The organism is Oribacterium sp. P6A1 (genome assembly GCF_000702885.1).
Taxonomy (GTDB): domain Bacteria; phylum Bacillota; class Clostridia; order Lachnospirales; family Lachnospiraceae; genus Oribacterium.
In genome coordinates this window covers 173015-230685 of record NZ_JNKO01000003.1, presented here as the reverse complement: position 1 = coordinate 230685, position 57671 = coordinate 173015, and the positions used below count along the sequence as shown (strand labels likewise).

At 42.7% G+C, this 57671-nt stretch carries 47 protein-coding genes (2 of these 47 running past the window's edge); 39 read left to right on the top strand and 8 right to left on the bottom strand.

The window, feature by feature from the left end; genetic code table 11:
- The 4 genes from T515_RS03530 to T515_RS03515 all read left to right on the top strand — a co-directional run.
- On the top strand, positions 1–621 hold the 3' portion of the coding sequence (locus T515_RS03530; protein ID WP_036607580.1) for a hypothetical protein. It extends 537 nt beyond the left edge of the window; only the last 621 of its 1158 coding nucleotides appear in the window; its start codon lies off the left edge, out of view; the stop codon is at positions 619–621.
- Between the two features lie 196 nt (positions 622–817).
- The gene (locus tag T515_RS03525) at positions 818–2956 is read left to right on the top strand and encodes an FAD-dependent oxidoreductase (protein ID WP_036607578.1); all 2139 of its coding nucleotides are present in this window, start codon (positions 818–820) and stop codon (positions 2954–2956) included.
- A 316-nt stretch (positions 2957–3272) separates the two neighbouring features.
- On the top strand, positions 3273–4664 hold the full coding sequence (locus T515_RS03520; RefSeq protein WP_051671399.1) for a citrate synthase: 1392 nt from the start codon (positions 3273–3275) through the stop codon (positions 4662–4664).
- A 413-nt stretch (positions 4665–5077) separates the two neighbouring features.
- Positions 5078–7345 carry a hypothetical protein gene (locus T515_RS03515; protein ID WP_036607576.1) on the top strand — a complete coding sequence of 756 codons (2268 nt, stop codon included), beginning with the start codon at positions 5078–5080 and terminating at the stop codon, positions 7343–7345.
- Between the two features lie 169 nt (positions 7346–7514).
- Here T515_RS03515 and T515_RS03510 read toward each other — a convergent pair whose 3' ends face one another.
- Complete coding sequence (locus T515_RS03510) at positions 7515–7823, bottom strand: hypothetical protein (protein WP_036607573.1); 309 nt, start codon at positions 7821–7823, stop codon at positions 7515–7517.
- Positions 7824–8482: 659 nt separating this feature from the next.
- Here T515_RS03510 and T515_RS16375 point away from each other — a divergent pair.
- The 7 genes from T515_RS16375 (at position 8483) to T515_RS03475 (ending at position 15367) form a co-directional block, all read left to right on the top strand.
- Positions 8483–10660: a transglutaminase domain-containing protein gene (locus T515_RS16375; RefSeq protein WP_155988248.1), complete on the top strand. Its 2178-nt coding sequence runs from the start codon at positions 8483–8485 to the stop codon at positions 10658–10660.
- A 235-nt stretch (positions 10661–10895) separates the two neighbouring features.
- Complete coding sequence (locus tag T515_RS03500; RefSeq protein ID WP_036607571.1) at positions 10896–11609, top strand: hypothetical protein; 714 nt, start codon at positions 10896–10898, stop codon at positions 11607–11609.
- Between the two features lie 133 nt (positions 11610–11742).
- Complete coding sequence (locus T515_RS16370; protein ID WP_051671397.1) at positions 11743–12345, top strand: hypothetical protein; 603 nt, start codon at positions 11743–11745, stop codon at positions 12343–12345.
- A 214-nt stretch (positions 12346–12559) separates the two neighbouring features.
- Positions 12560–13147 carry a hypothetical protein gene (locus tag T515_RS16365; protein ID WP_051671396.1) on the top strand — a complete coding sequence of 196 codons (588 nt, stop codon included), beginning with the start codon at positions 12560–12562 and terminating at the stop codon, positions 13145–13147.
- A gap of 66 nt (positions 13148–13213) precedes the next feature.
- On the top strand, positions 13214–13546 hold the full coding sequence (locus T515_RS03485; protein ID WP_036607569.1) for a hypothetical protein: 333 nt from the start codon (positions 13214–13216) through the stop codon (positions 13544–13546).
- A 158-nt stretch (positions 13547–13704) separates the two neighbouring features.
- Positions 13705–14601 carry a hypothetical protein gene (locus tag T515_RS16360; RefSeq protein ID WP_051671395.1) on the top strand — a complete coding sequence of 299 codons (897 nt, stop codon included), beginning with the start codon at positions 13705–13707 and terminating at the stop codon, positions 14599–14601.
- 25 nt (positions 14602–14626) lie between these two features.
- A complete protein-coding gene (locus T515_RS03475; protein ID WP_036607567.1) occupies positions 14627–15367 on the top strand; it encodes a hypothetical protein in 741 nt (246 codons plus the stop codon).
- Between the two features lie 231 nt (positions 15368–15598).
- Here the strand turns inward: T515_RS03475 and T515_RS03470 are convergent, their stop codons facing one another.
- Positions 15599–16411 (bottom strand): PD-(D/E)XK nuclease family transposase, encoded by an 813-nt coding sequence (locus T515_RS03470; protein WP_051671394.1) that lies wholly within the window; start codon positions 16409–16411, stop codon positions 15599–15601.
- A 432-nt stretch (positions 16412–16843) separates the two neighbouring features.
- Positions 16844–17956 (bottom strand): sigma 54-interacting transcriptional regulator, encoded by a 1113-nt coding sequence (locus T515_RS17550; protein WP_051671393.1) that lies wholly within the window; start codon positions 17954–17956, stop codon positions 16844–16846.
- 344 nt (positions 17957–18300) lie between these two features.
- On the opposite strand from T515_RS17550, the gene T515_RS03460 reads away from it, so the two are divergent.
- From T515_RS03460 to T515_RS03440, 5 genes are all read left to right on the top strand, one after another.
- Positions 18301–19437, top strand: a complete 1137-nt coding sequence (locus tag T515_RS03460; RefSeq protein WP_036607565.1) for an enolase C-terminal domain-like protein — start codon at positions 18301–18303, stop codon at positions 19435–19437.
- A 230-nt stretch (positions 19438–19667) separates the two neighbouring features.
- Positions 19668–20849, top strand: a complete 1182-nt coding sequence (locus T515_RS03455) for a tripartite tricarboxylate transporter substrate binding protein (RefSeq protein WP_036607563.1) — start codon at positions 19668–19670, stop codon at positions 20847–20849.
- A 139-nt stretch (positions 20850–20988) separates the two neighbouring features.
- Entirely contained in the window at positions 20989–21453 is a 465-nt protein-coding gene (locus T515_RS03450; protein ID WP_197026388.1) for a tripartite tricarboxylate transporter TctB family protein, read from the top strand.
- 14 nt (positions 21454–21467) lie between these two features.
- Positions 21468–22970, top strand: coding sequence for a tripartite tricarboxylate transporter permease (locus T515_RS03445; RefSeq protein ID WP_036607559.1), 1503 nt, complete (start codon positions 21468–21470; stop codon positions 22968–22970).
- Positions 22971–23087: 117 nt separating this feature from the next.
- Complete coding sequence (locus T515_RS03440; protein ID WP_036607557.1) at positions 23088–23699, top strand: NUDIX hydrolase; 612 nt, start codon at positions 23088–23090, stop codon at positions 23697–23699.
- Between the two features lie 9 nt (positions 23700–23708).
- Here T515_RS03440 and T515_RS03435 read toward each other — a convergent pair whose 3' ends face one another.
- Complete coding sequence (locus T515_RS03435; protein ID WP_051671392.1) at positions 23709–24641, bottom strand: LysR family transcriptional regulator; 933 nt, start codon at positions 24639–24641, stop codon at positions 23709–23711.
- Between the two features lie 292 nt (positions 24642–24933).
- On the opposite strand from T515_RS03435, the gene T515_RS03430 reads away from it, so the two are divergent.
- The 5 genes from T515_RS03430 to T515_RS03410 all read left to right on the top strand — a co-directional run bounded on the left by T515_RS03430 (position 24934) and on the right by T515_RS03410 (position 32200).
- Entirely contained in the window at positions 24934–27009 is a 2076-nt protein-coding gene (locus T515_RS03430; protein ID WP_051671391.1) for an FAD-dependent oxidoreductase, read from the top strand.
- Positions 27010–27316: 307 nt separating this feature from the next.
- Positions 27317–27754: a hypothetical protein gene (locus tag T515_RS03425; RefSeq protein WP_036607556.1), complete on the top strand. Its 438-nt coding sequence runs from the start codon at positions 27317–27319 to the stop codon at positions 27752–27754.
- Between the two features lie 9 nt (positions 27755–27763).
- Complete coding sequence (locus T515_RS03420; RefSeq protein ID WP_051671390.1) at positions 27764–28351, top strand: type II toxin-antitoxin system MqsA family antitoxin; 588 nt, start codon at positions 27764–27766, stop codon at positions 28349–28351.
- Between the two features lie 180 nt (positions 28352–28531).
- The gene (locus tag T515_RS03415; protein WP_036607555.1) at positions 28532–30124 is read left to right on the top strand and encodes an AAA-like domain-containing protein; all 1593 of its coding nucleotides are present in this window, start codon (positions 28532–28534) and stop codon (positions 30122–30124) included.
- A gap of 684 nt (positions 30125–30808) precedes the next feature.
- Complete coding sequence (locus T515_RS03410) at positions 30809–32200, top strand: hypothetical protein (RefSeq protein WP_036607554.1); 1392 nt, start codon at positions 30809–30811, stop codon at positions 32198–32200.
- A gap of 241 nt (positions 32201–32441) precedes the next feature.
- On the opposite strand, the gene T515_RS03405 is transcribed toward T515_RS03410, so the two are convergent.
- Together T515_RS03405 and T515_RS03400 are read right to left on the bottom strand one after the other, a co-directional pair.
- Positions 32442–33296 carry a PRD domain-containing protein gene (locus T515_RS03405; protein WP_036607553.1) on the bottom strand — a complete coding sequence of 285 codons (855 nt, stop codon included), beginning with the start codon at positions 33294–33296 and terminating at the stop codon, positions 32442–32444.
- 229 nt (positions 33297–33525) lie between these two features.
- The gene (locus T515_RS03400; RefSeq protein ID WP_036607552.1) at positions 33526–35691 is read right to left on the bottom strand and encodes a PTS transporter subunit IIABC; all 2166 of its coding nucleotides are present in this window, start codon (positions 35689–35691) and stop codon (positions 33526–33528) included.
- 506 nt (positions 35692–36197) lie between these two features.
- On the opposite strand from T515_RS03400, the gene T515_RS03395 reads away from it, so the two are divergent.
- The 11 genes from T515_RS03395 (at position 36198) to T515_RS03345 (ending at position 47986) form a co-directional block, all read left to right on the top strand.
- Positions 36198–37703: a bifunctional metallophosphatase/5'-nucleotidase gene (locus T515_RS03395; protein ID WP_036607551.1), complete on the top strand. Its 1506-nt coding sequence runs from the start codon at positions 36198–36200 to the stop codon at positions 37701–37703.
- A 108-nt stretch (positions 37704–37811) separates the two neighbouring features.
- Positions 37812–39329: a bifunctional metallophosphatase/5'-nucleotidase gene (locus T515_RS03390; RefSeq protein WP_051671389.1), complete on the top strand. Its 1518-nt coding sequence runs from the start codon at positions 37812–37814 to the stop codon at positions 39327–39329.
- Positions 39330–39501: 172 nt separating this feature from the next.
- Positions 39502–40596: a lysozyme inhibitor LprI family protein gene (locus T515_RS03385; RefSeq protein ID WP_051671388.1), complete on the top strand. Its 1095-nt coding sequence runs from the start codon at positions 39502–39504 to the stop codon at positions 40594–40596.
- Positions 40597–40689: 93 nt separating this feature from the next.
- On the top strand, positions 40690–41235 hold the full coding sequence (locus T515_RS03380) for a prolyl-tRNA synthetase associated domain-containing protein (RefSeq protein WP_036607550.1): 546 nt from the start codon (positions 40690–40692) through the stop codon (positions 41233–41235).
- Between the two features lie 139 nt (positions 41236–41374).
- Entirely contained in the window at positions 41375–41764 is a 390-nt protein-coding gene (locus tag T515_RS03375; RefSeq protein ID WP_036607549.1) for a PaaI family thioesterase, read from the top strand.
- A gap of 439 nt (positions 41765–42203) precedes the next feature.
- A complete protein-coding gene (locus T515_RS03370; protein WP_036607681.1) occupies positions 42204–43250 on the top strand; it encodes a methionine ABC transporter ATP-binding protein in 1047 nt (348 codons plus the stop codon).
- Positions 43231–43911, top strand: a complete 681-nt coding sequence (locus T515_RS03365) for a methionine ABC transporter permease (RefSeq protein ID WP_036607548.1) — start codon at positions 43231–43233, stop codon at positions 43909–43911. The genes T515_RS03370 and T515_RS03365 overlap by 20 nt, the downstream gene beginning before the upstream one ends.
- A 173-nt stretch (positions 43912–44084) precedes the next feature.
- Complete coding sequence (locus tag T515_RS03360; RefSeq protein ID WP_036607547.1) at positions 44085–45059, top strand: MetQ/NlpA family ABC transporter substrate-binding protein; 975 nt, start codon at positions 44085–44087, stop codon at positions 45057–45059.
- Positions 45060–45244: 185 nt separating this feature from the next.
- Positions 45245–46408 carry a pyridoxal phosphate-dependent aminotransferase gene (locus T515_RS03355; RefSeq protein WP_036607545.1) on the top strand — a complete coding sequence of 388 codons (1164 nt, stop codon included), beginning with the start codon at positions 45245–45247 and terminating at the stop codon, positions 46406–46408.
- 32 nt (positions 46409–46440) lie between these two features.
- On the top strand, positions 46441–47478 hold the full coding sequence (locus tag T515_RS03350; protein ID WP_081832644.1) for a lactate/malate family dehydrogenase: 1038 nt from the start codon (positions 46441–46443) through the stop codon (positions 47476–47478).
- Entirely contained in the window at positions 47468–47986 is a 519-nt protein-coding gene (locus T515_RS03345) for an FAD-binding oxidoreductase (RefSeq protein WP_081832643.1), read from the top strand. The genes T515_RS03350 and T515_RS03345 overlap by 11 nt, the downstream gene beginning before the upstream one ends.
- A 60-nt stretch (positions 47987–48046) precedes the next feature.
- Here the strand turns inward: T515_RS03345 and T515_RS17325 are convergent, their stop codons facing one another.
- A complete protein-coding gene (locus T515_RS17325; RefSeq protein WP_036607543.1) occupies positions 48047–48274 on the bottom strand; it encodes a hypothetical protein in 228 nt (75 codons plus the stop codon).
- Here T515_RS17325 and T515_RS03335 point away from each other — a divergent pair.
- The 6 genes from T515_RS03335 to T515_RS03310 all read left to right on the top strand — a co-directional run bounded on the left by T515_RS03335 (position 48273) and on the right by T515_RS03310 (position 55344).
- On the top strand, positions 48273–49721 hold the full coding sequence (locus tag T515_RS03335; RefSeq protein ID WP_051671386.1) for an ABC transporter substrate-binding protein: 1449 nt from the start codon (positions 48273–48275) through the stop codon (positions 49719–49721). The two genes, T515_RS17325 and T515_RS03335, sit on opposite strands and share 2 nt — an antisense overlap.
- 198 nt (positions 49722–49919) lie before the next feature.
- Positions 49920–50846 (top strand): ABC transporter permease, encoded by a 927-nt coding sequence (locus T515_RS03330; protein WP_036607541.1) that lies wholly within the window; start codon positions 49920–49922, stop codon positions 50844–50846.
- Positions 50847–50860: 14 nt separating this feature from the next.
- Positions 50861–51769, top strand: coding sequence for an ABC transporter permease (locus T515_RS03325; protein WP_242839316.1), 909 nt, complete (start codon positions 50861–50863; stop codon positions 51767–51769).
- Between the two features lie 25 nt (positions 51770–51794).
- The gene (locus T515_RS03320; RefSeq protein WP_036607540.1) at positions 51795–52814 is read left to right on the top strand and encodes an ABC transporter ATP-binding protein; all 1020 of its coding nucleotides are present in this window, start codon (positions 51795–51797) and stop codon (positions 52812–52814) included.
- A 104-nt stretch (positions 52815–52918) separates the two neighbouring features.
- Positions 52919–53920 carry an ABC transporter ATP-binding protein gene (locus T515_RS03315; protein ID WP_036607538.1) on the top strand — a complete coding sequence of 334 codons (1002 nt, stop codon included), beginning with the start codon at positions 52919–52921 and terminating at the stop codon, positions 53918–53920.
- A 338-nt stretch (positions 53921–54258) separates the two neighbouring features.
- Entirely contained in the window at positions 54259–55344 is a 1086-nt protein-coding gene (locus tag T515_RS03310; protein WP_036607536.1) for a M42 family metallopeptidase, read from the top strand.
- Between the two features lie 163 nt (positions 55345–55507).
- Here the strand turns inward: T515_RS03310 and T515_RS17545 are convergent, their stop codons facing one another.
- Positions 55508–55669: a hypothetical protein gene (locus tag T515_RS17545; protein WP_197026387.1), complete on the bottom strand. Its 162-nt coding sequence runs from the start codon at positions 55667–55669 to the stop codon at positions 55508–55510.
- A 275-nt stretch (positions 55670–55944) separates the two neighbouring features.
- Between T515_RS17545 and T515_RS16355 the strand changes: the two genes are divergently transcribed.
- Positions 55945–57671, top strand: partial view of an EAL domain-containing protein gene (locus T515_RS16355; protein WP_051671385.1) — the 5' portion only. 1285 nt of this gene lie beyond the right edge of the window; the window shows 1727 of its 3012 coding nt (coding positions 1–1727); it begins with the start codon at positions 55945–55947; its stop codon lies beyond the right edge, outside the window.

Here is a 57671-nt window from a genome sequence, read left to right as displayed (position 1 = left end):
AATGTTCGTCTTGTAGATGATGAAGGAGATCTTCTTACTCCATATATTCCTGAAAGCGAGCTCCAGAATGACACATCAGGGGATAAGACAACCAGATCCTACGGAAAGAATAGTGGTGACGATCTTACTTACACCTATCACGATAAAGACGGAAAATGGCAGATGAAATCTGCTTCTAGAGGCTGCTATTTGAAATACACTCCGGAGTTCTACGCAGATTACGGCGGTGATTTCTTATACGTATATGATGGAGATGAAGGCTATGTCACAGCAAGAAACGTAACAGATGTATATTATGATTATGCCGGAAGTGACGAGGATTTCGTTTATGAATATTCCTACGCAAGTCTTCTGGATGATTTCGAGTACTTCTACGGCGATGCTGATGATGTGGATAATATGACCTTAAAGTTATACCCCACAGATAAACATTTTTCCGAAACTTATGTAAATCTTATGAATTATGACCACGATATTCAGTGTGCCTCCACCATATTCCATTCTGAATTTAAAGACGGAACAGATTGTCTTATTATGATAAATAAGTTCTACAGATTCGGTGATAATGAATCAAAGGAAAATGTTAAGCCTGTAACTGCCGGAGGTTACAGAAAGAACTGATGCTCTTTACCTGATTAATTAATAATTGATAATTAATAATTTAACAATTTCTTCATGTTTTACTATTTTCTAATAATATAACATGCTATAATAAAAGAAATTTTTGGCGAAATATCTAAAAATGAAAAATATTACGGTATTCGCGAAATCTACCTTTTATTTCCAAGGAAATAATTATGAAATCAGGAGGGGAACAATGAAAAGAAGAGCATTAGTTGTAGGACTTGCTGCTTCCATGGCATTAACAGCTTGCGGAAGCACCAGCACACCTACCGCAACAACAGCTGCAGCAAAGGAGACAGAAGCAGCTACTGAGGCAGCTACCGAAGCTGCAACAACCGAGGCGGCACCGGAAGCCGGCGTAAGCGGAGAATTTGAAGGAACCGCTCCCGGAATGCAGGGTCCTGTTACTGTTAAGCTTACAGTAGAAGACGGAAAGATCACAAAGGTCGATCTCAAGGAAATCAGTGAGACAGAGTCTCTTACAACAGTTGCCAAGGAAAGAATTCCTGCTCAGATTGTTGAGCATCAGACAACAAAGGTTGACGCCGTAACAGGTGCTACACTTTGTTCAAACGCTATCATGAGCGCAGCAAGAAAGGCAGCTGAGGCAGCAGGTCTTGACCTCTCTGTACTTGATGCCAATGAGTGGCATGCAACAGCAGGTCAGGATGAGACTTACGATCAGGATGTAGTCGTAGTGGGCGGCGGCGGAGCAGGTCTTTCTGCAGCTATTTCAGCAGCACAGCAGGGTGCCAAGGTTACTCTTATCGAGAAAGGTTCTGTTCTCGGTGGTAACACAATGATGGCCGGTGGTGCATTTAACTGTGTAGACCCGGAAGCACAGTCAGAGCGTATAATGAGCGCAGCAGAGAAGAATACTCTTGATGAGTATCTCGCACTTAAGACAGATGACAAGGATCTTCATTTCGATCAGTTCCCTGAGTGGAAGGAAGTTCTTACAGAGCTTCAGGCAGACCTTACAAAGTTCTTTAAGGACAATGAAGGTAAGGAAGCCGGTAAGGATATGCCGGGATATGACTCTGTTGCTCTCCATATGTGGCACATCTATACAGGTGGTTTAAGAGAGATGAATGATGGAACATGGGTTGCATCAAACATCGACCTTGCAAGAAACCTTGCAGAGAATGCTCTTGATTCCTATGACTGGGCAGGTTCTCTCGGAATAGATACAGCAAGCCACAAAGGTGCCGGAGAAACTCTCGGAACAGTTCTCGGAGCTATGTGGCCAAGAACTCATAAATATCAGAACGGTGCTCCTCTTATCGAAGCCCTCAAGAAGGCTGCCGATAAGGAAGGCGTTACTATCTATACAGAGACAGCCGGTAAGTCACTTATCACAGATGCAGACGGAAAGATCGTAGGTGTAGAAGCTGAAAAGGCTGACGGCACAAAGGTTACTCTCAATGCTTCCAAGGGTGTAGTTCTTGCCTGCGGCGGATACTGTGCTAACCCTGCCATGGTTAAGAAGTACGATGAGTACTGGGGCGATGATCTCACAGACCACACACTTACAACAAACGTAGGAACCAATACCGGTGACGGTATCGTTATGGCCCAGGAGGTCGGAGCAGGTACAGTTGATCTCGGAGTTGCCCAGCTCATGCCTTCATCTTCACCTGTTAAGGGTACCATGACTGACGGTGTATGGGCAGATGCTTCAGAGCAGATCTGGATCGATGGAGACGGCAACCGTTTCGTAAACGAGTATGCAGAGCGTGACGTTCTTGCAAAGGCTTCTCTCGGTCTTGACAACGGTATCTTCTACATCATCTATGCAGGTTCTTCAAAGGACACAGGAAAGTGCGAAGGTGCTGATATAAAGGGAAATATGTTCGGAACAACTATCGAACATATGGTTGAGACAAACAATGTATGGTACGGCTCAACTCTTGCCGAGCTTGCTGAAGCCACAAAGACAGAAGCTGCCGGTGTTGCTCCTGCCTTTACAGAGGAAGCTCTTCGTGAGACTATCGAAAAGTACAACTCTTATGTTGAGAACCAGAAGGATCCTGATTTCGGAAAGGGCGTTCTGGCAGGTGAGATCGATCTTGAGGCCATCGAGAAGGATCCTAATGTAGGTATCGTTATCTCTCCAAGAAAAGCATCTCTCCATCACACAATGGGTGGTATCACCATCAACACAGACGGACAGGTTACTGATGCTGACGGAAAGACAATCGACGGTCTCTTCGCAGCAGGTGAGGTTACCGGAGGTGTTCACGGCGGAAACCGTCTCGGCGGAAACGCTATTGCAGACATCTTCACATACGGACGTACAGCCGGTGCTAATGTTGTAAAGCTCAGCAAATAATCAAACATTAAATAACGTAATACCCGAAGTGGATGGTACTTATAGGTACCGTCCACTTTTTTGCATAACTCCTATTCCAATAACGAATAAAGGACGTGGTTGACATGTCCTTTATACAAGTCTATAATCTCTTATATAAAGACGTGTTCAATGTGTCTTTTATCAATGTCTTTAACTCTGTGATACAGAACTGCTTCAGGGCATTCTCCACCGCCTTTGTTCTTGTCAGAGGAAAAAACATATAAACATCATCTGTGTCACATACTTGAATTCAATTCAGTTTCACAGTAATAACGGGCAGGAAAGGGGAGTATACATGTATTTACAGTCATTAACGGAAAAGCACAAGGACACCATCAGAACCTTATATTTTGACGACAGCATCCTGGCGCGTTTCTTCGGTCAGTCATCCACACACAACGATATACCCGGAGAGCTTTATTCAAAGTTCAACGTAAAAAAGGGCCTTCGTAATGAAGACGGCACCGGCGTACTCGTTGGTCTCACAAAAGTTTCCGACGTTGTTGGATATGTAAAGGATAAGGATGGAAAAGTAACTCCATGCGATGGTGATCTTCTTTACAGAGGCTACAGCATACATGACCTCATCAGTCACAGAAGAGATAATTACGGCTTCGAGGAAACCTGCTTTCTCCTTCTTTTCGGATTCCTCCCCAACAAGAATCAGCTGGCAAACTTCAAGGGCTGTCTTGCTGACAGATACTCCCTTCCTGACAACTTCCTGATAAATGAGATTCTGGGATCACCTTCTCTTAATCTCATGAACCGTTTACAGGCACTGACACTTCAGCTTTACAACTATGATGACGACCCGGACAACACCGACGTTTACGAGACCCTGAGAAAAGGGCTCAATCTCATTGCAAAGCTTCCTGTACTTGCCTGCTACGCATACCAGTCAAAGCTTCATAAGGTATATCATGATTCACTGATCATGCACTATCCGAAACAGGACTATTCCATCGCAGAGAACATCCTTCTCATGCTGAGACCTGACGGACAGTTCACCAAAAAGGAAGCAAACCTTCTGGATGCCCTCCTTGTGATCCATGCAGATCACGGCGGAGGAAATAACTCCACCTTCACAGATGTTGTGGTAGGTTCAACAGGAACCGATCTCTATTCGGCCATCTGTGCAAGCCTCGGAGCCCTGAAAGGTCCGAGACATGGCGGTGCCAATATCTCTGTTCATAAGATGATGGAGGAAGTGAAGACTATCACAGGCATGAATTGCGATAAGGGCAAGATTAGAAAAGTTATAATGGATATTCTTGACGGAAAGCTATACGATCATTCAGGTCTTCTGTATGGTTTCGGACATGCGGTATATACATTGTCAGATCCCCGTGCCGAAATCCTGAGAGAGCTCTGCAGAAATCTCGCTCAGGAAAAGGGCATGCTCAGTACCTTCAATTTCTATAAGATGTTTGAGGATACCGCCCATGAAGTGCTTATGGAGAAAAAGAAAAAGCCCCTACCCACCAATGTTGACTTTTATTCGGGACTTGCCTACAGCATGCTGGGAATCCCGGACGAGCTTTACACACCTCTTTTTGCCATAGCAAGAGTTTCGGGATGGGTTTCCCACAACATGGAGAACAAGATGTATGACGGACGTATCATGCGCCCGGCCACAAAATATGTGGGAGAGATGCATGATTTCGTGGATATGGACAGCAGAAGCTGAAAAAGCCCTACCAGTTACCGATGAAAAATATGCCTTCCGGTAAAAAATGTGCCAACACAATTAAAGATTTCTACCAAAAAAAGTGACGCTCAACACAAAGCGCCACTTTTTTATTATAAGAGATTCAGCTTCTTACAAGGCTGAAGATTGTATCCAAAAAAGCACATTCCTATACCTTAGGTGATCATCCCTTCATATATGATACATTTTTTGACCCCATTAAATTTTAAAAGAATGAAAATACGTAGGTTTACAAAATTAAAATTCAGTGTGAATGACATAACGTGTTATACGCCATCCTTAAAAAAGTTCTTAAATTAATTGTTGAAATGTATAAGAAGGCATAATAAAATGCACAGGCGCTTTTGCGCAGAGGGTAGTAGTTTTAATAGAAAAAAGAGAATAGGATTAGTATGAAAAAAAGATTTATCAAAGGACTTAGTGTGGCCACAGCAGTATGTTTATCTATGACTGCACCTGTCAGCTCTTTAGCTAAAGAAGTAACTTCAGAGAACGAAGGATACGTTAATGGAGTAAGCAACACTTCTAATGATTCTGTAACAGATAGTGATGATTTAGATTATGCAGTTTCAAATCATAAGGAAGGTACTGTTAAAGAGAATAATTCTGCCATAGAAACAGAAGAAGGCGGAATATATGCTACTCATAACTCTACTGTAAATCAGACAGGCGATGTCAAGGCAAAAGACGAGGGCGTACGTGCTAATGAGAATTCAACTGTTAATGTAACAGGAAATATCAATGTTGAAAAAAGATCATCTGACTTAAATTCAACAGCTATTGAAGCAAGTGAAGGAAGTTCCGTTACTGTAAACGGAAATGTGAATTCTGAAGGAAATGGAATTCATAATGAAGGTTCATCTGTCACAGTTCACGGTTCAGTAAACGTTGAAGGAACTAATGCCGATGGAATAGTAGGTGTTATTTCAACAGATGCTTCAACAGCTATAGATAATGATCTCACTGTTCATAACAGCAATCCGGAACATGCCTATAGTTGTGGAATAAATGCCGATAGTGTGATTGCAGACAATTCGGAAATCTCTGTAAAGGGTGATATCAAGGTATCATCAGACAATACAAAAGAAGCCGATGCCGAAGGAATAGATGTTGTAAATCGTAAAGATAAGCACCTTCAGTATGAAAAATCTTCAACCAAGAATAGCTTCACCGGTAATGTTATAGTTTCAGCAGAAGGAAAAGATTGGGCTTATGCAACAGGATTATATGTAGCGTCAGAATCGAAAGAAAACTATGATGTAGTTCTCAACGGTGATATTAACGCTTCTGCCAAATCAGCTAATGAATCGAAAACTGACGATGCTAGTGCCACTGGTGTATCGGTGACTGCATATAATGGCGGAACCACATCTGTAACCTTAAATGGTGATATTACGGCTGAGGCTGAGTCATCAAATAAAGATTACTCCTCTGCCTCCGGTATAAGTGTTCATTATATAGATGATAAAAGCACTGTAAACATCACTGTCAAGGGTGATGTGTCAGGATCAAATGAAGGCGCTAGTGTATCTGCCAATGACGGTGAAGTAAACATAATCGTTGACGGAACTTTAAGCGGAGCAGACTCAGCAATTTATGTTCAGGAAATTGTTAATGGTCAAAGACGTTCAAATCACAGAGATTATTCTATGACCGGCGAGAATGGTAATTTAAACATTACCGTCTGGCAGTTAAAGAGTGATTCAGACCAGTTAGTATATGCACAGCGTCGTGAGTACAGGGACTCTGACGGAAACGGTACTAATTCAAGAACGGAACAGAAAGACAAAGAAGAAGTAATTCTCAAGAACATAAACTATATTATCCGTACTGATGAAGTATCTAATGGTACTATCATTTTATCAGGTACAACTTTAATGAATGGCTATAATACCGCTCACGAGTCTCAGGAAGTAATCATCAAGGTTGAAACTTCATCCGGATACAAGCTTGATGCTGTAAAGAATGGCAGCTCTACACTTACAAAGAATGCTGACGGAACATACACACTTGTAGTTCCAAGAGGAGGCGGTGTTGAGTTAAGCGCTGTTCTTTCTGCAATCAGAAATACATCCGATTCTTCAAGCGACAGCTCTGACAGTGGTTCAGGAAGCGGAGCCAACGGACTTTCCGGAAATGCCGGAAGTATAAACCAGTCCGAAAATACCATGACATCAGAAAGCGGTGCTTCCGTAAATACAACCATATCTGAGTCAAATGGAGTTAAATCATCAACAGCACAGATCACTATCGGTGATAAGACTGCTAATGTTGCTACTTCTGTAACATCTGCTAACGGTCAGAATACAACCCTTCGTTTTGTAAGCGGTGATATCGCAGGAGCTACCTTCAATGGAGTAGGAACAGTATCTGCTGATGGTGCTACAGTAACAACCATAAGTGGAGAAACATTTGCAGTAACAAGCGCACCTGTACTTGTTATTACTTCTGAAAACGGACAGTCTATGGGATGCTTCGTTGATCCTCAGACAGGCGCACCTGTAGCAACAGGAAAAACAGAAGTTTACTACCAGCTTGGTGAAGATGGACAGCTCCATGCTCACTGGGTAAATCCTCAGGGATTCTTCTATACAGGTACTGTTGAAATCAACGGACAGATGTTCACCTTCAATGAAGAAGGAATCATGGTCACAGCTTAATTCACAAAATCTGTAGATCATAGCAGGAGACAGTGACTAACCGCTGTCTTTCTCGCAACACCGTACTTAACCGTACGATATACGACACATTTAGGCTAAAAGAGGTGGTACTGTATTTAACAGCACCACCTTTTCCAGTATATTTAGAATTACTATACTCGATTTTACTTTATTTCTTATTTTTGATATATTCTTCCAGCTCTTTGGCAAACTCCTCTTCAGATTCACCTGTCCGTCTGGCTGCATCTGCGATGCTCAAACATCCATCATGAACCAATTCGCAAAAAGTTAGAATTCTTCCCTCGGTTATACCTTCATATCTACCTTGTTGCCTACCGATATTCTCAATATATTCCATAACCTTGCTCATAGTTCCCAGACCCCCTTCTGTTGATTTTAGAGATTTAACTTCTGCGCTTAATTTTGGAAATTTGGGATTAACAAATTCCCTCTTGGTGAATAATGGATTCTCAGCCATCAGACAGAACTCTTCATTACGAATATTTCATAAGACTGTAGAAATTTTAGAACTTTAAGAACTTTTAAGAATCTGATTGGCTGTTGTTTCTTTTTACAAGAATGATATCAGAGATATGACCACTTGCATATTGTCTATTTTACGACTATATACAAAGCTAAAATTGTTATGTAGAGCCTTATATGTTTTTCCTGTCACATATGATAATGATATGAACGTCATGGATTGTATTTATAAAATACAATATTGATTGTGTGAAAATCTTCAGTCTATTTTTATGAAATATTTACCCCTGTAACTTTATAAAGGTACAGAAAAACGTATACTTTCGAGATAAATATTTCAACAAATGTACATAACGTATTACGTCCAGCTCTTAAAAATCCCCTTAAATTAATCGTTGTAATATATATATATATATATTAAACTACTTTCGCTTTTTTGCGCAGATTATGTGATTTTTAACACTGTAAAGGGGAATGTTTCATCAGTTTTCTTATATTTAAATTCTAGTTTAGTATGATGATTTTGTTTTACTACCTATGCTTCTTACATCTACTTCTCCCGGGATACATCTTTTTTACGAAGGATACGTTTCAGATGAATCGTTGTGCGAGTTAAAAGTATACAGATCTAGTTTAAAGAGAAAAAGGATTAGTATGAAAAAACAATTAATTAAGGGAATTAGCTTTGCAACCGTAGTGTGCTTATCGATGTCAACACCTGCTAATGCCGCAAGCTGGTCGCTTGTGAACAACATCTGGAACTATACAGATGATTCCGGTGTTCTAACAAAGGGTTGGAGATGGATAGATTCCAATAACGACGGCATCTCCAAGTGTTATTACTTTGATACTGAGGGCAGAATGCTCGCGAGCTGCATGACACCTGATGAGTTCACTGTTAACGAATCCGGAGCCTGGACCAAGGAAGGTACAATCCAATACAAGGCAGGCGCATGGGCATCATGGCCAAATGAAAAGGGTGAGACAAAATGGTATTATCAGAACGCCGATGGAACATTCGTTACAAACGGATGGAGACTTTTGGACGGAAACCATGATGGTATCTCTGAGTACTACTACTTTGATGCCGCAGGACAGATGCTTGAAACAACACTGACACCTGATGGAAAAAGCGTAAATAACGATGGAAAGATGCTCGATGAGAACGGAAATATAGTAACCGTTGAGACTCCGAACACAAAGTCATTCGGGCTCAAGTCTACAGGAAACGCAGTCCTCGGAAGAGGTGGTTCATCGGGTGGCTCCTCAGGCGGTGGCGGAGGCTCATCATCTGGCGGTGGTTCATCAAGATCATCCAGTCATTCAAGCTCAAACAATAATTCAACAAACACGAGCCAAAGTAACGGCGGTGATACATCAGAACAAAAAATGGACGGAATGCGTCCCGTCATCGCTACAGAGGAACCTAGTAATTCATGTTATTACACAATAGCTGATTATCGTTACGGTTCTTCTATGAGTGATCTGGTATCAGACAAAGAACAGTCTGCCGTTGATAAAAAGATCAAGAATTTTGTCGATAAGTACATCAAGGGAAGTGAAAGCGATTTTCTCAAGGTAGAACTAATTGTAGCTTATCTCACAAAGAATGTATCTTATGATTGCGATGATGATGGTTCATCAACAAAATTCAAAACAGCCTATGAAGCTCTCTGCAAGGGCAAGGCTCAGTGCATGGGATATGCTGACGCATTCCTTCAGATGGCCACAGCTGTAGGTTTAGATGCCCGTTATGTTTACAGTGACATCAATGCCTTTGACAATTCATTACATGTATACAATCTTGTACGTGTGGAAGGAGAATGGCTTATAGTGGACCCAACTAACGCATTTAATTGGGGAGATTATTCTGAACTATCTAATAATTGTGTGCTTATGAGTGAATCAGACCTTGATGAATATGGTTACATCTCGTCAGCTCCTATTGAGGTGTGTTATGGTACTCCTGAAACACGATTTGCCTATGATGGGCCAAATATGATCCGAGGAGACGAGATACAGACTGCAGACGGAAAGCCTGATATTTCAAATTATCCGGATATGATATCATACCTAAATAAACTGTATTGTACATATACCAGTTGCACAAATGAAGCAAATGATACTCTTTGCTATACCGGCACTGATGATCAAACAGCTGCTGACAGAATCGTTAAAAAACTTCTCAGCTATGTTGGCACTGACAAAAGATTGGCAATCCTTTGGGATAGGACAACCTACGATGAGGCCATGAAAAAAGCTCATGAAATAGTGAAAATAATCCATGATGAAGGGTATGAGGTAGTAATACCATATGGTGCAGAATATGTATTAGATGAGCAAGATGTATTCAATTATGATAGTTGGGAGCTTGAGTGTATCGAATATACCCATCGTTCCTTCTGGCAGATAAAAGAAATCTCCGAAGCTGTACCTGAAGAGACCGAAGAAGTTGTAGAGCAGCATGAGGAAGTTTCTGAAAATGACACAAACAACGAAGAAGTTGTAGAGGCAGAGAACAGTATCGATACTGATGATGGCAATGACACTACTTCGGATGATGCTGAGTCAGACAATGCTGAAACAGATGATACTTCATCTATCGAAGAATCAGAAGGAGAAGGAACTTCCAATGATTCTGATGACGAAGCAAATCAGGAAGATGCTAATGAAACGACTGATATAGAGAATACTTCAGGCGAAGAATCAGAAAATTCCAATCATGAATCTTCAAACAGTAATGATGATACTGCAAACAATGATGATGTAACATCGAATGATAACTCATCAAACGAAAACTCTGACAATGAGTCAAATAATTCAAATGGCTAAACATGCAGAAAATATCGTAAGTATCTATTCTTCGAAGTAAAGGTGATTAATTTAATTCGCAGAAAGCCATAAATCCTCTTTATCATAAGAACTTAAATATACAAAAAAACAGGATTTCCGGAGAGACTATGTAAAGCCAAAGCCATTCGGAAATCCTCCTATATTAAATAGTTATTTATCGATTTCGAAACATACCATGGGGTTTTTCCCGGACTGATAGTGAAATGGAGATAGTATGAAAATAAAGAAACTTCTATCAATGACATTGATTCTGACATTAATATTCTGCTCAGCTTCTTTAGCTAAAACAAAATCAAAAAATAATTATAAAGCCGATAAAAATAAACCTAAATCACAGGTTGTAGCTTCCGGAGTGGATTTTATCAATAATTCAAATACTACCGGAGGAATAACAATGACTTCAGCCACAAATTCTTCAGCCATTGCTGAATACAGGAAGGTTTTATTAAACAATACGTGGAATTCTTTAAGAAAAAAAGCTGATAACTTTGCCGTGATCGATATGAATCAGGATGGAATACCTGAAGTATTCGTTGGATGTCATGACGGTATTAATTATATAACTGCATTGATGAGCTATTCTGATACGGGTTTAGAAATCTTTAATCCGGGAGGATGGGAAGATTGTAATACCGAAATGTTTGTGGCTGTAAATCCATATGATGGACGTATCGTGACTGAACGAAAAAGAGGAAAGGATACTAAAACTCTTTATAAGTTTGATGGAAAAACACTTAACGAGTTTGATATCATTCATTACAATTCAACCGAAGCAGAGATACTTCAAGCAGCACAAACAAGCTTTAATAATTTAGCTTATCTGTATTTTGTAGATATGACTCTGGAAAATATAGACACCTACCTGTCAGGAGATGGAAAAGAAACCGGTATTTTAGAGCCATGGAATCTGCTTACATATAATTATTAAATTCCATAACCTTTGATGATTATAATTTGAATAATATCGAAATTATAACATCTGCTATCTAAAAAAAATATAAACCGTAATTTCAAATGATTATATTAGCCAGAAATATTATAAATCATACAGGAGAAGGATCATGGTAAAACCTATTAAATATTTATTTACTGTAATGATTACAGCAAGCATGCTTTCAACAACAGCCTTTGCCGGTCAATGGATTAAAGAAGGAAAATGCTGGAGGTACAACAACGGCGACGGAACATACCCAACGTCAACATGGAAGTGGATAGATGGAGATAATGATGGTATGGCTGAATGCTATTATTTTGACGAAGATGGATTTCTTGTCACAAATGATGATATTCCACATTGTGGCTACACTATAAACGAAAATGGCGCAAGAGTGTCATGGGATTCAAAAGAAGTTATTTCCGTTCATGTAGATACAGATACTATAGATACAATATCCGGAAAATATGTGTGCACATATGCATACGGCTTGTCAGGTAAGGGTGGTTCATTCATCCCTGATGAAGGTGTCATGTATGCTTACTTACATAAAAATGATGAATCAAATCTTACTGTGACTATCTATAATATGACTGAAAAGCTTTTTAGATGTGGTGAAAACAGCTATGACACCCCTGGTGGTGATGGTTTGTTCATTGAAATTGAACCTGATGGCACCGTCGTTGTAACAGCTGGCTTAGACACTTACTACTATACGAAATACGATTAACTCTTTTGATGAAACTCCTCACTTAAATAAAGTTGTCAGAACATCCAATTAAGAATACTAAGGGTATTGTTTCAACAAGTACTACTCTTAAATGGATTTAGAATTAGGACATAATAGTAGAGAACAAGAATATCATTGCTTTACATATTATTAAAATAATTTCAGATAACCTATTTTATTAAAAACATAGAAAGTGGAAACGAAGGAAGTAGCCATGAAAAAATATTTAAAATCATTATGCGCCGCAATCGGTGTAATGAGCATTATGTCATCGACAGCGCTTGCAGGGCAGTGGGTTCAAATTGGACGCAATTGGCAGTATGACGAAGGAAATGGTTCATATCTTGAGAATACTTGGTCATGGATAGATGGAAACAATGACGGTATTGCCGAGTGTTATTACTTTGATGAGTACGGGGATTGTCTCAGGAGCACCACAACTCCTGATGGATACTATGTAAACTCTGATGGCGCCTGGGTATATAACGGAATTCTTCAGACAAAGAATGTTCAGGTAGAGAATACAGATACCATATCCGGATACTATTCATTTAAATCCGACTATGACCATGTCTATAAACATTATAATTATACTACAGACACTTCATTATTATTTATACATTTACAGAAGATTAATGACCGTACAATCATTATGACTGATACTAATGAAAACTACACATTAATCAAAAACGACAAAGGTTATTATCTAATGGATAAAGGTGAATTGAGCCTAGAAATCATAGATATGAACACCATTTCTTTAAGCAGTGCTGATACAACAATTTATTACTTTAAATGCTGATTGTATATATACCATATAAAATAAGAACCTTATCCTATAAGAAAAAGAGGATTTATCAGTCCGACTGTGGAATACAGCTATAGCAATGATTTTGCTTCTCTGATTCTTAATTTTGGAACCTGCTATCTTATCAGGAAAGGTCGGTACGAGCAAGAGGAATCAAATCAATCACAAAATGAGAATACTCAATCTGACACCAATAGCAGTACTGATCTTAATAAGGCATTGGCTCTTTTTATGTTCGATAGTCTGAATGAAATCACCGAGGAAAAACTGAAGCGTCAAAGAAATATTCTTATTAAAGCTTTTCATCCTGATAACGCTTTATCCGATGATGAATATTCTAAAAAGATCAACAATGCTTATTCTATATTGCTTGAAGCCATAAAAGCAGCCTGATTTTTTCAGGAAGATGCAAATTTACCGGGCGAGTACAACTGTCCCGGTAAAACATTAAAACTATTTATACAGTTGTGAATGGAAGTTTGAAACAGACTTTCAAACTAATTTGATGAGGCAGATGCGGGCTCGTGTCTGAACACTAGAGGTAAATCATCATGAAGAAAACTATAAAAATATTATTTTCCACCGTAATGGCAATGAGTATTCTTGCAGTAACTACTTTTGCCGGAGAGTGGGTTACAGACTCATACGGTCGTTGGTATAACAATGGCGATGGAACATACCCGACGGCATCATGGCAATGGATTGATGAAAACAATGACGGCATTGCAGAATGTTACTACTTTGATGAAGATGGATATAACCTTAGATGCACCACAACACCTGATGGGTACTATGTTAATTCATCTGGCGCATGGGTTAAGGATGACGTTGTTCAAACAAAAACAGTTGATGATAAAGAATCAGCTCAGGTTAAAGACAATTCTGAAATTAATCGTAAAGTTCTGGAAGAGTATAAACATATGTTATACAAAGATCCGGACCTCGTGCCATACGCCGGGACAAATAGAGAATTTTACTTTGGAGTGATAGATGTAGACAGGGATGGTATTTATGAGCTTAATTTATATACCCCCGGTAATGGTAATGCAAATATGAACGGCTTTCTTCTCTACTACAATGAAGTATCTCAGAGCGTGAAAAAGGTTGAGAAGTTCTATGATCCCCTTTATATCTTGCCTAATAACCAATTCTTTACCTTTTATTCTCATATGGGGTTGGATTTTCATGTATTTTCCAAAGTGAACGGTGATTGGATTAAGACTGAGTCGCTATTCGGTTATCAAAGCATAAAAGATATTGATGACAATATGAAAATTGAAGCCTATAGCAATGTAGCCACTGGCAGAGATGATATGGTCGAACTGACACAATCCAATATAAAAAAGTACCTTTCAGGAGATGGAATATCCACAGAAACTACTGATGTTAATGAATTAAAAGAATTGATAGTATTACTTTATGAATATTTGTATGAATTATGGAATTGATTCTTTGTAAAATGGAGAATGAAACATGAAAAGATATATAAAAATATTATTCGCCACAATCGGAGCAATTAGCATTATGTCATCTACAGCTCTCGCAGGACAGTGGGTGGAAAATGGCGGAAATTGGTTTTACATGACCGATGATGGAAACTATGCCAAGAATACATGGCTCTGGTTGGATGAGAACCATGACACAAAAGCAGAGCTGTATCACTTTGATACCAACGGAGTTATGGCACGATCAACTGTCATACAAGTGGGGAGTGGAAATGATTATATGCTTGTAAATATTGATGACAACGGAGCCGCCATAGGCTGTACTTTTGTTGAGGATTCGACGATAGATAATTTAACTTTTTGTGACTATAGATTTCCTACAAGCTATTCTGTCAAACTTGATTCTAACGGAAGTTATGTTTATTCCTTAGATGTAGATCACTATGATTTCAAGGAAATAAAGGACGCTGAATTTAATGATTACTTAAATGATTGTCCGATAAAAAAATCAAATGATTGTTATTCAGCCGAGATATCTCTGTCTGTCTTCCATGGTGGTACTTTTGCTTGTTTGCAGTGTTTTAACTGTTCTATAAAGACTACTGCTAAGTTTGCCAAGAATTGCAAAGTGAGATTGTATGATAACGAAGAGGTTATTTCTATTTCGGACTATTTAAAGAAAAACGATATGTATTCTAATTGGTTAGAAGTCTATTCTGTAGACGATGATGGTTACATTACTGACTGCATGATATATGGTGCAGGATAAGTCATTTTCTCTGAGGAGAAAGATTCTCGTGGCATGAGATAAGCTTTTTAACTTCCGGTTTGTCTTCTGAATACAGTGTGGAGTCCTGAGCCTATGGATAGAATTTATCTTCAGTCTCTCCTTGGAGAGTATGGTGTGTAAAATAATATTCTCAGTTTCAAAAAGTGGCACCATTGTGGCGCCACTTTTTTGATTGAATCGAATTCTATTTCTTTAATATATGCTAAATCTTTATTCTGATTTCTTGTTTTTGATATATTCTTCCAGCTCTTTGGCAAATTCTTCTTCAGATTCACCGGCTCGTCTGGCTGCATCTGCGATACTCAAACATCCATCATGAACCAATTCGCAAAAAGTAAGAATTCTTCCTCGTGCTATACCTTGTTGCCTGCCGATATTCTCAATGTATTCCATAACCTTGCTCATAGTTCCCAGACCTCCTTCTATTGATTTTAGAGATTTAACCTCTGCACTTAATTTTGGAAATTTTGGATTAACAAACTCCCTCTTGGTGAAACAGGACATAAGCTCTGCTATATCCGTTCCATCATCCACAGCAGTATTGACATAAATCTGCTTAGTTCCGTCATCAATTATCTGACCGGTTTCCGCAATCACTTTATTCACATGATATATGGTAAGACCTTCTCCTACAACATCAAACTCCGATATATATACCATCTGTACATCCGGTATATCTTTAAATTCCGACCCAGGTTGGGAATCCTTCACCGTTATACTTGCTTCATTAAATCGGACTCGCCTGAAATGATCATCATTATCGGATCTTTGGACTTCCACATTAACTCTGGTTTTATCCTGAAGGATGCACAATGCATCAAGTCTTACAGATCTCCCATATATATTTCTCTCATCACTCTGAACTATGACATCCAGAACGATAAGTTCCTTATCCTCCATGATGGTCCTGAGTATTTCCTGCATCACTTCAGGATTCCTGGCTAATACCTCAAAGAAGACATCATCTATTGGACGAAGATTCTGTACTATGGCTTTTTTCTCTTCAATTGTTAATTCCGGCATATTTATATACACCCTTTCTGAATAATGGATTCTCAGCCATCAGACAGAACTCTTCATTACGAATATATCATACGATAGTAGAAATGTTAGAACTTTAAGAACTTTTAAGAATCTGATTGGCTGTTGTTTCTTTGTACAAGAATGATATCAGAGATATGACCACTTGCATATTGTCTATTTTACGACTAGATACAAGCAGAACTATTCCAAAGACCCGGTTCCCGAGACGGCTGTTAAACCATTCATCAGATGATACCGTCTTATCCCTTACAAAGCACACATTAGCTGGGCAGCCCAGGCCGCCCGCCAGCGTATTTTGGATATGACAGTTGAGAATATCCGGGCTTTCATGGAAGGAAAGCCCGTTAATATGGTCAATTCATAAAAATCTCTTTAAGTATCTATAATCTTACATTTGTCACGGCATTTTTATCAGTTCAAATGATAATACTGCAGCTTTCTCCAGAGGGTAGTGGTGCTGATACCAAGCTGCTTTGCCGTGGCTTTTTTATTTCCGTTATTCTGTCTTAGACATGCAACAATAAGATCCCTGTATATATCATTGCTTTCAGGAATATTAGGAAGGAGAGATGGCTGAATCGGTTCGCCCTTGCTGTCACCCTTGTGAGACGTTGATGATAAATCCTGATTGCCGGAGCCGGAAGCTGCAGGATTTCCAAAGGCTTCAATGTAGTTGACATTATCCTCTGAATCAGCATCTGTACGATCGTAGATGCCGGAATCCTTTTCATATAATTCTGAAAACAGCTCTTTAACATAGGCTGTATGTATCACCTGCTTCGGGGCTGTAAGAAGCATCCTCTCACAGAATGCAGAGAGCTGAAGAATGTTGCTGTCCCATGGATAGTTCAATATTGTATTCCACGCATTTTCCGTAAGAGTATGTTTCGACCCGTACTTTCTGTCATAATCGTTAAAATAAAATTCCAGCATGTTCCTTATATCGGAAGGCCTTGATTTCAGCTTGGGAATTCTGACACGCAAAGCCCTCAGTGTAAAAAGAAGGTCCGACCTGAAAAGAAACTGATTTCTCAGCTCTGTAAGATTTTTGGATGTAGTGCAGATAAAACGGACATCCACATATCTGTATTGGGAAACATTGACCTGATTCATGACACGTTTCGTCCTTAGAACTCTTGCAAGCTGTGACTGCATGGGGAGGGTGAGCTTGTCAATGCCCTGGATCATCAGTGTTCCGTGATTACAATCGAGTATCGCTCCCTGAAGTCCACGTTTAGGATCACCGAACAGTACATGCTTCTGTTCCTCGTTTGTGGTACCCGAAAGAGAAATGACTGCATAGGGTTTACCTTTTCTGTCACTTCCGTTATGAATGGCCTGTGCCAGCATCTCAAGCTCAGGGCCGGCACTGGCTTCAATGAGCACAGGGCTGTCGGATTTCGCATACATCCTTGCCTTCTGAATCTCCGGTCTCAGATCCACAAAAAGTTCTTCCATCATATCAAAGGTCGCCACTGCAGGGTCGCCATGCAGCAGCACCATCTCACTTGTCTTATATTCCATAATGATCTCCATTCCGCCGTTCCCTTGGCGGAGCAAACAGTAATGAAAAATGCTTACATTTCTCATGTGCAATATTCCTTATGCGACCATTTCATTTTGAAATGATTGAGGGATTTTTGCAAGATGAAATATATTTTATTATGAAATACTTGTTGATGTTGCACATTATTTGTCCTCTGTTTTAGGCATTATTTTGTAGAACGTCCAAATCCCCTCCGCTATACTTCTGCTAAATGAAAGTTCGAAAGAAATCTTTCAAGCTTATCCGGTGGGTAAGATAGAAGTTCGGATTAATCCGACTCGGATCTGCCCATGGAGTGATAATGATTCATTCAGGAGGACCTATGGTTACATTTGATTACGAAGATAAGATCAAATTCACAAAAGCTGTCTTCTATAATTTCCGTCCGATACCATTACCGAAACCCTTTCAGGATGGCACAGGCGGATTCGGACAGTTCATACCCGAACAGGGTTATCTGGAGCTGTCCGATCAGGAGGGGATGACCGCACATTACACAGTCTCACGTTCATTTGTAAATGAAATGCTCCCAAAGCTTTTGAACGGAGAATGCAAAAGCTATAACGAATGGAGAAATGATCTTTACTGGAAGATAAGAAATTCCGGATTTCAATCCGGCCAGGCTGTCAATGTGGGAACAGTTGATCTTATGATGCTTGATATTCTTGCACAAAGAGAAAACAAACCCATTCACCGCTTTCTCGGAGCCGAAAAGGACTGGGCTTCAGCCTACAAAGGCGGCGGTTCCATTCTTTTATCGGACGAAGAGCTGGTGGAAGAGATGTGCCGTTACGTTTCAGAAGGCTTCACCACAGTGAAATTCAAGGTGGGAAGTGATAAGGGTCAAAACATGGAAAGGGATCTCAGACGTATAGAAAAGGTCCGTAAAGCCATAGGTCCCGGGATAGGTCTTGCTGTAGACGCCAATCAGCGCTGGTCTGTAGCGGATGCAGTGAAATTCGCAAAGATGGCTGAGCCCTATGACCTTGAATGGTTTGAGGAACCGATACACTCCTCTGATTTTAACGGTCTTAAAGAGATGAAGGAAATGGGTGTGAAGCAGAAGCTTTCCGCCGGAGAATCCATGAGGATTTCCTATATGTATGAAATTTATCTGGAAAAGGGAGTGGATATACTCCAACCTTCTCTTGGACGAATGACCCGTATAGATGATCTTTTGAAGATTAGGGATCTGTGCAGGAAACAGGGCAGGGAATTCCAATCAGGTGGACGCACAGCCTACAATGCTTACTTCGGCTGCCTATATGATGAAAACGAGAGAATAGAGTTCCACGCTCCCATATCAGAACCTGTACATGAGCTGATGCTGAACGTTCCTGAAATACATGACGGTAAATGCTTCGTCAGAACAGATATCCCGGGTATCCCCGTGAGAATGGATCTCGCGAAGCTGGAAACTCTTGGATATCTTGAATCAAAAACCATATATCAGGCATAGATATCAAACTCAGACATCAGGCTCAGATATCATCCATATCAGTATGAAGGATATGTAACCGGCTTAAATAAAAAGTATATACCTGAATGAATATGACTCTACTACATCTGAGGAAGTATCCGGTGTAAGCATTGTAAAAACTACAAAAGCTGATTCAATGAGAGAATTATCACATTCCGGTCTGTAAATCAAAATCAAGGCGAAAGCGCCTTCTATAAAGGAGAAAAACGATGAAGAAAACAATAGCCATGCTGCTCGCATCATCTATGATGCTGTCATTCACAGCCTGCGGAAGCAGCACAACACCAAATTCAACAACAGAAGCAAAGTCTGCCACTGAGGCAAAGACAGAAGCTGCGAAAGAAGAAACCAAGTCAGAAGAAAGCAGTACCGATGGCAGTGCAAAGAGCGAAGACAGTGCTCCGGCAGGAGAAGCATTAACTCTTGAGTCCGCATCAGAAGCCGATATCGAAGGGGCTAAAGCCGACAACTGGGGATTCCCTTCAGGAACCATAACATGGGTAGTTCCCGGAAAAGCAGGCGGCGGATCAGACCTTGCAATCCGTTACCTCTCTGAAGCCATGACAAAGGACCTGGGCATCACAAACACAGTTACCAATTACGATTCCAACACCGTAGGTCATCAGACGGTTGCCAATGCTTCCCCTGACGGTTCCACCATCACCCTCGCCACAGCTGCCCTCAATGTTCAGTGGGTAACCGGAAACTCCGAAGTAAATCCCAAGGAGGATCTCACTCTTATAGCAGCCATGGATGACAACGGTTTCTCAGCTCTCTGCGCTCCGGCAAATGCCCCGTATGATACATTTTCAGAGATGATTGAATATGCAAAGGCCAATCCCGGAAAGCTCAATGCAGGTATGCCTTCATCAGGAAACAACACATTCCAGTTCGGTAAGATCCAGAAGTCTACCGGTGCAGTGTTCAACTCAGTAGAGGCTTCATCAGAATCAGACCGTCTCACAAATCTTGCGGGCGGATTCATTGACCTCGGATTTGTAGGTCTCGGAAATGCCCAGGAGTATGAGGCTGCAGGAAAGCTCAAGGTTCTTGCAACCATAGCAGGAGACGGTCTTAAGATCGAAGACTATCCATCAGAGACACCTCTCGGTGACAACTACAAGACCATGCAGGAGCAGGGCTTTGAGGATCTTTTCTGGAATGTTAAGCATTATGTTTACGGACCGGCCGGTATGGATGCCGCAAAGGTACAGGAGATAAATACAGCTATGTCAGTACTTCAGCAGAATGCTGACTGTCATGAGGGTCTTGTGGCAGTAGGTCATATTCCTGAGTGGCACAATGTTGAAGATTCAGTGAAGATTCGTGATGCTGAATATGATTCTGTAGTTGAAATAGCAGAGTACCTCAACATGAAGGTAAATGACTGAAATATAAAACCACTACTGTATAAACTACTGTTCAATGTTTTATATCGGAACATACAGATCTGTTCTGTCCGATCAGATATACTTTTTTTCTCTGACCGGACAGAACCAAATCTATATGGATATTCAATCAGAGGATGTTATGAAACTTAAAAGAGACACCAAGGCAGGTATTGCCGGAATTATCGCAGTATTACTGTTTTTAATTGAGACACAAAATATGACACAGCGCCCGAATCTTATAGAACCGGGGCCGAGAATGATGCCCTATGTGGGACTATTCCTGATACTTATAAGTTCCGTAATGCTTTTGATACGGGGACTTAAAAACAGGGACGAGGAGAAACCCTATTTTCCGGAGGGTGGTATAAAAAAAGTCATCATTGGCTTTTCCGAGGTTCTCCTGTACGGAATCCTCCTTACCTTATTCGGATTTTTACCAACTACTCCCTTCGCCATGTTTGCATTTGTGAATACCCTTAAGGGTACAGAGAAAGTTAAGTGGTGGCAGAATGCGCTTATCAGCATCATGGTAACCCTTTGTCTGTATGCCATGTTCGTTCTTGGTTTCAGAATTAAATTGCCTGCGGGAATACTGCTTAGATAAGGAGGACTGATAAAATGGAATACTATTTAAACGGACTCATGCTGTGTCTTCAGCCACTGAATCTCCTCCTGATAGCCGGAGTTTCCGTGGTGGGAATAATCTTCGGAGCCATCCCCGGGCTGTCAGCGACCCTCGGAATCTCATTGCTGCTTCCGGTGACCTTTGGTCTGTCTACTCAGACTTCTTTTATAGTGCTTTTGGCGATGTGGATAGGCGGCGTATCGGGAACCTTTATCTCTGCGGTTCTCATCGGTATCCCGGGTTCAAGCTCCTCAATAGCAACCTGCTTTGACGGCTATCCCATGACACTCAAAGGAGAAGCCTCCAAAGCCCTCGCTGTAGGTATGACCGCATCCTTCCTTGCCACTGTAGGTTCTGTTCTTATCGCCACAGTAGTCGCACCTGTTATCGCAGATCTGGCCCTTCTTCTCGGTCCGTGGGAATATTTCTCCCTTTGCTTTTGTGCCATCACACTGGTGGCAGCACTTTCCAAGGGAAATATCTGGAAGGGCATAATGGCTGCAGGTATAGGACTTTTCCTCGGCTGTGTGGGACTTGATCCCATAACCGGTGTTGCAAGATATACCTTCGGTAACCATTACCTCGATTCAGGTCTTTCAACAGTATGTCAGATGCTTGGTATGTTTGCCATTTGCCGTATCATTCTGGACTATGCAAAGGGTCAGGGAAAACTTCCGGAAGTACAGAAGTCAGATCTTCACGGATTCGGAATAGGTGTGAAGGATTTCGTGAAAAATTTCCCTACCATCATCCGTTCATTCCTGATAGGTCTCTGGATCGGATTCCTTCCCGGCATGGGCTCCGGAATATCGAACATGGTGGCCTATGGTCAGGCTCAGCAGGCAAGCAAGCACCCGGAGGAGTTCGGAAAGGGTACACCTGAAGGCGTCTGGGCCTCTGAGACTGCCAACAATGCTTCCCTCGGCGGTGCCATGATCCCCATGATGGCACTGGGAATTCCGGGAGACGGCATTACCGCAATGCTCATTGCAGGACTCACCATACACGGACTTCAGGCAGGACCTCTTTTCATGACAAACCAGCCGGATCTCTGCTATCTGATATTTGCATGTGTACTCATAAGCGCTATAGTAACCTTCATCATAGAGGCAGTTTTCAAGCGCTGGCTTCCCATGATACTTAAGGTACCCTACCACTTCCTCTACAGCGTCATACTGACCATATGCTTCATCGGTTCCTTCGGTGTTTCCAACACGGAATTCAATATCTTTGTGATGCTGGCATGGTCGGTACTTGCCATATTCCTGAATATCGAAGGCATTTCCCTGAGTCCTCTGGTACTTGCCTTCATACTTTCCGATGATCTGGAATCCTATTTCAGAAAGGGCGTAAGCTTTGCACACGGAAGCTATGCACCGTTCTTCACAAGACCTGTATCACTCATTTTCCTCCTGCTTGCCATTTTCTCCGTGGCATGGCCATATATAGCAGAAGCAAGAAAGAAGAGAGCAGCAAGGATTGAAGCGGCACTCTGAAAATGCACTCCTAAATACCCCTAAAATACACTTAAAGCCTGACTTTGCGGAGTCGGGCTTTTTGATGTACCATAGGTTAGGATCATGAATGAGATTATGTGAAACTGAGGTATACAAATGAATGAAGATAAGATTTTTTCTTTAGATAAGGATGTAAAAAACTCACTTGCATGGGAAGAGGTGAGCTGCGAACATATAGTAAAGGATGAGTGGATCGATTTTAAAAAATCATCCTTCAGATTCCCGGATGGAAGAATATTTGAACCCTACTACAGCTACAGCCGCAGGAACTATGTGGTCATCGTAGCTTACGACACAGAGGGAAAGCTTCTATGCGTGAATCAGTTCAGGCAGGGGATAATGGAAGTGACCACAGAGTTCCCGGCAGGAGGAATCGAGCGAAAAGACAATAAGGAATATGGAGATGCGAAAGATGCTTCATCAGAAGATGCACTTCAGGCCGCAAAGCGGGAGCTTCTTGAGGAAACAGGCTACGAGTCTGATGATTGGAGTCATTTGATCACGGTTCCGTCCAATGCCACAATCGCAGATAACTATGCCTATATCTACAAGGCTAAAAACTGCAGAAGAGTTGCAGGGCAGTCACTTGATGAAACGGAATTTCTGAATGTACAGAGGTACAGTCCGGAAGAAATAGAAGCGCTTATCTCTGCCGGCAAGTTCCAGCAGGCGGTGCATATCATGGCATGGCTTCTGGCACAAAGATGATGCAGGTATTTATGACTGCGTTTTTTCCGGGCTCTCTCTTACAAAGGGTTCATTCATATATCCGGTTCTGAGTGCATTCACCAGCGGATTCACATAGGATGCAAGCTTAGGGATACCGGGCTCCTTTTTAGTGATGACAGAAGCGCAGAGTGGTGGAGCGTCCTTTAAAAGGATGTCTCGGGTGCTGTCGGGAGTATCGTTTTCCGGCGGGAAGTATCGGTTCAGGCCGATGATCCCATTGTCCCGAACCTTGTAGTAAACCTGATAATAATGATGGGACACTTCGATTTTTATATCGAGCTGTTCTTTTTTTATGATTTCAAACAGTGGCAGAAATGCGTCACTCATTCCGGGAATCTGAATGGTCTCACCGGAAAGCTGACCTAAGGTCAGTTCCTCAGCATCCCATAAACGGTGATGTGACTCCACCATGGCAGCAAGCTTGCAGGCTATGAGTTCATATCGGTTAAAGCCCTCTATGGTATTTCCGAGGTCCATGATGATACCTATGGAAAGCTCACCGCTTTGAACCCTTCTTACCACTTCATCATTTTCCATATCAAGCAGGCTGATGTGTACATTGGGAAAAGCCTGATTAAAATTCATAAGCTTTTCATGAAGAGCAGGGAGATATCCCGGAAGCAAAGAAACACTGATTCCGATTGAGACAGGTCCTTCAAGACTAAGATCCGAATACATGCTTTTCATCATCTTGTCAAAGCTTTCTGTCACTGCGGCAGATTCCCGGAGAAGCAGCTGTCCCTTCATTGTGAGACTTAAATGGTTTTTGAAATTATCAAACAAGGCTCCTCCAAGCTCAGCCTCCATGGATGTGATATTCTGCTTTACAGCCTGTCTGGTCATAAACAGTTTTTCCGAAGCCTTTGAGTAATTCATTTCGGATGCCAGAACCCGAAAGATATGAAGCTGTTGGATCGTCATATAATTAGACCTTTCTGATGTTCTGATACGCAAGTTCAGCTTGCATTTATGTTCTAAGGATAGTTGCTTTTTCGGCAACTGTAAAGATGATAGATTCATGTTAATAAAATATCTATCAAGCGCCGAATTCCACCTAAGGAGCGGTGTCATATTTTACAGTGACCATCAGAGCATGAAACATTATTTGTCATGGCTTATCTTACCACATGAAGTGTCTACACTTATCTATCGCCGGCAAATCCCTAAAAAGTAGTGAAAGATGCTCACAGTAATTATTTTTCAGGAGGAAATCATGGACAACAAAACAGTTTCAAGACGAAGCTTTGTGAAGGGAATAGGTGCAGGACTTGCGGCTCTGACATTTGCAGGCATATACGGCTGCGGACGCACTACCGAGGTGCCGGAGGCAACAACAGAGGCTGCATCAAAGGCTGCAGAAACTACGGTGGCAACAGCAGCAGCGGCAGAAACAGAGCTTGCGAAGGAAGCTCTCAATGCTGCGACTAAGTCATTATCCTACACACCGGGAACTTATTCCGCATCCGCAAGAGGAATGGCAAGCGATGTTAAGGTCACGATGACCTTCGATGAAAAGAGCATCACAGATATAAAGATCGATGTTTCAGGGGAAACACAGAATATAGGCGCTGCCATCGGAGACGAGATGTCAAAGAAGGTTCTGGATGCCCAGGGGGCTGAGATTGATGCGGTTTCAGGAGCAACGGTTACAAGCGATGCCATAAAGAAAGCGGTTCTTGACTGTATGTCACAGGCTTCGGGACAGGAGATCACTCTTGAAGAGGTTACGGCAGAATCTTCAGCAGACTGGCTGGGCGAGGCACCGGAAATTGCAGAGAGCGATATCAAGGATACCGTTGATACAGAAGTTCTGGTAGTAGGCGCAGGCTCATCAGGTCTTTTTGCGGCTGCGGCAGCTGTTGAAAAGGGCGCAAAGACTATTCTTATAGAGAAGTTTGAGCATGACAAAGCCTCCGGTATCCGTGACACTCTGGCAGCCTGCGATTCAACAGAGCAGAAGGAAGACGGTCATAATGTAGATAAGAACGAAGCTATCAAATACATCTGTGACTGGAGCCAGGGTTACGCAAGAAGAAGTCAGGTGAAGATCTGGGCTGACCGTTCCGGTGAGACTATGGACTGGTTCAGGGATGTTCTCAAGCAGGGCGGTATGGAATTCAGACATGAGTATGACGATGATACGCTGAAGCAGAACTATCAGGGACTTGAGGTTGGACACAGCGTTCAGTACGACGAGACCTATTATGAGCAGCAGACTATGGACAAAGTACTTGAATATGCTGAGGCAAAGGGACTTGAGACCCGTTATGAAGTAACCATGATAAGGCTTGAGAAGAACGATGACGGCAGAGTGACAGGCCTTATTGCTACGGACAAGGACGGTAATTATGTTCGTTACAATGCCAAAAAGGGTGTCATCATCGCTACCGGCGGATACAGTGCCGACGAAGATATGCTGAGACAGCTTCAGCCCTGGACTCTTGAGCAGACCTCGGTAAACTACTCAAAGGCAGGAGCAAAGGGCAGCGGAATCAGGGCATGTCTCTGGGCAGGAGCCACCATGGAGACAACCCATACTTCCATGATTTTCGAGCGTGGTGCAATAAAGCCCGATGAAGTGGGAAAAGCCGGTGAGCCTACCCGGGGTGCTCTTTTCTGGATGGGTTCACAGCCATTCCTCAAGGTGAATCTCAACGGTGAGCGTTTCATGAATGAGTCGCAGCCCTATGACTATATCCTTCATCAGGCTTCAAAGGAACCCTTCCATACTTACTGTGAAATCTGGGACAGCAAGTATCCTGATGACTGTAAGAGATTCGAGACTCACGGCTGCAGCAGACTTTACCCTCATGCAAACGGAACAGCTCCTGTTTTCACCATGGAAATGGTTCAGGGAATGAATGAAGGTCTTGAAGCTGACGGATATATCGTAAAGGCTGATTCCATAGAAGAGCTTGCTGAAAAGCTCGGTCTTCCCGTTGATAAGTTCAAAGCAACTGTAGACCGTTACAATGAGCTTTACAAGAAGGGAGAGGATGAGGATTTCGGAAAGGAAAGCTTCAGACTTTCTTCCCTTACAGAGGCTCCGTTCTATGGTGTACGTCAGGCCGGCGGATATCTCATCTGCTCCATGGACGGAATCCTGGTAGACGAAGAGATGCATGCTCTTGATACAGAGTCAAAACCTATAGAGGGACTTTTCGTTGTTGGTAATGATGCCGGCGGATACTACAACGGAAGCTATCCAAACCTTCTCGCCGGTACTCAGGCAGGCCGCATAGCAACCTTCGGAAGACTTGCAGGTCAGCTTGCAGCTGAAGGAAAATAAAAAAACAGTCAGACTAACATCTGAGTTACTCACACAGAAATAAGCTTAAATGTGCTGCAGGTCCGTAAATACGGACAGCGGCACATTTTTTTATTCAAAAACAGTATATTCTTTTCAAGAGTAATATCATACTACAATTCAAATATAGTCGTATTTTAGACCATATGAAAACATACGTCTTTTTGATATCATCTTATTTAGATTTTCAAAATCTATTCTATATGTTTCCATTTATATACCCATTGACAGTGATACAAAAAGAATATACATTTGAGGTATCAAATGATACCTCTGCAGGAGGCGTAATTTGATAAATGAAATTAATTCGCGTGTAGAAAGCGAAATAGAAGTAAAGGCTTATCTTCAGAATCTGAAATATGCACTGAAAAACGGGGCAAAAATAGAATTTCAACAGAGACGCGTAGTAGATGAAAAACGAAATCTTAGATATACAAATATGTATACCATAAATACATTGTTTCCGGATGAAGACCCGCTTGATGCCTTGAAAAAAGAGCTGTTAGAATTGCAAGTCGCTAATTATATACAAACAGTAAAAGATTTTAGATTTCCTAAAAGAAGTGAGATAAGGGAATTTGGCAAAGTATTTAATAACACTGATGAAGTTTATATAAAAATACGTGTAGAGCTATTGGGGCAAACCGGACAGGCAACAACATTTGTAATGTCATTTCATTTTGCAGAAAGACCATTTACATCAAATATTTTTCCTTATAAGAAATGAGGTGCTTTCATGAATATAATAAAAACTAAAAAGCAACTGTGTACCTGCTGTATGGAAGAACATGAAGTTAAAACCGTTATTGTATCTGAACACACAGTGTTTAAAGGCGAAAAATTACGCTATGACGCAGAATATATGTATTGTGATTTGGCTGAAGAATTATATATGACCGAGGAACAAATTCAGTATAATGACATCCAAATGAAAGATGCCTATAGGAAGAAGCAAGGTCTTCTGACATCTTCTCAAATTGTTGCGATAAGAGCCAAGTACAGCATAAGTCAGAGTGATCTTTGTCTTTTATTAGGATGGGGAGGAAAGACAATAACAAGATACGAGAGCCATCAGATTCAAGACAAAGCTCATGATATGATTTTAAAAAAATTGAATGTTGATCCCGAATGGTTTATATCGCTTCTTTATGATGCCAGAGGAAATCTTTCGGAAGATTCTTTTCGCAAGTATCATGAATCCGCCTCATTTCAATACGAAAAATACCGGGATTTATATCTGAGAAAGGCTATAGAAGCACGTAGAATAAGATATACAAAAAATAGATTCCTGCAAGCAGAATCTAATCTTGCGTTTCAAAAATGACTTGGAAAGAACGACGAGACTGTAATTTATTTTAATTCCTATGCAAGGCGTCGAGCGTTTGAACGTGAAAATTTTATATTGTATAATGGTAACAATAATAGCCGGTATAAATAATCACCATAACCCCATTAAAGTGATTCCATATAGAGATAAAAGCTGAACAGATAGGAGAGAAAACCAATGAAAGAATTCAATACAACAGCAGTGTGTGTGCCCTCAAAACATTATATGGTTGATCTCTCTGATAGAGTAAAAGAAATCAAAAATCTTGTAGATGCCGGTAAGTATTTTGCTATTAATCGCGCAAGACAGTATGGAAAGACTACAACTATCGATGTCTTAGAAACAAAACTCTCCGGTGAATACAATGTATTAAGTCTTGATTTTCAGAAAATCAGCGATGCAAGCTTTAAAACAGAAGAGAAATTTGTCAAAGCATTTTGCCGTCAGGTAATTAAGAAAAAGAAGAAAGCTGATATTCCGGACAGAATAGTTGAAGCACTTCAGGAAATAGTGGATCGTAAAGAAGATTTTGCGGTATTGGATGAACTGTTTGCTGTTTTGGATGAATGGTGTCAGAATACTGAAAAACCGGTTGTAATGATAATTGATGAGGTTGACACGGCTACAAATAATCAAGTCTTTCTCGACTTTCTGGCACAATTAAGGGCCAACTACCTTGAGCAAAAGAAAGACCCTGAAGATAAGACCTTTCTTTCAGTCATTCTCGCCGGTGTCACAGATGTAAAGCACCTTAAATCAAAGATCCGAACTGAAAACGAACATAAAGTTAACAGTCCTTGGAATATAGCAGCTGATTTTGATATAGATATGAGTCTGCCTGAGGACGGAATTAAAAGAATGCTCGATGAATACGAGGCTGATCATCACACAGGTATGGATGCGGCTTCGATAGCAAAATCTATAAGAGAATACACAAACGGATATCCGTATCTGGTGAGTCGTATCTGCGAGCTGTTGGATAAAAAACTGGTTCCAGATACTTTCAAAACACTTGCTGAAGCCTGGACAAATTACGGAGTTGATGAAGCGGTCAAGAGAATTCTTTCGGAGGAGAGCCCACTATTTGAATCCCTGATAGGGAAGCTTACGAATTATCCTGAACTTAAGGGACAGCTTCGAAGGATTCTTTTAAGGGGTGAAACCATAGCCCATCTTCCGGATGATGAAGAACAGAAACAGCTCCGAATGTATGGATTTATAGTAAACAACCATAATACAGTTGCTGTTGCCAATAGAATATTTGAAATGAGGCTGTATAATTACTTTATCGGTGAAAGTAAAGTCAATGAAGATTTAAGACAACTTGCAGCCTCTGATAAATCGATCTTTGTAGATGAAGATGGATGGCTTGATATAAGCAAAATCATGAGTCATTTTATCAAGGAACACAATATCATCCATAAAGATGACACAGAGAAGTTTCTTGAAGAGGAAGGCAGAGAACGCTTTCTCACCTATCTGGCTCCTATAATAAATGGAACCGGAACTTACAGCATAGAAGAACAGACCAGAGATCACAAGCGGATGGATGTTGTAATCCACTATCTTGGAAGGCGATATATCATTGAACTGAAGATATGGAAAGGTGAACGATATAATGCAGATGGAGAGAAACAGATAGCAGAGTATCTTGATCGATTTGGACTTGATACAGGATATATGCTTAGCTTCAACTTCAATAAAAAGAAAAAACAGGGTGTTGAACGAATACATATAGGAAACAAGGTATTGTTTGAAGGAACAGTGTAGGCAAAGCGTTTCAAACCACTTTAGTCATGTGTTAATTAATAAGTCACTCAATTTAGAATGTAGTGCGGTACTTAAATAAACAGCAATTTTTTCTGATTGATGTAGTCTAATAATTTAAACCAGTGGCACCATTTCCGGCGCCACTGGTTTCTTTAATACAATTTCATTTTCTTCAAATATTACTATAGATTCATTCTGATTTCTTGTTTTTAATATATTCTTCCAGCTCTTTGGCAAATTCTTCCGATTCACCGACTCGTCTAGCTGCAACCGAGATATCAGGTGCTTATCATTCACTAAAGAGAATTAAATATATGCCCGCGCGAAATTAAAATAAGTTTAATATTTGTTTATAGATTTGTAACATACGACGAAATAATGTAAGAGACTTGATTGTGCATATAGAAAGTGCCACAATTTAAGTAATTCTTTAAGTAACGATCTGATGGATCCGATTCACTGATGTGAGATTGAGTATTCCTCATGGCAGGTAGCTGTGAGAATGATTCTAATGAGGGCGTAATCGGAAACATCAGAAGGTGAAGGTTTTGAACAGCAGTCTGAAAGGTGTATGTATGTACGGATTTCCATGTATGAGAGGGTTAAACAGAATGAGTGGAACGGTGTGGAATTTTAGACCGCTGGTCGAGACCCGGTGCATTTATTTTAGTGAGGATAGAATATATGAAATTATGGAAGAAATTAGCATGTTTGTCCCTGACGGCGGTTATAGCCCTGGCTCAGGTCCCGGTAACAGCACTGGCTGATGGTTTACCGGAAATTGATTGGGAAAGTTGGGGGGATACTGAAGAAGGTAAAGTAATATCTGAAAAAACCAAAATACCCGTAAAATACCCCTCTGAGTGGGACGGTTCAGAGGAATGGAAGTCCAACGACACTTCAGTAGCGACTGTAGCAGACGGTATGATTACACCCAAGAAAAATGGTAATGCAACTATATCTTATCTTTTTAAAGCTTCCGGATCAGAAATAGACAAAATCTTTGGAGAACTTGGAATAAAGGTTGAGTTAGATGACTCAGGAAATTCCGGTAACAACTCCGGCGATAATGGTAATTCAGGCAACAACTCCGGTAATAATAACAATTCAGGCAACAACTCCGGTAATAATAACAATTCCGGTAACAACTCCGGCAATACTGATACGGTAAAGAAAAGGAAGGATACAAGTGTCCTTTGTTTCAATGATAATGAAACATTAGAACTGTATGTTGGTGATACAGTCGACCTTGATGAATGTGTATTCTATGATGATCCTGTAGCTGCTACAGATATCAAATTTGAGTCTGCGGATTCTGCTATAGCAAAGGTAGAGGATCATACTCTTAAGGCTGTTGCAAAGGGATCTACAACCATTACAGTGTCTGCAGATGTCAAGGATGAGAAAACCGCAAAGGCATCAGCATCAACAATTCACTATTACGATACCAAGAAGGTTAAGGTCAACGTTAAGTCATCAAGCAGTGACAGTGATTCATCCGACAGCGATTCTTCATCAAGCTCATCCGGTGGTTCTTCTTCATCAGGCAGCAGCAGTGGCAGCGGAACAAGCACTTCACCAAGCGGTGCAACAGTAGTAAGCAATACAACCACAGCAGCTGATGGCTCCAAGGTTACAACAACCACCATCACACTTGGCGGAAAGCAGATGACAGCTGTATCTCAGGTTAAGACACTTGCAGATGGTTCAAAACAGACAGTTTACACAGTAAGCGGTGATGTTTCAGGTCTTTCATTCGCAGGAGTTGGTACAGTTTCCGCAGACGGAGCTACACTTACAACACCAGACGGACAGACCTACCCTGTATCGACTGCACCTATGAGCATCATTACAGCCGCAGACGGAACTACTATGGGATGCTTCCTCGACGCGACTGGCAATCCTATAGCAACCGGAACTGACATGATCTACATGCAGCTCGGTGCAGACGGACAGATGCATGCACACTTTGTAAATCCGGCCGGTTTCTTCTATGTAGGAACAGTGATTATGAACGGCATGTCCATCACATTTAACGAAGAAGGTGTGATGCTTTCTTACACACTTATCGCATAAAAACAGCTGATGTAAGCATTGGCATAATACAAAAGATTTAACCCTCAAAAAAACATCCCTTCCTGCTTTAACGGCAGGAAGGGATAATTTTTGCTTAAAAGGAAGGTACCAAAAAAGGAGTACACATCAGTCCATTTCCCTGGGTACAGTTTAACTTCACAGTTTATTGGAAACAACACTAAACTTTGGAGATCCAAATAAAAAAGCATGAATAACGAGTCTGACTCGTTACTCATGCTTTTTATTCCACTCCAATCACTCTCGCTATATGCATGGCAAGATATCCGATTTCAGCATCCTGATATTCTTTTTTCAGCAGCCGGCTCATCTGATTACATATATCTGCAGCAAGTTTAAAAGTATCCGGATATTTCATCTCCATGTAGTCATTGAGATTCATCTTCAAAATCTCTCCGGTCTCAAATCGGGTCACCATATATCTGATATGGTTCATCATACGGTTATAACCCAGGGAAGTAACTTCCAGTTTCTGCCCTGTTTTTTCTTCTATATAGGAAATACAATTTCTGACTATCTGTGCTGTCTGAAGTGATCTGGACACATTTTCATTTACGATAGCAGAGTGCACATGAAGTGCTATAAATCCGATTTCATCCTCATTTATGATATGACCTGTTTTCTGTTCAAGAATAGGTACCACAGTCTCAGCCACCTGATATTCCATATGGAAGAGAAGTCTGATGTCATCCTTCAGGGGATTTCTGATGCTTTCTCCTTTTTTGATTCTCTGTATGGCGAATGCAAGGTGATCAGCCATAGGGAATACGATGTTCCTGTCTACATTTCCAAAGACCTTCTCGGCCTCATCAAGAACCGCATCGGAAATCTCAAGACATACAGGATCTACGGCATTGACGATGGACATGGCATTGCCGCGCTCGGTAGTCTTCTCCAGAGAGTATATGGAAGCTTCAGCAGGAATATCTACATATTCACTTATCTTCACGCCAAATCCTATTCCCTTATGAAGAACAAGATATGTCTTCATGCCCTCGTCCGTATCCTGCTCAATATTCTTTTCTGTCCCAACCACAATTATAGAATTATGATTTAATACTTTTCTTACACGATACATATATAATTATTATCCTTCTAAACAATTTTGATAAGGATTCTATTCTCTATAACTTTTTACTCAAAGTATAACCACTTTTACTCTTGGAAATATTCTAATTCTAAGTGAAATGCCACTAAAAATCTACACACAGATAAGAAAAACCCCTTCCAGGCAGTTCCTGAAAGGGGTGTGAATCGCAAAAAAGCTGATCAGGTACTTTTAACTCTGTATCCTCTTCATAAGAATATCACTCGAGAATGTCGATAGCTATTAAGTCCTCGCCCTTAGTCACCTTACCGGTCTTAAGGAGACGAACCTGCATGTTATCATCGAGATCTGTGCAAAGAACAGGAGAGGAGATGGAAGGAGCATTCTTGCTGATGAAATCAAGATCCATCTTAAGCATAGGATCACCCTTCTTTACCTTCTGGCCGTTCTCAACGAGAACTGTGAAGCCCTGTCCGTCAAGCTTTACTGTATCGATACCCATGTGGAAGAGCATGCTGATGCCATCCTCTGTCTCGAAGCCGATAGCGTGCTTCGTATCAAACACAAATGTTACTTCACCATCGCAAGGAGCGTAGAGAGTATCATCCCCCGGAACCATGCAGGCTCCCTGACCCATCATACCGCCGGCAAATGCCTCGTCAGGTGTTTCTGAGAGATCCTTGGCCTCACCGTTAAGAGGGCTTCCGATAATGATGGTCTTCTTTACTGTCTTATCAAGAGCTGCAGCATTTTCCTGTGATGAAGTGTCGGCAGAAGCATTGTCCTCTGCATGATATTCTGTGTCCGGCTGTGTCTCAAGGTAATCCTCAAGATTTGACTTAACAACAGTAACTGAAGGTCCATAGATAACCTGAACGCCGTTACCCTTATGTACAACACCTGATGCGCCTGATGCCTTGAGAAGTCCATCATTTACAAGCTCGGATTTCTTGACAGTTACACGAAGACGGGTAGCACAGCAGTCAACATCGGAAATGTTTGCCTTTCCGCCGAGACCCTTCATGATAAGGTCGCTCTTTTCATCTGTTACGGCTTGAGCATCTGAGCTTTCGCCGTTTTTCTTTGCAAGGTAATCTGACTTTCTGTAAAGACGTGTCTCCTGATCATCATCCTCACGACCCGGTGTCTTGAGATCGAACTTCTTGATAAGGAAAGTGAAAATAAAATAGTAAAGCAGGAAGTAAACGATACCTACAGGAATGATGAGCATCCAGCTTGTCTTCTCGTTACCCTGGAGAATTCCGAAGAAGAAAAGGTCCAGAAGTCCGCCTGAGAAGGTAAGACCAACAGCGATGTTGAGCATATGTGCGATCATATATGCTGAACCTGCGAGAACAACCTGTACAACAAAAAGCATAGGAGCAACGAAGAGGAATGAGAACTCGATAGGCTCTGTGATACCTGTAAACATTGATGCAAGAGCGGCTGAGAGAAGAAGGCCTGCGGCCTGACCGCGCTTCTCAGGCTTTGCTGTACGTACCATGGCAAGGGCTGCACCGGGAAGACCGAAGATCATGAAAATGAACTCTCCGGAGAAGTATCTTGTAGCATCTGCACTGAAGTGTGCAACATTCTGAGAATCAGCAAGCTGTGCAAAGAAAATGTTCTGTCCGCCCTGGATAAGCTTTCCTGCAACCTCCATCTGTCCGCCAACGGCTGTCTGCCAGAATGGCATGTAGAATACATGGTGAAGTCCGAATGGGATAAGGGCACGCTTGATGAGACCGAAGATAAGTGTTCCGATATATCCGCTGCCTGTTACGAGACCACCGAGAGCGAAGATTCCCTTCTGAACGAATGGCCAGAGATAGAAGCTTAAGATTCCAACACCGATATATGCAAATGTTGAAACGATAGGAACGAAACGTGAACCACCGAAGAATGAGATGGCTGCAGGAAGCTCTATCTTATAGAACTTATTGTGAAGAGCTGCAACACCGAGACCTACGATGATACCGCCGAATACACCCATCTGAAGTGTATTGATACCAACGATGCTTGTTACTGTTCCTTCAAGAACACCCTCTGCAACTGCACCGTCAACAACCATTCCTGTGATGTTGAGCATAGCTTCAATAGTAATGTTCATTACGAAGAAAGCGATCATGGCTGCAAGAGCTGCAACTTCCTTTTCCTTCTTTGCCATACCGATGGCAACACCAACAGCAAAGATAAGGGGAAGGTTACTGAAGATGGCACTTCCGACAGAATTCATAATGTTTAGAAGTGAATTCATCGGTGTACCGCTTCCCAAAATCGCCTCCATATGATAAGTGGCAATAGTGGTGGGGTTTGTGAAGCTGCTTCCAAGTCCCAGTAAAAGACCGGCAACCGGAAGCATGGCGATAGGAAGCATAAAGCTTCGTCCTACACGCTGTAAAACTGAAAAAATCTTGTCTTTCATACATCCTCCTTGTTTATATGTTCATTCAGGCCATAAATACAAAAAGCCCCCGCGTTTACGCGGAGGCATAAAAAAACAGACACTTCACCACATAAACCAAAAGCTTTTATGTACAGTGAATGCCTGCGAACAGTTACATACTGAATTGAACGAAAGGAGAATAACATTTAGATAAGTATGTGTCAATAAGAAAAATTAAAAATATTATTGCTGCATCGGTCACGTGAAGTGTGGTGTATAGAATACAACTATTAAATATCAGACTCAAAATCAAAAACTAATACACATTTATAAGCATTTTGCACAAATTTTATATATAGGAAGTACGATAAAATGTTGACGATACACAAGGGTTATGCGACCATTATAAATAGAAGTTTTACAGGAATTAAAAATATAAAAACTATTTCTTTATAAACCTTAATGAAATAAGGCTGTACAGGTGCCTGTATTTTGATCATCCCATTCCACTTAAGGATATGTGACTACAGAACAAAGGAGGTTCTATGAAAAATATTAAAAAGCTCACCCTTTTGCATTCAAACGACATGCATGGAGATTTCCTTGCAGAGCAGGTGGATGAGAATCTTGTGGGAGGTGTATCCCTGCTGTCAGGTTACATCAGTAAGGTCAGGCAGGAAGAGGAAAATGTCATTTACTGTATAGCCGGCGATATGTTCAGAGGCTCCATCATAGATTCAGAGTATCAGGGACTGTCTACCATACAGATCATGAATATGCTTGCCCCTGATATAGTGACCCTGGGAAATCACGAAGTTGATTACGGAATCGCCCACCTTCTTTTTCTTGAAAAATGCGCAGAGTTTCCCATAGTTAATGCAAACCTGCATATCAAAACAAATAATACAAGACTTTTTGAACCCTATAAGATAATCGAAGTCGGCGGCATGAAGATACTCTTCATCGGCATACTGACGGAAATGGTTTTGAATGATTGTAAAAAGGACGACCTCATCGGCACTTTCATAACAGTTGAGGAGGCGGCCAGGGAAGTAGGAAAGATTTGTAATGCATACAATGCTCTTGATATCGACTTTACGGTGCTGCTTACACACATAGGCTTCGAAGAGGATAAAAAGCTGGCAGCCTTACTTGATCCTGCATTGGGAGTTGACGTTATAATAGGCGGTCATTCCCATACATTTCTGGAAGAGCCAGCCATCGTAAACGGTATCCCCATCGTCCAGGCCGGAACGGGCACAGACCAGATCGGACGTTTCGATATCATGATAGACACTGATGAAAACAAGATAGACAGTTTTACCTGGAAACCGGTTCCTATTAACGAGAAAACCTGCCCCAGAGACCTCGCAATGGAAGATATCATTAAGAATTACAAGGATGTCACCGACGCAAAATACGGCCGTATACTGACAAAATTCACAAGGGAGCTCTCAAATCCCTCACGGTATATGGAAACGGAGGTGGGTAATCTTCTGACAGACATCCTGCAGGATTCTCTTGGGGTAGACATATTCCTTCTGGGCTCCGGTTCTATTCGTACCAAAAAACTTGGCCCAATCGTTACAAAAGGTGATCTTATGGAAACATTTCCTTATGACGATGAGGCTATCCTGACTTACTGGACAGGCAGGCAGCTTAAACACGGTATCATGCGAATGTTAAGAGATGAAGCATTTTTCGGAGAACATACAGAGTTCTATCAGGTTTCTTCCGGGCTTTCCATAGAATATGACATGTTGACCCATTCTTTCTTAAAATTTGACTTCAAGGGGGAACCCGTTACCGACGACCGGATATTTACAGTGGGATTACAGGAATATCACTTCAGAAATCTTGTGGATTCCTTCGACCTTAAGATAGAAGAGATTGATGAAAACCACAAGCACCGTGCCATTGCAACCTCCTGTGCACAGGTTCTTGAAGAAATACTTATTCAGGGTCAGCATCAGGATGCAAAGATAGAAGGAAGGCTAAACCTTCATCTGACAGAAGAGGCAAAACAGGCATTGGCTGAAAGAGGAAGATAAGTAAGAGATTAATACATGGGTGCCGGTTTTATGGGAAATCCCGGCATAAAGTATCAGCTCCTTTGAATAGATAAAACGGGGTGATACTCCCGGTAAGGAAGGGAATTTATGGAAAAACATTTGAAAAAACTAACATTGCTTCATTCCAATGACATGCACGGAGATTTTCTTGCGGAGCAGGTGGATGAAAATCTGGTTGGCGGTGTTTCCATGCTGTCCGGCTATATCAGCAAGGTTCGAAATGAGGAGGAAAACGTACTCTACTGCATCGCAGGCGATATGTTCAGAGGTTCTGTCATTGATTCCGAGTATCACGGTCTGTCAACCATACAGATCATGAACATGCTGTCCCCTGATATAGTGACCCTGGGCAACCACGAAGTTGATTACGGAATCGCCCACCTGCTTTTTCTTGAAAAATGCGCAGAATTTCCTATTATAAATGCAAACCTTCATATCAAGACAAATCACGCGAGACTCTTTGAGCCATGTAAGGTGCTGGAAGTCGGCGGTATGAAGATTCTGTTCATAGGAATACTCACAGAGGTTGCGCTTATGCAGTGTAAGTCGGATCAGCTCATCGGTACCTTCATAACTCTTGAGGATGCCGCAGAGGAAATCGGGAAAATCTGTGATTCATACAATGCCATCGATATAGACTTTACTGTGCTCCTCACACACATTGGATTTGAGGAGGACAAAAAGCTTGCGGCAATGCTGGATCCCGCCTGGGGCGTGGACGTAATAATAGGCGGTCATTCCCATACATTTCTGGAGGAACCTGCCATGGTAAACGGAATCCCCATCGTTCAGGCCGGAACAGGCACGGATCAGATCGGCCGCTTTGATATCATGGTAGATACCGATGAAAACAAGATAGACAGCTTCACCTGGAAGCCAATCCCCATCAACGAAAAAACCTGCCCCAGAGACCCTGCCATCGAGGGCCTGATACTTAATTACAAGAATGCCACGGATGAAAAATACGGCCGCATTCTGACTAAATTCGTAAGGAAGCTGACCCACCCGTCGAGAATCATGGAGACGGAGCTTGGAGATCTGTATGCAGACATATTAAAGGATGCTCTTGGGCTCGATATCTTCCTTTTGGGCTCAGGTTCCATACGTACCGAGGAATTGGGTCCTGTTGTAACAAAGGGCGTTTTCGATGAGAATTATCCTTATAACAAGCCGATTCATGCAACCTATTGGACCGGAAAGCAGCTTAAACACGGGCTCATGAGAATGCTTAGAGATGAAGCTCTTGAGGGGGCTCATACAGAGTTTTATCAGCTTTCAAAAGGCCTGGAGGTTGAATATGACCAGAACACACACGAATTTCTGAAATTCGATTATGAAGGCGAACCTATAGATGAAGACCGTGTATTCACTGTGGGACTTGAGGAATTTCATTTCAGGAACACTCTTGACGGGTTTGATCTGACTCCGGAGGAGCTTGAAAAGAATCATCCTTCAAGAGAAATCGCCACCGCAAGTGCTAAAATCCTGGAAGAATATCTGCAAAAGGGCCAGCATCAGAATGCAAAGGGAAAAGGACGCCTGATCATACATCTAAAGGACGGTACTACTACAGGCGCAGACGGAAGTGGTACAGGCATCGTATAGGAGTAACTCCCGGAAACATAGATCATGTGATTTCAGAGTCCTGAAGTATATGTAATTGCTTAATAATACCTGACTTATTCTTAATTCTGATGGAAAAATTGGACTAATCCATAGCAGGATGCCATACTTACCTAATCACTAAGTATGGCATCTTTATTTGAGGGAGGATAATATGAAATTACGAAATATCATCATTGGAGGCCTTTTAGTCGGTGCAGCAGCGCTTTCAGGCTGTGGAGCCAATTCAGGAAACACTTATGCAGAGAACTCTTCCGTACAGGAAACGAAAGAGGAAAAGACTGTGACAGTAACGATTTCCGGAAAAGATTCATCAGGTGAGATGAGCAGCGTTGAGTCCGGAGATATCGTCATAAATACAGATAAGGTCGAAAACAGTGAAAGCAGAGGTTCGGATTCCGGAAGAGATGAAGTGACTGCTTCCAAATATGTTTCAGAGGACAACGTAAAAAGCAAGGATATGGATTCATCGGATATATGGAATTCAAAAGACAGGGACGAGATATTTTCCCATGATTTCACTGAGGACATAAAAAAAGATGTTGCCGGGGCTTCTGCCTCTTCAATTTCTCTTTCGGAAGAGCTTAGTAAAGTTGAAAAGGTCACAGAAAAGTACGATGAGCTTTTTAAAGTCGGTGAGGCACAGTTTGAACTCAATATGGCCTCAGGCTGCATATATATGATATGGGATGAGGAGTTAAACAGCCTGTGGAAAAGATTTTCAGCGGCTGCAGACGCCTCCACTAAGGAGCGGGTTCTCAAGGATGAACGAAACTGGATAGCCATGAAGGAAGAGGTCCTGATAGAAAATATCGGAAGTCGTGAGGATGGCGGCAGCATGTATCCCATGCTTGAAAATGCTTTCCTTCAGAAGATAACCGAGAACAGATGCGCAATTCTTGCTTCTGAACTTGCGAAGATAAAGGGAGAGTCTTTCACCATGCCGGAGAGAGACATTTACGGAACCTATGTGGATAATCAGGGCACAGGAGATGTTTACAGTTCCCTCATCATGAGAGAGGGCTGGGAGAATGAGAATGAAGCCATCATTTCTATTTACAGAGTCGGGGAAACCTCAGGAACCTTCACCGACAAAGGAAACGGCGAGCTCTCTTATGAATCAGGCGACGGAACAGTCAAGGGCATCATCCGCTTAAACGGCTGGAAGGGAGCAAGCTTTGAAGTGACAGAAGCAAAGGACAGTGTTCTAACAGCAGGAGATAAGTTTGATTTCGGATTTGCTTTCTAAATGACCACACCGGACTATCTTAGTAAGAGTTGTTTTATGATGATGTAATGGTTAAAATCATTAAGAATAGAATGAAGTAAGGAGACAGACAGCATGGAAATATATGAAGGACGACCTGAATCCGTGGAAGGAAGACTTCCGAGAGAAGTCCGGGTATATGACTTTCTTGATGAACTTGGAATAGATTACAAGCGTGTAGATCACGAAACAGCCAGTACTATGGAGGCCTGCGAAGAAATCGACAGGGCACTCGGAACACTGATGTGTAAAAATCTTTTTCTCTGCAACAGACAGAAGACTAAATTCTATCTTCTCATGATGCCGGGAGACAAGAAATTTAAGACCAAGGAGCTGTCCAGTCAGATAAATTCTTCGCGCCTTTCCTTTGCGGATGCTGAGGATATGCTGAATTATCTCGACATAGAACCCGGAGCCGTCAGCGTTATGGGGCTCATGAATGATAAGGAGCATACAGTACAGCTTCTGGTGGATGAGGATGTGAAAAAGGGTGAATACCTCGGCTGCCACCCCTGCGTCTGTACTTCCAGTATGAAGATAAAGACAAAGAATATCTTCGAAAAATTCCTGCCCGCCGTGGGACATGAACCGGAGATAGTACATCTTGTCGGAGAGGACTGAAATGAGCTGAAAAGGTCCTATGCCTTTACAGCAGCTTTATGATATTTTCGGATTAAATCACCGGCAGCAGAATTTCTCAGCCAGAGCACCGATAATCAGAGAATGAAGCGTACAAAACGCCGGAAATAAGGGAGCATCTATGACAGGAACAGAGATAATTGATTACTATAATCGCAGCCGTTTTGTGGAGCTGTGCGGGATAAAATTTGAAGAGAACCTGAGCGATGGTTCCATCACATCCAAGGTAGAAGTTATGCCCATGCATATGAACGGCAGCGGACATATACATGGAGGAATGCTGTTCACCATTGCGGATTCCACCGGCGGTGCCAATTCACGCCGGTATGCAGACAGGGTGACAACACTGGACAGTGACTTCCATTTCCTCACCAGCAAAACAACCAGGTATCTGTACGGCTCTGCGGAGCTTATACGAAATGGCGGTAAAATCATAGTCCTCAGAGTATTTGTAAAGGATGACAACGGAGAGACCTTTGCAGAAGGGACCTTCACCTACTATAAGCTTTGATTTTACCATTCAAATAAGACATACCTTTCCAAAGTGCTCTGCCAAACTCCCGGCAGAGCACTTTTTTCGCGATAAAGCCATCAAGTACCTCCATGGATGCCGTGCTCGCACGAGCAGACATGGAGGTATTTGATGGCCAACGCGTAATCGACCATCCCGGATGGGAGATGCTGCGATAAAGCCATCAAGTGCCTCCATGGATGTCGTGCTCGCACGAACAGACATGGAGGTATTTGATGGCCAACGCGTAATCGACCATCCCGGATGGGAGATGCGGCGATAAAGCCATCAAATATCTCCATGGATGGGAGATGCTGCGATCAATAGACAAAAGTTATAGCAAGACATAGGAAAGCCCGATTAGACTATAGCATTTCACGGTGCTACTATCGTTTTAAGCTTGAAACAGCAAAAAGCTATGAAGAAACAGGAGCATGACGTGATTGAATTAACCAATATAGTAAAAACCTTTCAGGCCGGTGCCAAACAGGTGGATGCACTGAGAGATGTATCTCTTTCCATCAATGACGGAGAGATTTTCGGAATCATAGGTTTCTCCGGAGCCGGAAAATCCACACTGGTTCGATGTATAAACCTGCTTGGACGCCCGACATCGGGAAGTGTGAAAATCGACGGAGTTGACCTTATCGGACTTTCCCCAAAGGAGCTCCGGGAAGAACGAAAAAAGATCGGAATGATCTTCCAGCATTTCAATCTCATGCCATCCAGAACAGTTTTCGGAAATGTTGCATTCCCGCTTAAGGGAAGCGGCCTTTCAAAGGAGGAGATAAAGCAAAAGGTCAGAAAGCTGCTTTCTCTTGTAGATCTTTCGGATAAGGAGAATGCTTATCCCTCGGAGCTTTCGGGAGGTCAGAAGCAGAGAGTTGCCATCGCAAGAGCCCTGGCAAATGACCCGAAGATCCTGCTTTCCGATGAAGCAACCTCAGCTCTGGATCCCCAGACTACGGGAGCCATACTTCAGCTTTTAAAAAAACTGAACAGAGAGCTGGGAATCACCATAGTTGTTATCACCCACGAGATGGAAGTCATAAAAGAGATATGCAGCAGAGTTGCAGTCATGGAGGATGGCGCTGTTGTTGAGCTCGGAGATGTATTTGAAGTCTTTGCAAATCCAAAGCATTCTCTTACAAAGAATTTCATCAGAACCACATCAAATCTTTCAAAGATTGATCAGATGGTGGCTGACGGAGTCCCCGGAGTGACACCTGAAAAGGGTGAAGTTCTTGCAAAGCTTTCTTACCGTCAGAAGGATGTATCAGAACCTCTGATATCAACAACTGCAAAGGAGTTCGATCTGGATATCAATATCATCCTTGCAGATGTAGAGATAGTCGGAGGAGCTCCAATTGGCGGAACAGTAGTAATTCTTCATGGAGACTCAGATCGTATAGATGAAGCTGTTAAATATCTGAGAGGCAAAAATGTCGGAGTGGAGGTGATCAAAGATGCAAGAAATCCTTACTGATATATTTCCAAATCTTATCAGCAAATGGCCGGATTTTATCGGGTCCATTCATGATACCTTCATCATGGTCATCTGGGCCGGTGGAATAGGCTTTGTATTCGGACTTACCTTCGGGATCATCCTTACAGTCACAAAGCCCGGAGGCATACTTGAGAACAGACCGCTTTTTCAGTTTCTTGACAAGATAACCAATCTGTTCAGGTCCATCCCTTTTATCATACTTCTTACGGCAGTCATGCCTCTGACAAGACTCATCATGGGAACTGCCATAGGAGTTCCGGGAGCAATTGTACCTTTAGTTTTGGGATCAGTTCCTTTTTTCACAAGACAGGTGCAGTCAGCATTGGCACAGACAGATGAAGGCCTTATAGAAGCTGCCGAATCCATGGGATCAAGTCCCTGGGAGATCATCACAAGAGTTTATCTAAGAGAAAGCATCGGTCCTCTTGCAAGAGCAACCACCATCACAGCCATAAGTCTTCTGGGTCTCACTGCCATGGCAGGGGCTGTTGGAGCAGGCGGTCTCGGAGATTTCGCCATCCGTTACGGACATGACAGAAACATGCAGGATATTACATGGGCCACAGTCATAGTACTTGTAGCAGCAGTCAGCATTGTTCAGATAACAGGTGACACGATAGCAAAGAAGAATTCGCACTGAGAACTTAATACAGTTCAGTGATTCTGTCCTTAGTTGCAAGACCTGTTTAAGTCTGTAACCCATCACCATACAAAATGAAATAAAAAATAACTGAATAGTATACGGAGTATATTCGGTGAATACCAAGACAAGCGCTTTTTTTACCAGATTATAAATTAAGAGGAGAAGAGATTATGAAAAAGTCAATTTACTTAGCATTACTGGCAGCAACAGTTCTTGCAGGATGCGGATCATCTGAGACACCGGCAGCAAAGGCTGCTGAAACAACAGCTGCTCAGGAGACATCAAAAGCCGAAGAGACGACAGAAAAAGCCAAGGAAGCTGAAAGCGAAGCAGCAACAACTGCAGCGACCGAAGACACTGCTTTCGACTTCACAAAGGATCCTATCGATCTTAAGATCGGTGTAGTAGGTTCCGTTTATGATGAGCTCTGGGCACCTGCAGCAGCTAAACTTAAGGATGAAGGTATCAACCTTGAGATCGTGCAGTTCACGGATTACGTCACCCCCAACAACGCCCTTGCAAACGGCGAGATCGACCTCAATGCTTTCCAGCACCAGATCTACCTTGCAAAGGAAGTGGAGCAGTATGACTACAAGATTCAGGCCATCGGCAATACCTTTATCATTCCGCTCAATGTCTACTCCGATAAGATTAAGTCGATCGATGAGTTGAAGGATGGCGACAAGATCGCTGTTCCCAACGATCTCACAAATGAGGGACGTGCGCTTAAGGTCCTTGCAGCAGCAGGCGTCATAACACTTAAGAACAATGATAACTTCAACCCGACACTTGATGATATCGATTCCAATCCTAAGAACATCACTATAGAGGAGCTTGCTGCCAATACCATTCCATCAGCATTACCTGATGTTACAGCAGCTGTTGTAAACGGAAACTATGCTCTTGACTTCGGTTTAAAGACAGAGGATGCAATTTATAAGGACAGTGTTCTTGATGAAGAGAAGTACTGGAATCTTATCGCAGCAAAGACAGAAGATCTCAGTGACCCAAGACTTGTTGCCGCATATGATGCAGTTGTGGAGGCATTCCAGTCCGATGAAACAAAGAAAGTGTTTGATGAGACCTACGGTGGATACTTCATCAATGTAGGCTGGGACCAGGATCTGCTCAAAGAGTATAAGTAAGAGTTCAGCCCGGCACAAAGTCGGCTCATTCCCGCGGAAAGATAATACTTTCCGCGGTTTTTGAATTGATTCCGGAGAGTATCATAAATCTGTATTTCAAATTTTAAAAACTCAGGCGAAATACAGGCTTATGATGATCACATCATTTTCTGCAATGATCTTTCAAATTCAGGAGGCACATCATCATGAAACCTTTATCTTTAAGAACCGCAAATTTCACAGATTCCGTCATCCGCAGAATGACCAGAGTATCCAACAGATTCGGAGCAGTAAATCTATCTCAGGGCTTTCCTGATTTTGAACCTCCCAAAGAGATACTGGAGCGTCTTCAGCAGGTCTCCCATGAGGATTTCCATCAGTATTCCATCACCTGGGGAGCACAGAACACAAGAGAAGCACTGGCCGAAAAGGAGTCACATTATATGGGGATACCTATAGATCCGGACTCTGAAGTGGTCATCACCTGCGGAGGCACAGAGGCCATGATGGCAGCCATGATGACTATTTGTAACCCGGGAGATAAGGTGGCCATATTCTCGCCCTTCTATGAGAATTACGGTGCGGACACCATACTTTCAGGAGCCGAGCCTATCTATATCCCTCTGGTTCCCCCTGAGTTCAATTTCGACCCTGAAGTACTGGAGCAGGCATTTAAAGACGGCGCAAAAGCGCTTGTTCTCTGTAATCCCTCAAATCCCTCCGGAAAGGTTTTTAGCCTTGAAGAAATGCAGACCATTGCAGATATCATCAAGCGTTACGATGCCTATGTTGTAACTGATGAAGTATATGAACATATCATTTACGCACCGAACAAAATGGTCTATATGGCAGCTCTTCCGGGCATGAAAGAACGCACCATCGTGACCGGTTCTCTCTCAAAGACCTATTCCATCACCGGATGGAGACTGGGATATACCATAGCACCTCCTGAAATCACAGACCGCATACGTAAGGTCCATGACTTCCTGACTGTGGGTGCTGCGGCACCTCTGCAGGAAGCGGTAGTTACAGGTCTCAGGTTCCCACAGGAGTACTATGATAAGCTTCAGGAAAAGTACACCCACAAGCGTGAGCTTTTCTGTGATGGACTTGCCGAAGCAGGCCTCAGATTCCAGCGGCCGGAGGGTGCTTACTACGTGATGGCTGACATTTCGGAATGGGGCTACGACAGCGATCTTCAGTTCTGCTATGACCTTGCGGAAAAAGTTGGAGTAGGTGCTGTTCCCGGCTCAAGCTTCTTCCATGAGCCTGTGAATCATCTGATAAGATTCCACTTTGCAAAGAAGGACGAGACTCTGAAGGATGCCCTTAACAGGCTTCAGGACATACACACAAAGCTGAAGAAGTGAGACTTAATATATCATCTTAGGGAGGTAATAAAATGAGTAAATTAAAAATCGGTATTATCGGAATCGGTCACGTAGGCGCACATGTACTCTACACCCTTGCTCTTCAGGGACTCGGTGATGATTTTGTTCTTGTGGATCTGCCTGACAATTTAAAAAAGGTTCAGTCTGAACGTCAGGATGTGCTGGACAGCACCGAATTCCTTCCCCATCCGGTCAGAATTCAGGTGGGGGAGATAGAAGATCTGTCGGACAGAGACATTATCATCAACTCAGTAGGTGACATCCTCAGTCTCAAGGGAACACATACACGACTTACTGAGATGGAGTTCAATATCAAGGCAATCAGTTCCTACGCCGGGAGACTTAAAAACAGCGGCTTCAATGGCATACTCATAAACATATCAAATCCCTGTGATGTCATAACCAAATGGCTCAGCGATCTTCTGGAGCTGCCGAAGGGACATGTTTTCGGTACAGGAACAGGACTTGATACTGCAAGACTTAAGTTAAGACTTCAGCAGCAAACCGGAATAGATACGAGAAGCATCTCAGCTTATATGATAGGAGAGCATGGAAATGAGCAGATCGCACCATGGAGTACCGTAAGCTTCAACGGAATTCCCCTTTCTGTGAAAGCTGCTCTGGATGAACGCTTTCGTTTCGATCAGGATGAAATGGAAAAAAGTGCACGTGAAGGCGGCTGGACTACCTACAACGGTAAATTCTGCACGGAATATGCCATTGCATCAACTGCGGCAAGGCTTGTGGATATAGTAAGCAATGATAAGCACAGTATCGTTCCCGCAAGCTGTATGCTTGATGGACAGTATGGAGAGTCCGGACTTTTCGCAGGGGTGCCGGCAGTAATTGGCAGAAACGGTATAGAAGAAGTGATCGAGCTTCCTCTGTCAGCTGAAGAAAAGGAACACTTCCATAAGTGCTGCGAGGGCATACGCGCAAATCTTCAGGAATCAAAGCGGATTTATGATGCTTTAAAAAATGATAAACTGGAAATTCCGAATTTCACCGATAGTCATACAGTAAATGGATATGAACTGACTGACATCTGAAAAAAACGGTTCAGGGATTGCAAAAGAGACCGGTGCCATCGACTTTGTTGTTTTAAACGACAAAGAAAAATCCAATGAAATCTGGGCCGTAAGAGGAGCTTTGGTCAATGCTGTAGAAGCTGTCTCTGAGCAGGAACCTCTGGATATAGTGGTTCCCATTGACCGTACTGCTGATTTTGTGGAGTATGTCAATGCCTTGGAGCAGAAGACAGGTGTAAGGCTCATAAGCTTTGGTCACGCAGGAGACGGTAACGTACATCTCTGCGTTGTCCGCGGAAATCGTGAGGAAAAGGAATGGGAGGAAGTCCTCGACAGGGTCTTAACGGAACTATACAGTGAAGTGCGTAAGATGGGCGGTCTGATCTCCGGGGAGCACGGACTCGGATTATCCAAGAGAAAATATTACTTCAATGAAACAGATGATAATGCTGTAATCCTCATGAACCGGCTTAAGGACGCACTGGACCCAAAACATATTCTGAATGATAAGAAATCCTATATCCGTTGAGAAATGATTTTTGTGATAAGAACAAGCAGGCTTCTGTAGCCTGAAAAAAATACTGTCGTATCAACTTGCTGTTTCTACATCAGCTCTCAGTGCCTGCAGCGCACCAACAACAGGAAATGTACCTTCAGGCTCCGGAAGTTCCACAGCCGAAACAACCGGCTCTGAATCAAAGACAGCTGAATCATCAGAAGCAAACGGAACAACGGAAGCTGCAGCAAATGATACGGCAGAAACAGAACGCAAGGTTCTTAAGTTCGGCCAGGCCAATGCGGGAGACGGTCTCGACATGCAGATCTCCACTTCATCAAGAGCCGCATCCATCGCGGATGAAATCACAGAATCTCTTCTCCGTTTCACAGAAGATAATGAAGAGGTTCCTGTTCTTCTTACAGATTTCCCGACGATTTCAGAGGATGGTCTTCTCTACAGCTTCGAACTGAAGCAGGGTGTTCACTTCACAAACGGTGCAGAGCTTAAGGCTTCTGATGTAAAGTTCACCTTCGAGCGTATGTTCACCCCTGATACAGGAGCAAAATCCACAGCTTACTTCAAGATGATCAAGGGCGCACAGGACATGCTGGATGGAAAGGCAACCGAACTCAGCGGTTTCGAGATTCAGGATGATTATCATTTCACAATCACCCTTGACTATGCATTTGCACCTTTCTTAAAGAACATAGCCACTTCCTATGCTGACATCTTCCCTGAGGAGGCATGCCGCGCAGCAGGAGACAAGTGGGGCTTCGGAACAGACCTTATAGGAACAGGTCCTTACAAGATAGAGTCAAACGACGATTCAACACAGGTAACTCTGGTAAAGAACGAGGACTACCACGGCGGTGATGTGAACCTTGATGAGATAGACTTTATCTATTACGACGATGACCAGACAAAGCTCATTGCTTACGAGAACGGAGACATCGATCTTGCCGATCTCAATGCTTCCCTCTTAAGCCAGTATCAGGAAAGCCACGGTGACGAAATCACTGCTTACCATCCACTTGGAACCGCCTTTATCTCTCTTAACTTAAAGGCTGATTACATTAAGGATATCAATGTAAGAAAGGCTATCTCACTGGCTATCAACCGTGAGGAGCTGGTTGATACCATCCTTAACGGAGCAGGAATTCCTGCCACAAGCTTCCTTAACAACAGCATCCCGGGTCATGATGATTCACTTTCGGTTTATACATACGATCCCGAGGAGGCTAAAAAGCTGCTTCAGGATGCAGGTTACGGTGACGGAATCACTATCGATGCCGAGGTTCGTCAGGCAGACCAGACCGTTTTCGCCGCACTTCAGGGTTATCTTAAGGAGGTAGGCATTACCCTTAACCTAAATGTAGTGGACAATGCCACATGGACTTCAGACAGAACAGCAGGAAAGATTCCTGTTACAGGCATGACATGGAACGCCCTTTATCCTGACGGTGATTTCCAGATGTATAACTACTTCTACTCAAAGAATTCGGATGCCCAGGGTGTGTTCTATAACAATGCCGACTTCGACAAGGATCTTGATGAGGCAAGAGTTCTGACAGACGAAGCAAAGCGCGCCGAGCTTTACAAGGATGCCGACAGACTGCTTTCCCTTGAGGACTATGCATGTATCCCTCTTTACTATCCGCAGAGCCAGTTCATCGCAAAGCCTTATGTAAAGAACTATAAGGTCGGAAACCTCATCTACCACTTCTTCGATGTGGATATAGATGCAGCCGCAAAGGCTCAGAGCTGATAAAGGTCGAAAATAACATATAAGTTTTGATATCTCAAATAGATGTCGTTCGGGTAATTTGCGAACGGCATCTTTTGTAGATTAAATTATGTCTCCCTCAAGGTATAAAATGTCAGTTCCTCAGGAATCTGAATGCACTAAAATCAATCAAACCCGGGAGAACTTAATATTTATCATTCTATTTCCGGAGGAATATCTATGTGGCGCTATGTGCTGAAACGTGCACTGCTTGCCGTTTCCATCATTTTTTCCATCTCACTCATCACTTTTCTTATTCTCAATGTCCTGCCCGGAGATCCTGTGGCCATGATGCTGGGAGATTTCGCGGACGCAAATAAAATAAAAGAGGTAAGGCACAATATGGGGCTTGACCTGCCTCTCTGGCAGCAGTACCTAAAGTGGATCACAAACCTTATAAGAGGGGATTTCGGAAGCAGTTATTTCCAGAAAAAGCCTGTTCTTTTCCTTATCCTTCAGGCATTTCAGTATACTTCCTATCTTGCGGCCATGTCTTACATCATTGCCCTGATGATCGGGCTCTTCATGGGAATCATAGCAGCCGTATATCACGGAAGCGTTCTTGACCGGTTCCTCATGAGCATTTCCGTTCTCGGCATCTCGGCTCCATCCTTCTGGGTGGCCATACTTCTCCAGATTTACATCGGTCTTAGATTTAAGATATTTCCGGTTTCAGGCGTACAGACCTCCATCGGATATGTGCTTCCCGCCATAGCTCTCGGAACCAGATATGCCGCATCCATCTCAAGAGTCACCAGAGCATCCATGATGGAGGTAATGGGACAGGACTTTATCCGTACTGCCTACGCTAAGGGGCTTAACCCCTTCCGTATCGTCATGGTTCACATCTTCCGTAATGCTCTTATTCCGGTCATCACCATCATAGGCGCGGATATAGGATCACTTCTCACCGGTTCCATGATAACTGAAAATGTTTTCAATATACCCGGAATCGGAAAGCTCCTTATCGACGCCATAAACAGAAGAGACATACCTCTCGTTCAAGGCGGTGTTATCTATGTTGCCACTGTCTGCGTCCTCATCTATTTCATAGTTGATGTACTTTATGCCGTGGTGAATCCGAATATAAGACTTGGTGATAAATAAGATTGGAGTTTACGATGACAAAAAGTATGACTGTTAAACTTGATTCCTTCGGAAAAGAGATAGTAAAAAACGACAGACCTCACGGTTACTACTACGAAAGCTTCCGCATATTCAGGAAGAACAAAGTAGCCATGATTTCTCTTGGAGTACTGGTGATTCTTATCCTGCTTGCTTTAGCGGCACCACTTATTACCGCATACGACCCTGACAAACAGGTACTGTCAGAGCGTCTTCTTTCACCGGGAGTGAAGGGCCACTTATTCGGAACCGATGAATTCGGAAGGGACATCTTCACAAGATGCATTTACGGATGCAGAATTTCCCTTTCGGTAGGTATCATTTCCCAGCTCATTGCTTCAGTGATAGGCTACCTTATGGGTGTTTCAGCCGGGTACTTCGGAAAAAGAGCTGATGACGTGATTTCATTTCTCATCCAGGTCTTCAGCAGTATCCCATTCCTGCTCTTCGCCATGGCACTTATGTATGCGCTTGGTTCAGGTCTCATAAACCTTTATCTGTCTCTTGGCCTTTTGAGCTGGGCAAATACAGCAAGACTGATCCGCGGTCAGGTCATGACCCTTAAGCAGCAGGAGTACATCCAGGCCTGCATAGTTAACGGAGGCTCCAGTGCCCGCATCATCTTCAGGCACCTGCTTCCTAACTGTATTCCCATGCTTATCATCACAAACACTCTGGGCATCCCTTCAGCCATTCTTACGGAAGCCAGTCTCAGTTTCCTGGGTCTCGGTGTCCCGAGTCCAACTGCCAGCTGGGGAGCCATGATTGCATCAGCCCAGACCTACATCAGGACCAATACCTACTACAGCCTTTTCCCGGGACTTTTCATCATAGCCTCCGTTATGGCCTTCAATATGCTGGGAGACGGTCTCAGGGATGCACTGGATCCTAAGCTTCATAAGTAAAATATTAAACAGAAGAGAAATAATTATGTCCGAGAATACAGAAAAAAACATACTTGAAATCAGGGATCTGAATGTGGATCTCTTTACGGAGAGAGGAGTACTTCCGGTCCTTTCTCATATCAATCTGAATCTTAATGAGGGTGAAATACTCGGAGTCGTGGGAGAGAGCGGCTGCGGCAAGAGCATGCTGGCCTCAGCCATAATGGGGCTCGTGGATAAACCGGGAAAAATAAGCTCCGGAGATATACTCTTTAACGGAGAGAATCTCGTAACGGCAGGCAAGAAACGGCTTCAGGAGATAAGGGGCAATGCCATCTCCATGATATTTCAGGAACCCATGACGAGTCTTAATCCTCTCATGACCTGTGGAAAACAGATTACCGAGGCTATCCTTGCCCACAGGAAAATATCCCGCAGGGAAGCTTCCTCTGAGGCTCTTGAAATGATCCGTTCCGTAGGCATCCCCATGCCTGAAAAGATCTTTGATTCCATCCCTTCAAGACTGTCAGGCGGAATGAGACAGCGCATCATGATCGCCATGGCTCTGTGCCTTAAGCCAAGACTCCTTATATGTGATGAGCCGACAACTGCTCTTGATGTTACGGTACAGGCTCAGATTCTTTACCTCATCAAAAAGCTCAGAAAGGAATTAAAGACTACGGTGATCTTTATCAGCCATGACATGGGTGTCATTTCCCAGATGTCTGACAGAGTGGCTGTCATGTATGCCGGTCAGGTAGTTGAGATCGCTGATAAGAAAGCGATATTTTCCATGCCTTCACATCCCTATACTGTAGGTCTTGAAGCTGCCATCCCTAAAATGGACAGGGATACAGACACCCTTTTGAGTATTCTGGGTTCCGTCCCTATGCTCTACGAACTTCCTGAAGGATGTCTCTTCTCAACAAGATGCGCACACTGCACTGAGCAGTGCAAACGACAGAGACCTGAGCTTACCATACTGAATGAAGCCTATCCGGATCATCTTGTACGCTGCATCAATAAAGACAGGTCAGGACTTCAGCATAGTGCCTCAGTATCATAACGGATTACTCAATAAGCTTTTCAGGGCTTCAGCACAATGCCCCGGTATCATACAGTGCAGACAGAAGAAATAAACTGTTAATCTTAGAGAAAGGTAACTTCTTTATGGAAACAACTATATCCGAAAGAAAAAATACAGAGCCTGTCTTAAGGGTCTCCCATCTGAAAAAATACTATACCTACGGTAATGGGTTTTTGTCCCCCAAAAAGACAGTCATAAAAGCAGTTGATGACGTGTCTTTATCCTTATATCCGGGTGAGACCCTCGCCATAGTAGGAGAGAGCGGCTGCGGGAAATCCACAACGGCAAAATCCATCATCCGGATAACCGAGCCCACTGAAGGCTCCATCACTCTCCACGGACAAGACTTCGGACATCTGTCGGGAAAGGAGCTTAAATCCGCAAGACAGAAGATAAAAATGATCTTTCAGGATCCTTATTCCGCCCTGAATCCGCGTATGACAGTACGTGACATAATAGCAGAGCCCATAGATATTTCAGGTTCCTACAGAACACAGTCAGAAAGAGAGATGAAAGTACTGGAAGCCTGCGATATGGTAGGACTGAACAGAGATTATCTTAGCCGTTATCCCCATGAATTCTCGGGAGGACAGAGACAGCGTATAGGCATTGCAAGAGCCATCATCGAAAAACCTGATGTTATCTTATGTGATGAACCGGTGTCTGCCCTGGACGTATCCATACAGGCAAAGGTCATAAACCTTTTAAAGGAGCTTCAGAAAAAGCTTGGAGTCTCATACATCTTTATTTCCCATGACTTAAGTGTAGTGAGACATGTGGCAGACCGGGTAATGGTCATGTATCTTGGTCATGTTGTTGAGGAAGGAAGCCGGGATGACATCTTTAATTTCCCTAAGCACCCCTATACCCGTATACTGCTTGACAGTATCCCATCCATAGGTAAGGAAATGCCTGAGGATGAACAGCAGCTTATATCGGGAGACCTTCCTTCTCCGGAAAATCCACCGGCAGGATGCTGCTTCCATACAAGGTGCCCTCATTGCAAAGAGAAGTGCAGGAATTCAGCTCCGACACTTACAGAAGTTCCGGGGGTGCCGGGACACAGGGCTGCATGCTTCTGCTGAGCAAATATGATTTTCATCCATAAGCTTATTGCAGAGTCAAACATCTCATATTATTACCCAGATACCACTGACTCACGCAGAAAATATAAAACTGAACTTTCCATATGATCTGAAGGTTATATACACATTCAGGTAAACTCAAATTAGGTATATGCCTTTAAGGAAAGTTCAATAGTGAACTTTAAAACTAAATAGTCGGGGCAGAAACAAGCTCGGAGGAATACGGCTCGTTCATGACCATTGAGAGACAAAGTTGGAAAGTGAACTTTCAAACTTTGTTGGCGGGTCAGATACGAGCTCAGATGAATCCGGATCGTGCCTGACCCTTGGAGGTAAAAATGAAACTTTCAAAAGAAGAAATAGCATCAGATTTCAGAAAATTGATCAAACCGCTTTCAGAAACCTTCGGACCATCCGGACAGGAGGACGAGGTCTATGAGCTTATCGAAAAAGAGATAAAGGATTACGGTGTCAGTATTTCCACCGATATCATGGGAAATCTTATCGCTTACAAAAAGGGAACCCGTCCAGGTAAGCTCATGATTGCGGCCCATATGGATGAGATAGGACTCATCATTCGCTATATCAATGAAAATGGCTTCCTCTATGTTGAGACCCTTGGAGGTATTGCTCCCCAGCAGTTCTTCGGTAAGCACGTTATCATTCGTACCGAATCAGGAGAACACATCGACGGAATCATAAATTCACTTCATCCCGGGCGTCCTGACCGCTGTACGGAGATGCCGAAATCGGCAGGAGAGTTCTTCATCGAAGTAGGTGCCGACTCAAGAGAAGAAGTTCTGGAAATGGGTATTCAGGTGGGAGACCCGGTTTCCATCGACTATCCTGTTATAGAGCTTGGAAAACACAGGGTAGGCGGTAAGGCCATGGATGACAGAGCCCTTGTGTTTATGCTCATAGAGGTTCTCAAAATGCTTAAGGATGAGGAGGATACTCCTGACCTTTATGCTGTTTTCACCACCCAGGAAGAGGTAGGTGCGCGAGGTGCCATAGTTGCAGCCAAAAATCTGAAACCTGACATGGCTATAGCCCTTGATATGAGTCTGGGAACTGATATTCCGAGTGTTTCTGCAGGACTTCAGGTAAATGAGCTTGGTAAAGGAGCCTCCATTAAAATCATGGATAAAACCACAACCGGTATATACGGACTTCTTTCCGACAGAAAGATTGTAAAGGAAATGAAGGATATCTGCCGGGAGAATGATATTCCTTACCAGATAGAGGCCTATGCGGCAGGTGCCACGGATGCTTCATTTATCCAGACCCTTAACGGCGGTATCCGTTCAGGCGGAATACAGATACCTATGCGCTATGTGCACAGCTATGAAGTGGTGGATGTCCGTGACATGGTGAACTGTGTCGAGCTGTTGTACCATTTCATAAAGAAAACAGAAGTCATCTGATGATGCTGCAATTTACACAGTAATGTGTGGGGTGACGCTGTCAGTAAACTGTCTGCTGATGGCCACAGGGTTTTCGCAGAAAACCTGATCAATAGAATAAAAAGCTTATAAAAGAAACGGTGCTTTACTCTGTGTATCGCACCGTTTCTTTTTTATATCATCCTCAATGTGTTGTATTATTTCTATATTCTTTTTTAACTACTACTCTGGCAGGCTCCTCCTGTAGCTTCATGCTCTGAATCAGGCCTCCTACAATAAAAACCGCCACCAGTCCTGCAGATACCAGAACTTCCGTAAAATCCATAATAATAGTCCATAAATTCATAATAACCGTCCTCCATGACCTTCATTTCCCTAAAATTGATGTGAAGACTATATCAGAGCTTTCATCACAAAACTGTCACAGATTTTTAAAGGATATTAAATATGTGACACTATTGTGATTTTCGACATGATATATTTAATACAAAGAATACGCTCACGGAACATTTAAACAATTCAGGAGCTTAAGTTTGAAAGTGATCTTTCAAACTTATCAGGTGGGTCATATACGAATTCGGGCAGGCTCGATTCGGGCAGGCCCCTGGAGAAAATATATATATGAGAGAATCAGTAGATATAACTGAGCTTGATGATATAGATCGAAATTTCAACAGCTTTAATATGCCCATGCAGCTGGAGTATGACTCACTGACGGGGCTTCTTTGTCGTGGGTCATTTCTTGAAAAAGCTGCCAATGATATCCCGGATCTTCTTAAGAGATTCGGGCATGCAGTCATCATCACTCTGGATTTAAAGGACATGAAGGGCTTCAATTCAAGCTACGGTCAGGAAGAGGGAGACAGGCTTCTCTGCGGAATAGCGGATATCCTAAAGCAGCACTTCGGAAATGAACATTGTTCCCGCTTCGGAGAGGACCGCTACTATGTTTACACAAGAGCCGTTGGCATAGACATAGAGCTGGACGGAATCATTAAACAGATACAGAACATGAATAACGGGCATACCCTTCCTGTACGTATGGGAATCTGTGCCATTAACAGTGACGGTCTTTCTGTTGACATCGCCTGCGACAGAGCCCGTATAGCCTGTGATACCCTTCGTGACAGCTATGATTCCGGCTTTGTATGGTTTGATGAAAAGCTGGCGGATGAAAACACCAAAAAAGAATACATTATCAAAAATCTGGATACTGCCATCTCAAAAGGATGGATTCAGGTCTACCTTCAGCCTGTCATCCGCACACTGACGGGAGAATTGTGCGGTTTTGAAGCCCTGTCAAGATGGAAGGATCCAAAATACGGACAGCTTTTGCCGGGAGACTTCATCAAGATACTGGAACAAAGCAGACTTACCCACAAACTGGATAACTACGTGGTACTGAAGGTGGCCAGGCTTCTTCGTGAAAGGCAGGATAACGATCTTCCTGTTGTTCCGGTTTCCGTCAATATCTCAAGAGCCGACTTTGTTGTCAGCGATTCCGTTTCTTATATAACCGAGATTGTCAACCGTTACGGTATCAGAAAAAATCTCATCAACATAGAAATTACCGAAACCGCCATGGTTAGCGACAACGGTATCATCAGTACAGCCATCGACAGATTCCGTGACGAGGGCTTTTCGGTCTGGATGGATGATTTCGGAAGCGGTTATTCGTCTCTTAACGTACTGAAGGATTTCATGTTCGACCAGATAAAGATCGATATGGCTTTCTTCAAGAATTTCAATGAACGCTCAAAGACCATCGTCACCATGATGATAGAGATGGCCAAAAAGCTTGGCATTCATACATTGGCAGAGGGAGTGGAAAGCTATGAGCTCCTTAATTTCCTGAGAAGCATCGGCTGTGAAAAGATACAGGGCCATTTCTTCGGAAAGGCTATGCCCTGTGAGGAGATATGTGCCTATCTTGACTCCAGAAAGATCCAGTGGGAAGCAAGGCATAACGCCGTTATGTATGATAAGGCCGGTCTTGCCAATGTCATCGTCGACAATCCTGTGGCCCTCTTTCTTTCTGACGGTAATTCCTTCACCGGTCTCTACTGCAACGAACAATTCAGAGATATCATTATGACCGCCGGATACGAGGATCTGTCTGCTTTCGAAAAAGACATGAATCTTCCTGAAAGTCCAAAGGGCAGAAAATGCAGAGATCTGGCCTACAAGGCAAAAAGGCACAATTCGGAAGAGTACATGACCTTCCTGGCAAACAACAATTACTACCGCCTGTCATTCAGGGTCATTGCCGCCAGCAATGAGACATATATCCTTTACACCACCATGGACAGTCTGGTTTACGATAACGACAGAGTCCACACCTCGGAGCT

Coding starts and splice junctions, on each gene's coding strand:
- T515_RS03525 (WP_036607578.1), top strand. CDS start 818: ATGAAAAGAAGAGCATTAGTTGTAGGACTTGCTGCTTCCATGGCATTA.
- T515_RS03520 (WP_051671399.1), top strand. CDS start 3,273: ATGTATTTACAGTCATTAACGGAAAAGCACAAGGACACCATCAGAACC.
- T515_RS03515 (WP_036607576.1), top strand. CDS start 5,078: ATGAAAAAAAGATTTATCAAAGGACTTAGTGTGGCCACAGCAGTATGT.
- T515_RS03510 (WP_036607573.1), bottom strand. CDS start 7,823: ATGGCTGAGAATCCATTATTCACCAAGAGGGAATTTGTTAATCCCAAA.
- T515_RS16375 (WP_155988248.1), top strand. CDS start 8,483: ATGAAAAAACAATTAATTAAGGGAATTAGCTTTGCAACCGTAGTGTGC.
- T515_RS03500 (WP_036607571.1), top strand. CDS start 10,896: ATGAAAATAAAGAAACTTCTATCAATGACATTGATTCTGACATTAATA.
- T515_RS16370 (WP_051671397.1), top strand. CDS start 11,743: ATGGTAAAACCTATTAAATATTTATTTACTGTAATGATTACAGCAAGC.
- T515_RS16365 (WP_051671396.1), top strand. CDS start 12,560: ATGAAAAAATATTTAAAATCATTATGCGCCGCAATCGGTGTAATGAGC.
- T515_RS16360 (WP_051671395.1), top strand. CDS start 13,705: ATGAAGAAAACTATAAAAATATTATTTTCCACCGTAATGGCAATGAGT.
- T515_RS03475 (WP_036607567.1), top strand. CDS start 14,627: ATGAAAAGATATATAAAAATATTATTCGCCACAATCGGAGCAATTAGC.
- T515_RS03470 (WP_051671394.1), bottom strand. CDS start 16,411: ATGCCGGAATTAACAATTGAAGAGAAAAAAGCCATAGTACAGAATCTT.
- T515_RS17550 (WP_051671393.1), bottom strand. CDS start 17,956: ATGGAATATAAGACAAGTGAGATGGTGCTGCTGCATGGCGACCCTGCA.
- T515_RS03460 (WP_036607565.1), top strand. CDS start 18,301: ATGGTTACATTTGATTACGAAGATAAGATCAAATTCACAAAAGCTGTC.
- T515_RS03455 (WP_036607563.1), top strand. CDS start 19,668: ATGAAGAAAACAATAGCCATGCTGCTCGCATCATCTATGATGCTGTCA.
- T515_RS03450 (WP_197026388.1), top strand. CDS start 20,989: ATGAAACTTAAAAGAGACACCAAGGCAGGTATTGCCGGAATTATCGCA.
- T515_RS03445 (WP_036607559.1), top strand. CDS start 21,468: ATGGAATACTATTTAAACGGACTCATGCTGTGTCTTCAGCCACTGAAT.
- T515_RS03440 (WP_036607557.1), top strand. CDS start 23,088: ATGAATGAAGATAAGATTTTTTCTTTAGATAAGGATGTAAAAAACTCA.
- T515_RS03435 (WP_051671392.1), bottom strand. CDS start 24,641: ATGACGATCCAACAGCTTCATATCTTTCGGGTTCTGGCATCCGAAATG.
- T515_RS03430 (WP_051671391.1), top strand. CDS start 24,934: ATGGACAACAAAACAGTTTCAAGACGAAGCTTTGTGAAGGGAATAGGT.
- T515_RS03420 (WP_051671390.1), top strand. CDS start 27,764: ATGAATATAATAAAAACTAAAAAGCAACTGTGTACCTGCTGTATGGAA.
- T515_RS03415 (WP_036607555.1), top strand. CDS start 28,532: ATGAAAGAATTCAATACAACAGCAGTGTGTGTGCCCTCAAAACATTAT.
- T515_RS03410 (WP_036607554.1), top strand. CDS start 30,809: ATGAAATTATGGAAGAAATTAGCATGTTTGTCCCTGACGGCGGTTATA.
- T515_RS03405 (WP_036607553.1), bottom strand. CDS start 33,296: ATGTATCGTGTAAGAAAAGTATTAAATCATAATTCTATAATTGTGGTT.
- T515_RS03400 (WP_036607552.1), bottom strand. CDS start 35,691: ATGAAAGACAAGATTTTTTCAGTTTTACAGCGTGTAGGACGAAGCTTT.
- T515_RS03395 (WP_036607551.1), top strand. CDS start 36,198: ATGAAAAATATTAAAAAGCTCACCCTTTTGCATTCAAACGACATGCAT.
- T515_RS03390 (WP_051671389.1), top strand. CDS start 37,812: ATGGAAAAACATTTGAAAAAACTAACATTGCTTCATTCCAATGACATG.
- T515_RS03385 (WP_051671388.1), top strand. CDS start 39,502: ATGAAATTACGAAATATCATCATTGGAGGCCTTTTAGTCGGTGCAGCA.
- T515_RS03380 (WP_036607550.1), top strand. CDS start 40,690: ATGGAAATATATGAAGGACGACCTGAATCCGTGGAAGGAAGACTTCCG.
- T515_RS03375 (WP_036607549.1), top strand. CDS start 41,375: ATGACAGGAACAGAGATAATTGATTACTATAATCGCAGCCGTTTTGTG.
- T515_RS03365 (WP_036607548.1), top strand. CDS start 43,231: ATGCAAGAAATCCTTACTGATATATTTCCAAATCTTATCAGCAAATGG.
- T515_RS03360 (WP_036607547.1), top strand. CDS start 44,085: ATGAAAAAGTCAATTTACTTAGCATTACTGGCAGCAACAGTTCTTGCA.
- T515_RS03355 (WP_036607545.1), top strand. CDS start 45,245: ATGAAACCTTTATCTTTAAGAACCGCAAATTTCACAGATTCCGTCATC.
- T515_RS03350 (WP_081832644.1), top strand. CDS start 46,441: ATGAGTAAATTAAAAATCGGTATTATCGGAATCGGTCACGTAGGCGCA.
- T515_RS03335 (WP_051671386.1), top strand. CDS start 48,273: ATGCAGATCTCCACTTCATCAAGAGCCGCATCCATCGCGGATGAAATC.
- T515_RS17325 (WP_036607543.1), bottom strand. CDS start 48,274: ATGTCGAGACCGTCTCCCGCATTGGCCTGGCCGAACTTAAGAACCTTG.
- T515_RS03330 (WP_036607541.1), top strand. CDS start 49,920: ATGTGGCGCTATGTGCTGAAACGTGCACTGCTTGCCGTTTCCATCATT.
- T515_RS03325 (WP_242839316.1), top strand. CDS start 50,861: ATGACAAAAAGTATGACTGTTAAACTTGATTCCTTCGGAAAAGAGATA.
- T515_RS03320 (WP_036607540.1), top strand. CDS start 51,795: ATGTCCGAGAATACAGAAAAAAACATACTTGAAATCAGGGATCTGAAT.
- T515_RS03315 (WP_036607538.1), top strand. CDS start 52,919: ATGGAAACAACTATATCCGAAAGAAAAAATACAGAGCCTGTCTTAAGG.
- T515_RS03310 (WP_036607536.1), top strand. CDS start 54,259: ATGAAACTTTCAAAAGAAGAAATAGCATCAGATTTCAGAAAATTGATC.
- T515_RS17545 (WP_197026387.1), bottom strand. CDS start 55,669: ATGAATTTATGGACTATTATTATGGATTTTACGGAAGTTCTGGTATCT.